The sequence below is a fragment of the Streptomyces ortus genome, assembly GCF_026341275.1.
In the GTDB taxonomy this organism is placed as follows: domain Bacteria; phylum Actinomycetota; class Actinomycetes; order Streptomycetales; family Streptomycetaceae; genus Streptomyces; species Streptomyces ortus.
This window is the reverse complement of the sequence record NZ_JAIFZO010000002.1, coordinates 5,618,514-5,674,670: the sequence shown is the minus strand read 5'-3', so window position 1 is coordinate 5,674,670 and position 56,157 is coordinate 5,618,514. Positions and strand designations below refer to the sequence as shown.

General features: G+C 72.2%; 52 protein-coding genes (2 of these 52 running past the window's edge). 23 read left to right on the top strand and 29 right to left on the bottom strand.

Annotated elements, in window-relative coordinates:
• Positions 1-1,569, top strand: the 3' portion of a protein-coding gene (locus K3769_RS28465; RefSeq protein WP_267029127.1) for a S8 family serine peptidase. 1,764 nt of this gene lie to the left of the window's left edge; 1,569 of the gene's 3,333 nt are visible here — the last part of the coding sequence; its start codon lies off the left edge, out of view; it ends in the stop codon at positions 1,567-1,569.
• An 80-nt stretch (positions 1,570-1,649) separates the two neighbouring features.
• Here the strand turns inward: K3769_RS28465 and K3769_RS28460 are convergent, their stop codons facing one another.
• A complete protein-coding gene (locus K3769_RS28460; RefSeq protein WP_267029126.1) occupies positions 1,650-2,660 on the bottom strand; it encodes a hypothetical protein in 1,011 nt (336 codons plus the stop codon).
• 1 nt (position 2,661) lies between these two features.
• The gene (locus K3769_RS28455) at positions 2,662-3,216 is read right to left on the bottom strand and encodes an RNA polymerase sigma factor (RefSeq protein ID WP_267029125.1); all 555 of its coding nucleotides are present in this window, start codon (positions 3,214-3,216) and stop codon (positions 2,662-2,664) included.
• Between the two features lie 193 nt (positions 3,217-3,409).
• Between K3769_RS28455 and K3769_RS28450 the strand changes: the two genes are divergently transcribed.
• On the top strand, positions 3,410-4,435 hold the full coding sequence (locus K3769_RS28450; protein ID WP_267029124.1) for an aspartate-semialdehyde dehydrogenase: 1,026 nt from the start codon (positions 3,410-3,412) through the stop codon (positions 4,433-4,435).
• Between the two features lie 84 nt (positions 4,436-4,519).
• On the opposite strand, the gene K3769_RS28445 is transcribed toward K3769_RS28450, so the two are convergent.
• Positions 4,520-5,386, bottom strand: coding sequence for an SCO4651 family lipoprotein (locus K3769_RS28445; RefSeq protein ID WP_267029123.1), 867 nt, complete (start codon positions 5,384-5,386; stop codon positions 4,520-4,522).
• A 216-nt stretch (positions 5,387-5,602) separates the two neighbouring features.
• Between K3769_RS28445 and pepN the strand changes: the two genes are divergently transcribed.
• Positions 5,603-8,383 (top strand): aminopeptidase N, encoded by a 2,781-nt coding sequence (pepN, locus tag K3769_RS28440; RefSeq protein WP_267029122.1) that lies wholly within the window; start codon positions 5,603-5,605, stop codon positions 8,381-8,383.
• 84 nt (positions 8,384-8,467) lie between these two features.
• Here pepN and K3769_RS28435 read toward each other — a convergent pair whose 3' ends face one another.
• From K3769_RS28435 to K3769_RS28420, 4 genes are all read right to left on the bottom strand, one after another.
• Positions 8,468-9,322 carry an ABC transporter permease gene (locus K3769_RS28435; protein ID WP_267029121.1) on the bottom strand — a complete coding sequence of 285 codons (855 nt, stop codon included), beginning with the start codon at positions 9,320-9,322 and terminating at the stop codon, positions 8,468-8,470.
• Complete coding sequence (locus K3769_RS28430) at positions 9,319-10,299, bottom strand: ATP-binding cassette domain-containing protein (protein ID WP_267029120.1); 981 nt, start codon at positions 10,297-10,299, stop codon at positions 9,319-9,321. Before K3769_RS28430 ends, K3769_RS28435 begins: the two co-directional genes overlap by 4 nt.
• 163 nt (positions 10,300-10,462) lie before the next feature.
• Positions 10,463-11,101 carry a PadR family transcriptional regulator gene (locus K3769_RS28425; RefSeq protein WP_267029119.1) on the bottom strand — a complete coding sequence of 213 codons (639 nt, stop codon included), beginning with the start codon at positions 11,099-11,101 and terminating at the stop codon, positions 10,463-10,465.
• Between the two features lie 201 nt (positions 11,102-11,302).
• A complete protein-coding gene (locus tag K3769_RS28420) occupies positions 11,303-11,740 on the bottom strand; it encodes an ester cyclase (RefSeq protein WP_267029118.1) in 438 nt (145 codons plus the stop codon).
• A 264-nt stretch (positions 11,741-12,004) separates the two neighbouring features.
• Here K3769_RS28420 and K3769_RS28415 point away from each other — a divergent pair, with 264 nt between their 5' ends.
• Both K3769_RS28415 and K3769_RS28410 read left to right on the top strand, forming a co-directional pair.
• Positions 12,005-12,898, top strand: coding sequence for an NAD(P)H-binding protein (locus K3769_RS28415; protein WP_267029117.1), 894 nt, complete (start codon positions 12,005-12,007; stop codon positions 12,896-12,898).
• A gap of 15 nt (positions 12,899-12,913) precedes the next feature.
• The gene (locus K3769_RS28410) at positions 12,914-13,627 is read left to right on the top strand and encodes a class I SAM-dependent DNA methyltransferase (RefSeq protein ID WP_267029116.1); all 714 of its coding nucleotides are present in this window, start codon (positions 12,914-12,916) and stop codon (positions 13,625-13,627) included.
• Between the two features lie 95 nt (positions 13,628-13,722).
• Here K3769_RS28410 and K3769_RS28405 read toward each other — a convergent pair whose 3' ends face one another.
• The 4 genes from K3769_RS28405 to K3769_RS28390 all read right to left on the bottom strand — a co-directional run bounded on the left by K3769_RS28405 (position 13,723) and on the right by K3769_RS28390 (position 17,311).
• Positions 13,723-15,351 carry an FAD-binding oxidoreductase gene (locus K3769_RS28405; protein ID WP_267029115.1) on the bottom strand — a complete coding sequence of 543 codons (1,629 nt, stop codon included), beginning with the start codon at positions 15,349-15,351 and terminating at the stop codon, positions 13,723-13,725.
• Between the two features lie 53 nt (positions 15,352-15,404).
• Positions 15,405-15,875 (bottom strand): nitroreductase family deazaflavin-dependent oxidoreductase, encoded by a 471-nt coding sequence (locus tag K3769_RS28400; protein ID WP_267029114.1) that lies wholly within the window; start codon positions 15,873-15,875, stop codon positions 15,405-15,407.
• A gap of 112 nt (positions 15,876-15,987) precedes the next feature.
• The gene (locus K3769_RS28395; RefSeq protein ID WP_267029113.1) at positions 15,988-16,830 is read right to left on the bottom strand and encodes an AfsR/SARP family transcriptional regulator; all 843 of its coding nucleotides are present in this window, start codon (positions 16,828-16,830) and stop codon (positions 15,988-15,990) included.
• A 46-nt stretch (positions 16,831-16,876) separates the two neighbouring features.
• Positions 16,877-17,311 carry an ester cyclase gene (locus tag K3769_RS28390; RefSeq protein ID WP_267029112.1) on the bottom strand — a complete coding sequence of 145 codons (435 nt, stop codon included), beginning with the start codon at positions 17,309-17,311 and terminating at the stop codon, positions 16,877-16,879.
• Between the two features lie 258 nt (positions 17,312-17,569).
• Between K3769_RS28390 and K3769_RS28385 the strand changes: the two genes are divergently transcribed.
• Positions 17,570-18,430, top strand: coding sequence for a class I SAM-dependent methyltransferase (locus K3769_RS28385; RefSeq protein WP_267029111.1), 861 nt, complete (start codon positions 17,570-17,572; stop codon positions 18,428-18,430).
• Between the two features lie 171 nt (positions 18,431-18,601).
• On the opposite strand, the gene K3769_RS28380 is transcribed toward K3769_RS28385, so the two are convergent.
• From K3769_RS28380 to K3769_RS28355, 6 genes are all read right to left on the bottom strand, one after another.
• Complete coding sequence (locus K3769_RS28380) at positions 18,602-19,639, bottom strand: acyltransferase domain-containing protein (RefSeq protein ID WP_267029110.1); 1,038 nt, start codon at positions 19,637-19,639, stop codon at positions 18,602-18,604.
• The gene (locus K3769_RS28375) at positions 19,636-20,853 is read right to left on the bottom strand and encodes a ketoacyl-ACP synthase III family protein (RefSeq protein WP_267029109.1); all 1,218 of its coding nucleotides are present in this window, start codon (positions 20,851-20,853) and stop codon (positions 19,636-19,638) included. The genes K3769_RS28380 and K3769_RS28375 overlap by 4 nt, the downstream gene beginning before the upstream one ends.
• The gene (locus K3769_RS28370; protein ID WP_267029108.1) at positions 20,853-21,128 is read right to left on the bottom strand and encodes an acyl carrier protein; all 276 of its coding nucleotides are present in this window, start codon (positions 21,126-21,128) and stop codon (positions 20,853-20,855) included. Before K3769_RS28370 ends, K3769_RS28375 begins: the two co-directional genes overlap by 1 nt.
• A gap of 75 nt (positions 21,129-21,203) precedes the next feature.
• Positions 21,204-22,469 carry a ketosynthase chain-length factor gene (locus K3769_RS28365; protein WP_267029107.1) on the bottom strand — a complete coding sequence of 422 codons (1,266 nt, stop codon included), beginning with the start codon at positions 22,467-22,469 and terminating at the stop codon, positions 21,204-21,206.
• Positions 22,466-23,737, bottom strand: a complete 1,272-nt coding sequence (locus K3769_RS28360; RefSeq protein WP_267029106.1) for a beta-ketoacyl-[acyl-carrier-protein] synthase family protein — start codon at positions 23,735-23,737, stop codon at positions 22,466-22,468. Before K3769_RS28360 ends, K3769_RS28365 begins: the two co-directional genes overlap by 4 nt.
• A complete protein-coding gene (locus tag K3769_RS28355; protein ID WP_267029105.1) occupies positions 23,734-24,084 on the bottom strand; it encodes an antibiotic biosynthesis monooxygenase family protein in 351 nt (116 codons plus the stop codon). Before K3769_RS28355 ends, K3769_RS28360 begins: the two co-directional genes overlap by 4 nt.
• A 317-nt stretch (positions 24,085-24,401) precedes the next feature.
• On the opposite strand from K3769_RS28355, the gene K3769_RS28350 reads away from it, so the two are divergent.
• From K3769_RS28350 to K3769_RS28320, 6 genes are all read left to right on the top strand, one after another.
• Positions 24,402-25,187: an SDR family NAD(P)-dependent oxidoreductase gene (locus K3769_RS28350; protein WP_267029104.1), complete on the top strand. Its 786-nt coding sequence runs from the start codon at positions 24,402-24,404 to the stop codon at positions 25,185-25,187.
• A 52-nt stretch (positions 25,188-25,239) separates the two neighbouring features.
• The gene (locus tag K3769_RS28345) at positions 25,240-26,616 is read left to right on the top strand and encodes an SRPBCC family protein (RefSeq protein WP_308216408.1); all 1,377 of its coding nucleotides are present in this window, start codon (positions 25,240-25,242) and stop codon (positions 26,614-26,616) included.
• Between the two features lie 43 nt (positions 26,617-26,659).
• Positions 26,660-27,982: an activator-dependent family glycosyltransferase gene (locus K3769_RS28335; RefSeq protein ID WP_267029103.1), complete on the top strand. Its 1,323-nt coding sequence runs from the start codon at positions 26,660-26,662 to the stop codon at positions 27,980-27,982.
• Positions 27,983-28,600 carry a dTDP-4-dehydrorhamnose 3,5-epimerase family protein gene (locus K3769_RS28330; RefSeq protein WP_282566263.1) on the top strand — a complete coding sequence of 206 codons (618 nt, stop codon included), beginning with the start codon at positions 27,983-27,985 and terminating at the stop codon, positions 28,598-28,600.
• On the top strand, positions 28,588-29,532 hold the full coding sequence (locus K3769_RS28325) for an NAD-dependent epimerase/dehydratase family protein (protein ID WP_267029102.1): 945 nt from the start codon (positions 28,588-28,590) through the stop codon (positions 29,530-29,532). The genes K3769_RS28330 and K3769_RS28325 overlap by 13 nt, the downstream gene beginning before the upstream one ends.
• 62 nt (positions 29,533-29,594) lie before the next feature.
• Positions 29,595-30,947 (top strand): NDP-hexose 2,3-dehydratase family protein, encoded by a 1,353-nt coding sequence (locus K3769_RS28320; protein WP_267029101.1) that lies wholly within the window; start codon positions 29,595-29,597, stop codon positions 30,945-30,947.
• A gap of 101 nt (positions 30,948-31,048) precedes the next feature.
• Here K3769_RS28320 and K3769_RS28315 read toward each other — a convergent pair whose 3' ends face one another.
• Positions 31,049-32,158: a DegT/DnrJ/EryC1/StrS family aminotransferase gene (locus K3769_RS28315; RefSeq protein ID WP_267029100.1), complete on the bottom strand. Its 1,110-nt coding sequence runs from the start codon at positions 32,156-32,158 to the stop codon at positions 31,049-31,051.
• Positions 32,159-32,366: 208 nt separating this feature from the next.
• Here K3769_RS28315 and rfbA point away from each other — a divergent pair, with 208 nt between their 5' ends.
• On the top strand, positions 32,367-33,242 hold the full coding sequence (gene rfbA / locus K3769_RS28310) for a glucose-1-phosphate thymidylyltransferase RfbA (RefSeq protein ID WP_267029099.1): 876 nt from the start codon (positions 32,367-32,369) through the stop codon (positions 33,240-33,242).
• 30 nt (positions 33,243-33,272) lie between these two features.
• On the opposite strand, the gene K3769_RS28305 is transcribed toward rfbA, so the two are convergent.
• Positions 33,273-33,989 (bottom strand): class I SAM-dependent methyltransferase, encoded by a 717-nt coding sequence (locus K3769_RS28305; RefSeq protein ID WP_267029098.1) that lies wholly within the window; start codon positions 33,987-33,989, stop codon positions 33,273-33,275.
• A 112-nt stretch (positions 33,990-34,101) separates the two neighbouring features.
• Positions 34,102-34,887, bottom strand: coding sequence for a cyclase family protein (locus K3769_RS28300; protein ID WP_267029097.1), 786 nt, complete (start codon positions 34,885-34,887; stop codon positions 34,102-34,104).
• Positions 34,888-35,104: 217 nt separating this feature from the next.
• Between K3769_RS28300 and K3769_RS28295 the strand changes: the two genes are divergently transcribed.
• The 5 genes from K3769_RS28295 (at position 35,105) to rfbB (ending at position 40,248) form a co-directional block, all read left to right on the top strand.
• Positions 35,105-35,539, top strand: a complete 435-nt coding sequence (locus K3769_RS28295; protein WP_267029096.1) for a nuclear transport factor 2 family protein — start codon at positions 35,105-35,107, stop codon at positions 35,537-35,539.
• 45 nt (positions 35,540-35,584) lie between these two features.
• Positions 35,585-36,418: an SDR family NAD(P)-dependent oxidoreductase gene (locus K3769_RS28290; protein WP_267029095.1), complete on the top strand. Its 834-nt coding sequence runs from the start codon at positions 35,585-35,587 to the stop codon at positions 36,416-36,418.
• Between the two features lie 96 nt (positions 36,419-36,514).
• The gene (locus tag K3769_RS28285) at positions 36,515-37,870 is read left to right on the top strand and encodes a cytochrome P450 family protein (RefSeq protein ID WP_267029094.1); all 1,356 of its coding nucleotides are present in this window, start codon (positions 36,515-36,517) and stop codon (positions 37,868-37,870) included.
• A gap of 84 nt (positions 37,871-37,954) precedes the next feature.
• Entirely contained in the window at positions 37,955-39,289 is a 1,335-nt protein-coding gene (locus K3769_RS28280) for an activator-dependent family glycosyltransferase (protein WP_267029093.1), read from the top strand.
• Positions 39,277-40,248: a dTDP-glucose 4,6-dehydratase gene (gene rfbB, locus K3769_RS28275; protein ID WP_267029092.1), complete on the top strand. Its 972-nt coding sequence runs from the start codon at positions 39,277-39,279 to the stop codon at positions 40,246-40,248. The genes K3769_RS28280 and rfbB overlap by 13 nt, the downstream gene beginning before the upstream one ends.
• Before the next feature lie 91 nt (positions 40,249-40,339).
• Here the strand turns inward: rfbB and K3769_RS28270 are convergent, their stop codons facing one another.
• A complete protein-coding gene (locus K3769_RS28270; RefSeq protein WP_267029091.1) occupies positions 40,340-41,332 on the bottom strand; it encodes a Gfo/Idh/MocA family protein in 993 nt (330 codons plus the stop codon).
• A 162-nt stretch (positions 41,333-41,494) separates the two neighbouring features.
• On the opposite strand from K3769_RS28270, the gene rfbH reads away from it, so the two are divergent.
• Positions 41,495-42,799, top strand: a complete 1,305-nt coding sequence (gene rfbH / locus K3769_RS28265) for a lipopolysaccharide biosynthesis protein RfbH (protein WP_267029090.1) — start codon at positions 41,495-41,497, stop codon at positions 42,797-42,799.
• An 18-nt stretch (positions 42,800-42,817) separates the two neighbouring features.
• Here rfbH and K3769_RS28260 read toward each other — a convergent pair whose 3' ends face one another.
• A complete protein-coding gene (locus K3769_RS28260; protein ID WP_267029089.1) occupies positions 42,818-43,636 on the bottom strand; it encodes an AfsR/SARP family transcriptional regulator in 819 nt (272 codons plus the stop codon).
• A 277-nt stretch (positions 43,637-43,913) separates the two neighbouring features.
• Here K3769_RS28260 and K3769_RS28255 point away from each other — a divergent pair, with 277 nt between their 5' ends.
• The 3 genes from K3769_RS28255 (at position 43,914) to K3769_RS28245 (ending at position 47,883) form a co-directional block, all read left to right on the top strand.
• Entirely contained in the window at positions 43,914-44,093 is a 180-nt protein-coding gene (locus tag K3769_RS28255; protein WP_267029088.1) for a hypothetical protein, read from the top strand.
• Positions 44,090-46,357 (top strand): TOMM precursor leader peptide-binding protein, encoded by a 2,268-nt coding sequence (locus K3769_RS28250; RefSeq protein ID WP_267029087.1) that lies wholly within the window; start codon positions 44,090-44,092, stop codon positions 46,355-46,357. Before K3769_RS28255 ends, K3769_RS28250 begins: the two co-directional genes overlap by 4 nt.
• Before the next feature lie 254 nt (positions 46,358-46,611).
• Entirely contained in the window at positions 46,612-47,883 is a 1,272-nt protein-coding gene (locus tag K3769_RS28245; RefSeq protein WP_267029085.1) for a sensor histidine kinase, read from the top strand.
• A gap of 19 nt (positions 47,884-47,902) precedes the next feature.
• Here K3769_RS28245 and K3769_RS28240 read toward each other — a convergent pair whose 3' ends face one another.
• From K3769_RS28240 to K3769_RS28210, 7 genes are all read right to left on the bottom strand, one after another.
• The gene (locus tag K3769_RS28240; RefSeq protein WP_267029084.1) at positions 47,903-48,508 is read right to left on the bottom strand and encodes a response regulator transcription factor; all 606 of its coding nucleotides are present in this window, start codon (positions 48,506-48,508) and stop codon (positions 47,903-47,905) included.
• A 233-nt stretch (positions 48,509-48,741) separates the two neighbouring features.
• Positions 48,742-50,241 (bottom strand): FAD-dependent monooxygenase, encoded by a 1,500-nt coding sequence (locus K3769_RS28235; RefSeq protein WP_267029083.1) that lies wholly within the window; start codon positions 50,239-50,241, stop codon positions 48,742-48,744.
• Positions 50,238-51,383 carry a UDP-3-O-(3-hydroxymyristoyl)glucosamine N-acyltransferase gene (locus K3769_RS28230; RefSeq protein ID WP_267029082.1) on the bottom strand — a complete coding sequence of 382 codons (1,146 nt, stop codon included), beginning with the start codon at positions 51,381-51,383 and terminating at the stop codon, positions 50,238-50,240. The genes K3769_RS28235 and K3769_RS28230 overlap by 4 nt, the downstream gene beginning before the upstream one ends.
• A 13-nt stretch (positions 51,384-51,396) precedes the next feature.
• Positions 51,397-52,233, bottom strand: coding sequence for an acyl-ACP--UDP-N-acetylglucosamine O-acyltransferase (lpxA, locus tag K3769_RS28225; protein ID WP_267029081.1), 837 nt, complete (start codon positions 52,231-52,233; stop codon positions 51,397-51,399).
• Between the two features lie 217 nt (positions 52,234-52,450).
• Positions 52,451-52,747, bottom strand: a complete 297-nt coding sequence (locus K3769_RS28220) for a hypothetical protein (protein ID WP_267029080.1) — start codon at positions 52,745-52,747, stop codon at positions 52,451-52,453.
• Positions 52,748-52,836: 89 nt separating this feature from the next.
• Positions 52,837-55,146: a 4-alpha-glucanotransferase gene (gene malQ, locus K3769_RS28215; RefSeq protein ID WP_267029079.1), complete on the bottom strand. Its 2,310-nt coding sequence runs from the start codon at positions 55,144-55,146 to the stop codon at positions 52,837-52,839.
• On the bottom strand, positions 55,146-55,415 hold the full coding sequence (locus tag K3769_RS28210) for a hypothetical protein (protein WP_267029078.1): 270 nt from the start codon (positions 55,413-55,415) through the stop codon (positions 55,146-55,148). The genes malQ and K3769_RS28210 overlap by 1 nt, the downstream gene beginning before the upstream one ends.
• A 219-nt stretch (positions 55,416-55,634) precedes the next feature.
• On the opposite strand from K3769_RS28210, the gene K3769_RS28205 reads away from it, so the two are divergent.
• Positions 55,635-56,157: the 5' portion of a PadR family transcriptional regulator gene (locus K3769_RS28205; protein ID WP_267029077.1), read on the top strand. It continues 47 nt past the right edge of the window; 523 of the gene's 570 nt are visible here — the first part of the coding sequence; the start codon lies at positions 55,635-55,637; the stop codon falls past the right edge of the window.

The window sequence follows — 56,157 nt, the reverse complement described above, 5'->3', positions numbered from 1 at the left end:
GCGTCCCCGCAGGCCGCTGGCGCGTCCGCGCTGCTGCTCAGCGCAGCGAAGCAGAAGGGCGTCAGCCTGACGCCCGCGAAGCTGCGCACCGCGCTGACCTCCACCGCCGACCACATCAGTGGCACGCAGGCGTACGCGGAGGGCGCGGGCCTCATGGACATCGAGGCCGCCTGGGACTCGATCCGGCGCACCGCCGGCGCGCACCGGACAGCGCCTTCCGACTACGCGGTGAAGGCCCCGGTCGACACCGCGATCGACTTCGCGCTCAAGACCCCGGGCTTCGGCACCGGCCTCTACGACCGCGAAGGCGGCCTGAAGGCCGGCCAGAAGAAGACGTACGACGTCACCGTGACCCGCACCACGGGTGTGGACCGTCCGGTCCGGCACACGCTTCGCCTGGCGAACAACTGGGACGACACGTTCCGGATCGTCGGCAGGAACACGGTCTCGCTGCCGCTGAACAAGCCGGTGACGGTGAAGGTCGAGGCGAGGCCGGGCAGCGCCGGGCTGAGCAGCGCGATCCTGGAGGTCGACGACCCGCGCACCGAGGGCGTCGACAAGCAGATCCTGACCACCGTGGTGGTCTCCGCCCCGCTGTCCGCCGCGCAGAAGTACGCCTACGCGGCGTCCGGCAAGGTCCAGCGCAACTCCTCCACGTCGTACTTCGTGACCGTCCCCGAGGGCGCCAAGAACCTCGAGGTCGCGATCGGCGGGCTGAAGACCGGCAGCCAGACCCGGTTCATCGCCATCCACCCGTACGGCGTCCCGATCGACAACACGTCGACGCCGTACTGCTACAACAACTACCTCGACGGCAACGGCTGCCGCCCCGACCTGCGGTCCTACAGCGACCCGCAGCCGGGCGTCTGGGAGATCGAGGTCGAGTCGCGCCGTACGTCACCGCTGCTCGACAACCCGTACAAGCTGAACGTCGAGGTGCTGGGCGCCGAGTTCGACCCGGCCGTCGTGACCGTCCCCGACGCCAAGGTCGGTACGCCGACCCCGGCCTCCTGGAAGGTGACGAACAAGCTCGCCGCGGTCGACGGTTCGCTCAAGGGCGGTCCGCTCGGCTCCTCCAAGAGCACCCGGCCGACCATCGCCGAGGGCGCCACGGACACCGTCACGGTGGACGTGCCCGCGGGCGCCGAGTCGCTCGACGTGAGCATCGGCAACGTCTCCGACGCCGCCGCCGACCTCGACCTGTCCGTCTACGACGCGCAGGGCAACGAGGTCGGTTCGTCCGCGGACGGCGACTCGGAGGAGGCCGTCTCCGTGCCGTCGCCCGCCGCCGGCACGTACACCGTGCTGATCGCCGGCTACTCGGTTCCGGCGGGCACCACCGCGTACGACTACCTGGACGTGTACTTCGCGCCCTCGCTCGGACAGGTGGAGGTCGCCGCGACTCCGGTGAAGCTCGCCTCCGGCGCGTCGACGTCGGTCTCCGCGCAGGTCGTCGCGAACGCGGCGCCGCCGGCCGGCCGTACGTTCTTCGGGCGCGTGCAGCTCGTGAACGCGCGGGGCACCGCGGCCGGAACGGGCAGCGTCCTGATCGAGAAGGTCACGCCGTAGCCTTCGGCAGGCACTGGCACAGAGGGCGGGCGTCCGGTTCGACCGGGCGCCCGCCCTCCGCGTTCCCCGCACCGGCCCGCTCAGCCCCGGTCGCCCTCCGGGCCCGCGCACTCCAGGCCGCGCGCTCCCGACAGGGCCCCGACGATCTCCTCGCGGGCGTCGCCGACCCCCCGGCCGGTCTCGTAGTCCGGCCGGCCGGTCTCGTCGTCCAGCGGGTCCCGCGGATACAGCGGCACGCGCACCAGGGCGTACGTGCCGGGCTTCAGGTCCTCCCGCGCCGCCCCGGGCAACGTGACGGTGACCGTCGGGTGGTCCGCCACCGGCTGCTCGGGCCGGTAGTAGCGCCGCACCTCCAGCACGACGCGTACGTTCCCCTCGCCCGTGGACGTGACACTCCGTACGGTCCCCTCGGCGAGGACCTTGGAGCACGCGAGGCGCATCTCGGGCGAGAGCGACGACGTGTCGCCCCCGCTGTCCTCGCTCCGGCCGGCCGAGGAGTCGCTCTTGGCACCGGCGTCACTGTCCGCGGCGCCGCCCCCGCCGCCCTGCACGCCGAGCCACACCAGTCCGCCGAGCAGCGTCGTGCCCGCGGCGATCACGAGGGCGCCCACGGCCGCTCCCGCGTAGCGCCGGGAGCGGTGGGGCCTGTGGGGCGCGGTCGGCTGTTTCGGCGCTCCCGGCGGCGCGGGCGCGCGGGGCGCCGGTCGGCCGGGCGACGGGGCCCGCGCGGCCCGCGGTCCGTCGTCGGCCAGGGTGTCGCCGATGACGCGCAGCTGTTCCCTCAGCAGGGCCACGTCCGCGACCGCCGACCGGTGCCGAGCCATGAACCGCGGGTCGTCCCGCGCGCCGGCGGGCAGGGGCTCGTCCGTGATCGCGACGAGCAGCGCGTCGATGCCGCCGGAGGCGGTCTGGTCGTACGGGGGCTCGTCGTGCGGAGTCCCGTCGTGCGCGGTCGCCTCGTACGCGGTCGCCTCGTACGCGGTCGCCTCGTGCGGGGCCCCGTCGTACGCGGTTTCGGCCTGCGCGGCCTTGTTCTGCGCGGCCCTGTCCTGCGGGGTTTCTTTGTCGTCGGCTCCTCCGTACTCGGGCATGTCACACCACCTCGTCCTCGTGCAGGCGGGTGCGCAGCGCGCGGACCGCCGAGTGCAGCCTGCTCTTGACCGTGCCCTCCGGGATGCCGAGCTCCTCGGCGATCCCCCGGACGGGCAGGTCGGCGTAGAAGCGCAGCACGAGGATCTGCCGGTGGGCGTCGGGCAGCTCGTCCAGGCCCTGGGCGACGGCGAGCGACAGCACCTTCGTCTCCTCGCCGGAGTCGCCCCCGGTGTGCTCGGCGGGCCGCAGCGAGGCCAGCCGTTCACCGATCCGCTCCTGGCGGCGCCGGGCCCGGTGCCAGTCCACGGCCAGGTTCGAGGCGACGACCGCCGCCCACGCCGACACGTCACGCGGCGCCTCGGCCCCGCTCGCCGCCCGCTCCAGGAGCCGCAGCCGGACCTGCTGCACCCCGTCCGGCAGGTCCGTCTGCGGTACGCCGCCGAGCGCGAGCACCGCACGCACCCGGCGCTCCTGTGCCGCGTCCAGGGGGTCGTCGAGTGCTCCCCGTACCGATTCCTCGGCCTCCTGGACACGGCGGGTTCTTCTGCGCAGCACAGCACCCCTCCCCTCACCGCGTTTCCTCATAGACGCAGGGGACGTGCGAAACGTTCGGCGGAGGCGTATGTCACACCGTCTCAGTGCGCGGGCAAAGGATTGGACACATGGGGCCGGGTGAGACACATGATGGAAACTCGGCCATGCCGCGCCCATGTCCCGGCCGACAGACGAGCAGGTAGAAGGAGTCGCTGTGAAGGTAGGAATCGTCGGAGCCACCGGTCAGGTCGGCACCGTCATGCTGAGGATCCTCGCCGAGCGCGAGTTCCCGGTGGAGACGCTGCGTCTGTTCGCCTCGGCCCGTTCGGCCGGTTCGACGATCGCCTACAAGGACAAGTCCGTGACGGTGGAGGACGCCTCCACCGCCGACTACTCCGGCCTCGACATCGTGCTGTTCTCCGCGGGCGGCGCCACGTCCAGGGCGCTGGCCGAGAAGGTCGCCTCGCAGGGTGCCGTCGTGATCGACAACTCCTCCGCGTGGCGCAGGGACCCCGAGGTTCCGCTGGTGGTCTCGGAGGTCAACCCGCACGCCGTGGCGGACCGGCCCAAGGGGATCATCGCCAACCCGAACTGCACGACCATGGCCGCGATGCCCGTGCTGAAGCCGCTGCACGCGGAGGCGGGCCTGGAGGCCCTCGTCGTCGCCACCTACCAGGCCGTCTCGGGCTCCGGGCTCGCCGGTGTCGCCGAGCTGCACGGCCAGGCGCAGAAGGTCGTCGCCGACGCGGACCGGCTGACCCACGACGGTTCGGCGGTCGACTTCCCCGAGCCGCAGGTCTACCAGCGGCCCATCGCCTTCAACGTCCTGCCGCTGGCCGGGTCCATCGTGGACGACGGGCTGAACGAGACCGACGAGGAGCAGAAGCTCCGGCACGAGTCCCGCAAGATTCTGGAGATCCCGGAGCTCAAGGTGTCCGGGACCTGCGTCCGGGTACCGGTCTTCTCGGGGCACTCGCTGCAGGTCAACGCGCGGTTCGCGCGGCCGTTGAGCGCGGAGCGCGCCACGGAGCTGCTGGCGGGGGCGCCGGGTGTCGCCCTGTCGGACATTCCGACCCCGCTGCAGGCCGCCGGGCAGGATCCGTCCTTCGTGGGGCGGATCCGCGCCGACGAGACCGTGGAGCACGGGATCGCGCTCTTCGTCTCGAACGACAACCTCCGCAAGGGGGCGGCCCTGAACGCCGTCCAGATCGCGGAACTGGTGGCGGCGGAACTCAGCTGACCGCTGCCGGGCCGTCCTTCAAGACAAAAAGATCGCGCCGTTCCCCGAGCCCCCATCCAGGGGCGCGGGGAACGGCGCGATCTTTTAGGCCGTGCCCCCGGCCTGGGAGGCGTCCGCGAGCTTCTTCGTCACGTCGACCGTGTCGGCCGCGGGCGGCGCCTCGACGTCCGCCTCCGTACCGAAGTCGCTGAACTTGAGCGTCGTCGTGCTGGTGACCGTCTGGTCCTTCTGCCCCCCGCCCGCCTGCGGCTTCAGCGTGAGCTTGATGGTCTCCTGGCGCAGCCGGCCCTCGTCGTCGATCCACATCTCCAGCGGCAGCGTCGACGTGCCCAGCTGCTTCTCCAGCTGGTCGGCCTTCGCCCGGTCCCCCTTGGCGAGGTCCTTCACGGCGACCTTGACGCGGTAGTGCGTGGTGCGGGTCCCGTCGACCGTCTCCGTGCCGACCTTGGTGACATCGCGGTCGCTCACACCCTTGGTGTATCCGAAGGACTCCGCCGGGTCGTTGACCTGCCCGCCCGCGCCGTTCAGCTTGGCCGGGTCGATCTTCATCCAGGTCTTGCCCTTGGGCAGGTCGAGCTGGGCGCGCTGCTCGGCCGGGGCCTTCTGGTAGACAACCCCGTCAAGGACGCGCTGCTCGATCTTCTGCCCCTGGGACGTCATCGTCATCGTGCTGGCGCCGTCCTCGAGGTCCATCACGCCGGTGCCGCGGACGGTGACCGTCTTGCCGGCCGCCGTCGCCTCGGTGGCGAGCGCCATCTTCGCCGAGTCCGCGGCGGTCGTCTTCTCGTGGGCGGCCCGCACCACCTGGGACTCGGACGCGCCCTTGGTCGAGGACGCCCCCTTCGCCCCGTCCTTCTTCCCGTCCCCGCCGTCGTCCCCGCCGGAACAGGCGGACACACCCGCGGTGAGCACCAGCACGGTCGCGATTCCCAGGACACGCTTCGCTGCCATCAGGACTTTCCCCCACAACTCGGTTCATAGCCGGTCTACTTGCTCGAACCCGAGTTCCCCGTCCTTTACCTGCCACTCCTCCCCGCCCACATCCGGCCGGTCATGGCTCCGGGGCCGCCCCGCGCCCGCCGCGCACACCGGCGGGAAACGGACATCGCACTCCCGCACCCGCCGTGGAAGGATGACGCAACTGACCCATCACGAGGAGATGACCGCGTGCCTGGCACAAACCTGACCCGCGAAGAGGCACAGCAGCGGGCGAAGCTGCTCACCGTTGACTCGTACGAGATCGATCTCGATCTCTCCGGCGCGGTGGAGGGCGGCACCTACCGGTCCGTGACCACGGTGCGCTTCGACTCGGCCGAGAGCGGCGTCGGATCCTTCATCGATCTGGTGGCCCCGGCCGTCCAGGAGGTCGTCCTCAACGGTGACTCCCTCGATCCCGCCGAGGTCTTCAAGGACTCGCGGATCGAGCTGGCGGGCATCCTGGAGGGCCGCAACGTCCTGCGGGTGGTGGCCGACTGCGCGTACACGAACACGGGTGAGGGGCTGCACCGGTTCGTCGACCCGGTCGACCAGCAGGCCTACCTCTACACCCAGTTCGAGGTGCCGGACGCCCGCCGGGTCTTCGCGAGCTTCGAGCAGCCCGACCTGAAGGCCACCTTCCAGTTCACCGTGAAGGCGCCGTCCGGCTGGACCGTGATCTCCAACTCGCCGACGCCGGAACCGAAGGACGACGTCTGGGAGTTCGAGCCGACGCCGCGCATCTCGACGTACGTCACGGCGCTGATCCTCGGCCCGTACCACTCGGTGCACAGCGTGTACGAGAAGGACGGGCAGAGTGTGCCGCTGGGCATCTACTGCCGGCCCTCGCTCGCGGAGTTCCTCGACTCGGACGCGATCTTCGAGGTCACGCGGCAGGGCTTCGAGTGGTTCCAGGAGAAGTTCGACTACGCGTACCCGTTCAAGAAGTACGACCAGCTCTTCGTGCCGGAGTTCAACGCCGGCGCGATGGAGAACGCGGGCGCGGTGACCATCCGCGACCAGTACGTCTTCCGGTCGAAGGTGACGGACGCCGCGTACGAGGTGCGGGCCGAGACCATCCTGCACGAGCTGGCCCACATGTGGTTCGGCGACCTCGTGACGATGGAGTGGTGGAACGACCTCTGGCTGAACGAGTCCTTCGCCACCTACACCTCGATCGCCTGCCAGTCGTACGCTCCGGGCTCGCGCTGGCCGCACTCGTGGACCACGTTCGCCAACTCCATGAAGACCTGGGCGTACCGGCAGGACCAGCTGCCCTCCACGCACCCGATCATGGCCCAGATCAACGACCTCGACGACGTGCTCGTCAACTTCGACGGCATCACGTACGCCAAGGGCGCCAGCGTCCTCAAGCAGCTCGTGGCGTACGTCGGCGAGGACGAGTTCTTCCGGGGCGTGCAGGCGTACTTCAAGGCGCACGCGTACGGGAACACCCAGCTGTCCGACCTGCTCGGCGCGCTGGAGGAGACCAGCGGGCGGGATCTGGGCACCTGGTCGCAGAAGTGGCTGCAGACGGCCGGCATCAACGTCCTGCGTCCGGAGATCGAGACGGACGCGAACGGTGTCATCACCTCCTTCGCGATCCGGCAGGAGGCTCCCGCGCTGCCCGCCGGCGCGAAGGGCGAGCCGACGCTGCGCCCGCACCGCATCGCGGTCGGCCTGTACGACCTGGACGACAGTGCGGGTGGCAGCGGCAAACTGGTGCGCGGTGAGCGTATCGAGCTGGACGTGGACGGCGAACTGACCGAGGTCGCCGAGCTGGTGGGCAAGCGGCGCCCGGCCGTGATCCTCCTCAACGACGACGACCTGTCGTACGCGAAGGTCCGTCTCGACGAGCAGTCCCTCGCGTTCGTCACCGAGCACCTCGGCGACTTCGAGGCCTCCCTGCCGCGCGCCCTGTGCTGGGCGTCGGCCTGGGACATGACCCGCGACGCCGAACTGGCGGCCCGCGACTACCTCTCGCTCGTCCTGTCCGGCATCGGCAAGGAGTCGGACATCGGTGTCGTGCAGTCGCTGCACCGCCAGGTGCTGACGGCCGTCGAGCTGTACGCCGACCCGAACGCCCGCGAGGCACTGCTGACCCGCTGGACGGACGCCACGCTGGCCCATCTGCGGTCCTCCGCGGGCGGCAGCGACCACCAGCTGGCGTGGGCGCGCGCGTTCGCGGCGACGGCCCGTACGCCGGAGCAGCTGGACCTCCTGGAGGGCCTGCTGGACGGCCGGGAGAGCATCGAGGGCCTGGCCGTCGACACCGAGCTGCGCTGGTCGTTCGTGCAGCGGCTCGCGGCGGTGGGGCGCTTCGACGAGGCGGAGATCACCAGCGAGTACGAGCGGGACAGGACCGCCGCGGGTGAGCGGCACGCGGCGACCGCCCGGGCCGCGCGCCCCACCGAGGAGGCGAAGGCGGAGGCCTGGGCGTCGGTCGTCGAGTCCGACAAGCTGCCGAACGCCGTGCAGGAGGCCGTGATCGGCGGCTTCGTGCAGTTCGGCCAGCGCGAACTGCTCGCCCCGTACACGGAGAAGTACTTCGCGGCGGTCAAGGGCGTCTGGGACTCGCGTTCGCACGAGATGGCCCAGCAGATCGCGGTCGGCCTCTACCCGTCGGTCCAGGTCTCCGCGGACACCCTGGCGAAGACGGACGAGTGGCTGGCCTCGGCCGAGCCGAGCGCGGCGCTGCGCCGGCTGATCTCGGAGTCCCGCTCCGGCGTCGAGCGCGCCCTGCGGGCCCAGGCGAGACACGGCGGCGTCGGCGGCGACGCCCTCCGCCGAGGCAAGATGGCGCTTCCTCGGGCTCGGGCCCGGAAGCGCCGCTTCCGTATGGAGGTGAGCCGCAGCACGGGCACCGCCGCGCCGACGGGGGAGACAACCAGCCCGGCTGCCGTGGCTCGTTCAGGACCGCGGCCCCACCAGGGGCGCGGGGAACGGCGCAGTCTTTTGGCTTTTCGCTTTTAGGGGCGCGGGGAACGGCGCCGTCTTTTGGCTTTTAGGGGGCGCAGCCCCCAAGGGCCGCGGGGCGCGACCCCCAACAGCCCCGCATCACGTCCGGCTCTTGGCCCGATACAGATGCATCGTCAGCGGCGCGAAGATCAGCGTGATCACCCCGCTGGCCAGCAACACCCACCCGATGTCCGCCCCACTCGCGTCCCCGTGCACCAGCCCGCGCACAGCGGTGGCCGCGTTGCTGACCGGATTCGCGTTGACGATCGCCTCCATCCACCCCGGCATCGTCTCCGGCTCCACGAAGATGTTGCTCGTGAAGACCAGCGGGAACATCACCAGCATGCTGGACCCCGACACCGTCTCGGGCGCCTTGGCGACCACACCCAGCGCGGCGAAGATCCAGCTGACGCTCACCGCGAAGAGCAGCAGGAGCAGCATCGCGGCCAGCACGCCACCCACTCCGCCGTCGGGCCGGAAGCCCAGCGCGAGCCCGACGCTCATGGTGGTGGTCAGCGCCAGCACGTAGCGGACCACGTCGCCGAGGAGGTTGCCCACGATCGTGGCCGGCTGCCAGAACGGCAGGGTCCGGAAGCGGTCGTAGATCCCGCGGGTGATGTCCATGTTGAGCGCGGTGCCGGTGTAGACGGTCGGCATGATGACGGTCTGCACGAGGACGCCCGGCAGGAAGTACTGGAGGTACTCCTCGGTCGAGCCGGCGAACGCGCCGCCGAAGAGGTAGGTGAAGGTCAGCAGGAAGACGATGGGCATGAGCGTGACGTCGAACAGCACGGCCACGCCGTAGTGCTTCATCTTCCGCATCGTGCGCCAGGCCGAGACCCGCACGGCGGTCAGCGGGTTGGGGCGGGAGGGGCGGATCTGACTGGTGAGGGCCTTGCGCAGAGCGTCGTTGGGCACGCCCGGGGCGGCCGTCGTCTCGGATGTGAGGGTCATGCCGCTTCCTCCTGCTTGTCGTTGCCGTCTTCCGCGGGGCGCCCGGTCAGGGCGAGGAAGACCTCGTCGAGGCTGGGCCTGCCGAACGCGAAGTCCGAGACGGCGATCTCGGAGCGGGCGAGTTCGGCGAGGGCTCCCGCGACCCGCTCGTTGTCGTCGGTCCGCACGGAGAGCGCGAACGGGTCGGACTCCTGGAAGACCGGCGAGGCGAGGGCCCGGGTCAGCAACTGGGCGGCCTCGGGGCGCTTCTCGGCGTTGACGAGCCGTACGTGCAGGGCTCCGGTGCCGACGGACGACTTGAGCTCGCCCGTGGTGCCCTCGGCGATGACCCGGCCGTGGTCGATGACGGCGATCCGGTCGGCGAGCTGGTCGGCCTCGTCCAGGTACTGCGTGGTCAGCAGGATCGTGGTGCCGAGCGCGACCATGGCCCGCACGCTGTCCCACACCTGGTTGCGGCTGCGCGGGTCGAGTCCGGTGGTCGGCTCGTCGAGGAAGAGCAGGTCGGGGGTGATGACGAGGCTGGCGGCGATGTCGAGGCGGCGCCGCATGCCCCCGGAGAAGGTCTTGGACTGCCGTCCGGCGGCTTCCGTGAGGTCGAAGGCCGCGAGCAGTTCCTCGGCGCGGGCGGCGGCCTGGGACCGGGAGAAGCCCAGCAGCCGGGCGAGCAGGGTGAGGTTCTCGGTGGCGGTGAGGTCCTCGTCGATCGAGGCGAACTGGCCGGTGAGGCTGACCCGGCTGCGTACCGCCCCGGCCTCCTTGACCACGTCGTGCCCGAGGACCCGGGCGGTGCCGCCGTCGGGGGTCAGCAGGGTGGACAGCATCCGGATCGTCGTCGTCTTGCCCGCGCCGTTGGGACCCAGCACGCCGTAGACGACACCCTGCGGGATGGCCAGGTCGACACCGTCGACGGCCCGGGTCTCACCGAAGGTCTTGACGAGTCCCGACGTCTCGATGGCAAGTGTGGATTGCGAACTCAATCTGTGACTCCTTGGTCCTGATGCGCCACGAGAGGCTGTGCGCCATGGCAGGGAACGAACGACACGCAGAGCAGTAATCAAATTTGATTACTGGTCCAAGCTAGAGCACGGGCGACCCACTATGCAAGTTTGATTAGTAAGTCGTGCGAAGAGGGGTCGTCCGTCAGCGGCCCGTCGTCCCGGGCCCGACCGCGGACCCCGCCCCGGGCTCGACGAGGGCGCGCCACGATCCCGGGGTCCCGAAGGAGGGCCCGTGCTCGCCGGCCATCTCGTACTCGCCGGACCTGACCCGTTTCAGCAGGTCGCGGGTCCACTCGACGCCGAGGTCGGCGTAGCGCGTACGCATCGTCCACAGCTCGCCCAGATGCGCCGGCAGGCCGTCGGCGTGCACCGGCGCGGATTCCGCGCGCAGCACGGCCCGCTGGGCTTCCAGAACGGCCAGGCGGGTGGAGAGGGCCGCCACGGCGCGCTCGCGGGAGAGCGCGGGCATCAGGGCGAGCCCGGCGCTGAGCATGTCGGCGCGGTGCTCCGGCCGCTCCAGCGCGTCGACCAGCAGCCGGAAGAACTCCTCGTCCCCCTCGGGGGTCACGCTGTAGTCCACCCGGCCCGGCCAGTGCGCGATCTCGCTGGCCTCCAGCAGGCCGATCTTCGCGAGCTGCCGCAGCGCGTGGTAGATCGAGCCGGGTTTGACGTTGGCCCAGTCGTCGATCCCCCAGGACAGCAACTCGGCCCGCACCCGGTAACCGTGCGTCCGGCCGAACCCGCGTACCACCCCGAGGACCAGCAACCGCGTCGCCGACATCGTCACCCCGTTCCGTCTGGTGCGGCGTTCTCGTGTCCACCGCGCGCCTGGGCGCCAGCTTAGTGAGCCGCCCCGGGCACGACGGAGGACGACCGGGCGCGGGACCTGGGGCCCGCGCGCCCCGGGGGGGGACGGAACCCGCCCGCACCCCCGGGCCACGCCCGCCGGACCCACGGGCCGGCGGCTGAACGTCCGGCCGGGTCAGGCGCTCGTTTCCAGTTCCACCTTCGGGACGTCCGGCAGCTTGCCCAGTTTGACCAGGAGGGGGCGCATGTTGATGACGTCCCAGTGCTCGACGACCTTGGCGTCCTCGAAGCGCAGTTCCTCCACGAGGTGCCAGCTGACGCGCTCGCCGGTCGGCGGCACGCCCATGAACTCGTGCGAGTGGGTCGCGGTCACGGTGATGCGCAGGATGACCCGGTCGTCCTCGGCCATGATGCTCTTCACTTCGAGCTGGAGATCGGGGAACGCCTGCAGCCCGCCCTCCATGAGCTTGATCATGTCGGCGGAACTCACCTCGGTGTCCTCGGAGTAGTGCACGATGTCCGGCGACCAGTGCTTGATGATCCCGCTCAGGTCCCACCGGTTCCAGGCGGCGACCATTTCCAGACACAGGGCCTTGCGCTCGGCCATTGACATGGCGATTCCTCACAGTCTCGCGGACGATGTCAGGCCAGACTGCCCCTGACCCGCCTGAGAACGGCTGCAGGACCGCTCAAGTCCCGCTGGAGCGGTGCCGGATGCCGCCCGGCACCCGCCGGGGTCCGCCCAAGTCCAGCGGGGCTCACGGAGTCCTCTAGCCCGCCGCGACAGCCTGGGCCCCTGGAACCGCCTCCCCGGCACCGCACGGCGCATCGGCGCGGCGCGGCCGGGGAGCACCGTTTCGTACGCCGAGGAGGGGCCTTGAACATCCTGTTGACCGGTGCCACGGGCAAGGTGGGACGCCATGTCGCCCGGAGCCTGGCGGCCTCCGGGCACCACGTGCGGGCGCTCACCCGGACCCCCGCGACCGCCGCGCTGCCGGCCGGCGTCGAGGTCGTCGAGGGCGACCTGGAGCAGCCGCACACCCTGCCCGCCGCCCTGGAGGGCATCGACCGGATGTACCTCTTCCCGGTGCCGGAGACCGCCCACGAGGTCGCGGCGCTCGCCCGCAAGGCGGGGGTCGGGCACATCGTCGTCCTGTCGTCCAGTTCGGTGCTCGACGACGAGAGCAACCCCAGCCACCAGCACCACCGCGCGGTGGAACGGGCCGTCGAGGACAGCGGGGCGGACTGGACCTTCGTACGCCCCGACGAGTTCGCCGGCAACACCCTCTGGAAGTGGGGCGACTCCATCCGTACGGAGGGCGTCGTGCGCGCCCCCTACGGCGGGGCCGCCCGCGCGATCGTCCATGAGGCGGACATCGCGGCGGTGGTGGCGACCGCCCTCCTTGAGGACGGCCACGCGGGCGCCCGGTACCTGGTGACGGGGCCCCGGGCGCTGACCCAGGTCGAGCAGGTGGCCGTGATCGCGGAGGCGATCGGCCGGGACATCCGCTTCGAGGAGCTGAGCCGGGAGGCCGGGCGGGAGGCCATGAGCGCCGTCATGCCGCCGCCGGTCGTCGAGATGCTGCTGGACTACCTCGCCGGGTCGGCCGTCACCCCGGGGCCGGTGACCGATGTGGTGCGCCAGGTCACCGGGCGGGAGGCCCGGACGTTCGCGAGCTGGGCGGCGGAACACGTCGACGGATTCAGCGGCGACGGCGAGGCCGGTGCCACCGGCGCCGACGGTTCCAGCAGTGCCGGCAGTGCCGGCTGAGGAGGGGAGTTCGCCATGTACGGAGCCGGGATGGCCGAGATCTACGAGTTGCTGCACGAGTCGCGCGGCAAGGACTACCGGGTGGAGGCCGCCACCGTCGCGGGGCTCGTACGGGCCCGCAACCCCGCGGCGGCCTCGCTCCTGGACGTCGCCTGCGGCACCGGCGCGCACCTGCGGCACTTCGCCCAGCTCTTCGACAAGGTCGAGGGCCTCGAACTGTCCGACGCGATGCTGACGATGGCCCGCGGCGCGGTGCCCGCCGCCGTCCTGCACGGCGGTGACATGCGCGACCTCGCCCTGGGCCGCTCCTACGACGCGATCACCTGCATGTTCGGCTCGATCGCCTATCTGAAGGACACCGCGGAACTCACCGCGACCCTGCGGTCGTTCGCCGGGCACCTGGCACCCGGCGGTGTCGTGGCGGTGGACCCGTGGTGGTTCCTGGAGACGGCCCTCGACCGCCATGTCAGCGGGGACACCGTGACCGTGGGACGGCGGACGCTGACCCGCGTCTCCCACACGGAGCGCCAGGGGCACACCTCGCACATGGTCGTGCACTACGTGGTGGGCGACCCCGACAGCGGTGTGCGGCACTTCGCGGAGAGCCACGCGCTGAGGCTGTTCACCCGGGCCGAGTACGAGGAGGCGTTCACCCGGGCCGGGCTGAAGGTCGCCTACGTGGAGGGCATCCAGTCGGGCCGCGGCCTGTTCCTCGCGGACCGCGGCTGACCGCAGGCGGGACGACGAAAGGGGGCGGTGGCCGCGATCCGCGGCCACCGCCCCCTTTCGTCGTCCGGGTTGTCCCGTCGTCAGTCGTCCCGTCGTCAGTCGGGCAGCCGTACGGACAGCGCGTGCCGGAAGACGTTCTTGGGGTCCCAGCGCGCCTTGACCTTCTGCAGGCGCGGGTAGTTCCCCTTGTAGTAGAGCGTGTGCCAGGGAACTCCGGAGGTGTTCCACCGCGGGTCGGCCAGATCGATGTCGGGGTAGTTGATGAAGGTGCCCTCGGTACGGTCGTCGGGCACCGGGACGCCGCCGGTGGTGGCGAAGACGTCGCGGTAGATCTCCCGGATCCAGGCGAGGTTGGTGTCGTCCTGCGTGGGATCCATCCACGTGGCCGACATCCACACCTTGATGATGGAGTCGCGCTGGGCGGTGGCGGTGGCCGTCTCCGCAACGGAGTTGACCTTCGCGCCGTACGAGTAGAGCGAGACCTCGCCCCACACCTGGGTGTCGGCGCTCAGATACTTGTAGAGGGTGGCGGCCTGGGCGTCGGTCCACGGCTTGCGCAGATACGCGCCCTTGGACTTGGTCCGGTCGAACCCGCCGGTGTCGAACTTGTTGGCCAGCGTGGCCCGCAGCCACGGTTCCGTGCTCCGCTGGACGGCGGGTTCCACGCCCGTGCCCTCGTTGATCGCGGCCACGAAGTCGTTCAGCAGCCCCTCGGCGCCGTCCAGTCCGCCGTCGATCTGGACGTCCAGCAGGATCTGCCCGGCCGCCTTGCTGTTGAGGTAGAAGACGCTGTGCAGACTGGCGTACGGGGTGTCGGCGGCGCTGTTGCGCTGGTGCCAGGCCCCGTGGTTGTCGATGATCCGGGTGAACGCCTTCTCGGTGAGGGCGGACCACTCCCAGGTCACGATGTGCCGCAGGGTCGACTTCGGCGCCTTGGGCAGCAGCCCGGACGGGTCGTTGCCGGTGGCCCCGGGCGTACGGAACCAGTACCGGGTGACGATGCCGAAGTTGCCGCCGCCGCCCCCGGTGTGGGCCCACCACAGCTCGCGGTTGGGGTCGCCGGCCGCGTTGGTGGCCACGACCTTGCGGGCCCGGCCGGAGGCGTCCACGACGACGACCTCGACGGCGTGGAGGTGGTCGGCCACCACTCCGTCGCGGCGGGAGAGCGGGCCGTAGCCGCCGCCCAGCACATGGCCGCCGACGCCCACCTGCGGGCAGACGCCCGCCGGGATGGTCACGCCCCAGTCGAGGTACAGGGTGCGGTACGCCTCCCCCAGGGTGGCCCCGGGTTCGACGGCGAACGCCCGCTTGGCGGAGTCGTAGAAGACCTGCCGCATCTCGGACATGTCGATGACGGCCCGTACGGCGGGGTCGTCCACGAAGCCCTCGAAGCAGTGGCCGCCGCTGCGCACCGCGATCCGCCGGCCCGCGTCCAGGGCGCGGTTCACCGCGTCGACGACCTGGTCCGCGGTGTGCACGACGTACACGGCGTCGGGCTTGCCGCGGAACCGTCCGTTGAATCCCCGGCTGACCAGGTCCTGGTAGCGCCGGTCCGTCCGGTCCACCTGGACGAGCCCGGTCCTGGCGCCGCACGCGCCGCCCTGTGCCGCTTCCGGTACGGCGGCCTCGGCTGCCTGGACACCGGGGACGGCCGTGGTGACCACCGTGGCCCCGCCGACCGCCGCCGCGCTGCCGAGAAAACCACGGCGCGTGAATTCGTTCAACACAGACACCTTCCCTTTCCGTGCATGCAATGTCTGGCGTGCACCGTCTGCGGTTACTTCTCGACGGGCTCCAGAATCACCACGGGAATTTCCCTGGTGGTCTTCTTCTGGTAACTCTTGTACTGCGGGAAAAGACCCGTCATGAGCTTCCAGAGTTCCGGCTTCTCCTCGGCGGTCGCCGTGCGGGCGCGCACGTCGAGATGTTCCTCACCGATCTGGACATGGGCTTCGGGCGAGGCGACGAGATTGAGATACCAGAGCGGATGCTCGGGCTTTCCGCCGTTCGAGCCGACCACGACGACGTTGTCGCCGTCCCGGCCGTAGATCACCGCGGTGCGGCGCAGCTTTCCCGATTTCCGGCCGCGGGTGGTGAGGAGCAGGGTGTCGAGCCCGTACCACTTCGCCCCCTCCTTGCCGCCGCTGCGGTCGTAGCGGCGTATGTGCGCGGCGACCCAGCCCGTCGGACTGTCGACGGGCGTCTCGTCGGGCTGTTCCTGCTGCTCCGACTCGTGCTCCTCGGGCATGACCCCTCCACCCTTCCCAGCTAATCAAATTTGTCTAGCTTCACCCTAGTCACGCTGGACCCGGCGACGCAATCAAATTTGAATACCCGCCCGCCGTACGGACACCGGTACGTCAGTAGGGGCGGGCCCCGCCGAACGCGCTGGCCGCGACCGCGACCGGGGCCCGGCCCACGGCGAACCGGGGCTCGAAGTCGGTGTCCGCGTTCAGCACCGCCCGGTGCAGCCGCTGCACCTGGGGCCCGGGTTCCAGGCCGAGACCCGCGACCAGCGCGCCCCGCAGCCGGTGGAAGACCTGCAGCGCCTGGGCCCTGCGGCCACTGAGGTGCAGGGCCCACATGTACTGGCCGTGCAGGCCCTCGTGCAGCGGGTTCTCCACCGTGAGGGCCGCCAGCTCGGCCAGCACCTCGCGGTACATGCCGAGCCGCAGCTCCACGTCGACCAGGTACTCGAAGGCGGCGAGCCGGGACTCCTCCAGCTGCCGGCGCCGGCTCTCCAGCACCCGCCCGGCCGGTACGTCGACCAGCGCGGGGCCCCGCCACATCAGGAGCGCCTCGTTCAGGTCCCGTACCCCGGCCGCGTCGTCGCCGCGTACCAGCGCCTCCCGGCCGGAGGTCACCAGACGGCGGTAGCGGTGCAGGTCGAGCGCGCCCGCCTCGGCGGCCAGCACGTATCCGCCCGCGCGGGTCACCAGGATGTCGCGGGCCACCTCGTCGGTGGTCAGCCCGGTGACCGCGGAGAACATCTTGCGCAGGTTCAGGATGTACGTCTGCAGCGTGGTCAGACCGCTGACGGGCGGGTCGTCGTCCCACAGATCCCGTACCAGTGAGGGCACGGGCACCACCTGTCCCGTGTGGACGAGCAGCATCGCCAGTACGTTGCGCAGCTTCGGGGCGCTCGGGGCGGTCGTCTCCCCGTCCACCCGGACGTACAGCGGTCCCAGCACACCGAATTCCATCGTGCTTCCCCCTACTCCTGCTCTGCGGCCTTCGCGGAATCCGCCGTCACGGACGGCGGTGCTCCTTCTCCGGCCACGGCTCCCCGAGCTGGCGGTAGGTGCCCTGGTAGTCGGGCCAGTCGCGGTGGTGGTGGATCTTTCCGTCGACGAAGTGGAGGAGGTGGATCTGCTCGCCGGAGAACAACCGCCCGGTGGGCGCCATGCCGACCATCTCGCCGACGTGCCGCCCGTAGAGCACCAGCCGGGCACGCACCCAGTCGCCGTTCTCCTCGATGGCCACCTCCTCCAGGCGCGCCTCCTCGGAGAACGTCCTCTTCACCCATGCGACATTGATCGCGAAAAGCTCGGGGCCGCGCAGCGAAGTGAATTCCAGAGTTCCCGGATTCATGTATTCCGGATGGATGTAGTCGGCCACGTCGTCCGTTTTCCCGGTGTTGTACGCCTCCACCAGGCGCCGGACACTCGCTATCTGGTCACTCACGCTTTCTCCTCCTGAATCGGCAAGAAATCGGTCCCCGCTCGGCCCTGAATCGGTCACTGCCGATCGGAACCGGTGCGGCGGTACGTTCCGGAATCAATTCTTAGGACCCGGCCTCCGCCATAACAAGAGCGAATCGGCCTCCCGGGGACTTCTTTGCCCTGTGTCCAGCGGCGGTCCAGTGGCGCTCCAAGGCCTCTCCATCCGTGCCCGAGACCGGCGGGGAAAAGTGGTGTATCCACCGAGAGAGCGGGAGATTCAGTGGACACGTCCACGTACAAATCCGAAGTGGCGGCGGCCTTCAACAGCGCCGCGGCGTCCTACGACCGGCTCGGCGTGGAGTTCTTCACTCCGATGGGCCGGCGCCTGGTGGAACGCGCGGCCCCCGGGGAGGGCGAACGGGTCCTCGACGTGGGCTGCGGCCGGGGGGCCTGTGTCTTCCCCGCGGCCGAGCGGGTGGGGCCGACGGGCCGGGTCGTGGGCATCGACGTCGCCGAGGCGATGATCGAGGAGGCCGCGAAGGAGGCCGCGCTGCGCGGCGCCGGCACGGTGGAGCTGCGGGTGATGGACGGGGAGCATCCCGACTTCGAACCGGGCTCCTTCGACGTCGTCCTCGGCAGCTACAGCGTCATCTTCCTGCCCGACGCGCCCTCGGCGCTGGCCCGTTACGCGCCGCTGCTCTCCCCCGGGGGGCGGCTCGCCTTCACCAGCCCGGTGTTCAGCGAGGACACCTTCCCCTTCCTGCCGCCGGTGTTCACCGAACTCATCCCGCGCGAGCTGCTGCTCGACCTGCCTCCGCAGTGGCAGCCGGAGCGGCTCTCGCAGCGCTTCAACAGCTGGCTCGCGGACCCGGCCGACCTCGCCCGCACGCTGGAGGGGGCCGGCTTCCAGGACGTGTCGGTCGTCGACGAGTCCGTCCAACTGGTGGCCGAGTCGGGCCTGGCGTGGGTGGACTGGTCCCACACACAGGGCATGCGCCTGCTGTGGAACCACCTCGCGAACGACAAACGACAACAGCTGCGGGACCGCCTGATCACCTCACTGGACGCGATGCGGGAGGGCGACGGACCGCTCACGATCGACACCCCCGTGCGGTACGTGACGGCGACTGCCGACGCCTGATCGCGCCGCCGCGCCGCGCCGCGCGGGGGCGCGGGGCGCGAGGGCGCGAGGGCGCGAGGGTCCCGCGCACCCGGCCGCACCGGCCCGCAGGTGACAAGGCCGACGCCCCGCCCCCGTGCAACGACCGGGGGCGGGGCGTCCGTTGTACGCGGCTCCGCGCGGGGCGGCCCGTCAGACGGCCGGGGCCGCGGACGGGGCGCCCCGGGACGCGGTGGCGCGACCGATCGGATGGCCCGCCCCCGCGATGCGCGCCACGGCGGCCCCGATCGCGGACCGGTCCCCCTCCGGTGGACCCGGCCGGGCCGGCAGCAGCGACACCACCGCGCTGCTGCCCCGCCGGACGGCAGGGTGGCGGCGGGCCACCTGGGAGAGGCCCTGCCCGGGCCCCACCTCCACCAGCAGATGGTCACCCGCCGCCAGCAGCCCCTCCAGCGCGGGCCAGAAGAGCACCGGTGCCACGGGCTGCCGCGCCCAGAAGGACGGGTCGTCGATGTCGGCCCGGGTCAACGGGGCGGCGGTGTAGGCCGAGTGGACCGGCACGGCCGGGCTGCTCCTGCGCACCGCGGCGAAGCGTTCGGCCGCGCCCCGGCAGGCGGGTTCGAGCAGAGGGCTGTGGAAGGCGCTGAGCGACGGAACCCGGCGGCAGACGAACCCGGCCTCCCCCAGCGCACGGCCGGCCTTGTCCAGCGGTCCGTCGGGACCGGCCAGGATGGTCTGGCGCGGGGCGTTGACCGCGCCCACGACCACGTCCCCGCTCAGATACGGAGCCACCTCCGCCGTGGACGCGGCGACCGCGAGCATGCCGCCCGGCGGCGCCTTCGCCAGCCGCCCGACCCGGTCGAGCACCAGCCCGACCGCGTCCCGGGTGCTGAACACCCCGGCCAGCACCGCCGAGGCCAGCTCCCCGATGCTGTGCCCCAGCAGGGCGGCGGGACGCACCCCCCAGCTGAGCACCAGTCGGCCCAGCGCCAGGTCCACGGCGAACAGCAGCGGCTGCGAGCGGGTGACGTGGTCCAGTTCCGTGGCGGGCCGTTCGGCCAGCCAGTCCTCGCGCAGCGGACCGCCCTCGGCGCCCGCCGCGTCGAAGAACTCGTCCATCGCCTCGGTGAACACCGGCTCGTACCCGTAGAGGCCCGCGGCCATCCGCGGCTGCTGGGAGCCCTGGCCGGGCAGCAACAGGGCGACGGGCAAGGGGCGTTCGGCGGTCATACGGCCTCTCCAGCCAGTGTCGTAGGTGCCCAGGCGGGCCGTTCCAGCATCTCGACGACCGCGCAGGAGTACGTGAAGCCGGCGCCCACGCTCATCCACACGACGAGGTCGCCGGCGCGGAGGCTCCCGGAGGCGACCAGGTGGTCGAACCCGGCGATCTGGTCGCCTGCGCCGAGGTGTCCGATGCCGCGGCTCCACTCCCAGGTGGTGCGCTCCTCCGCGATCCCGAAGCGGGCGAGATGGCCCGCCCGCAGCCGCTTGCGGCCCAGGTGGGGCAGGACGAAGCGGTCGACGTCGGCGAGCGTGACCCCGGCGGCGGCGAGGGCCCGCTCGACGGCGGCGTCCTGCGCGGCCCCGCTCGCCGCGATCACCTGGGGCACGCGGTGGGTGGCCAGGAAGTCCTTCTTGCAGGCGTCCAGGTCGACCACCGGCCGGTGGCTGAACGGGGCGCTGCCGAACGGGTCGTCGCCGCGGTGCATCCCCTCCAGCTCCGGCACGGAGACGGTGGCCAGGCCACGGATCCGGGCGAAGCCCTCCCGCGAGGACAGCACGAGGGCGGTGCCCCCGTCCCCGTAGAAGGTGCCGGAGTCGCTGCGCCAGCGGTCGAAGCCGGGTGGGCGGAAGGCGTCGCCGGTCGTCAGCAGGACCCGTCGGTCCGGCTCGCCTGCCGCCGGGCCCGCCCGCAGATGGTCGACCGCGAGTCCGAGTCCGGCCATGCCTCCGTTGGAGACCTGGCCGACCTCGATGGCGGGGCACTGATTGCCGACGGCGGCACGCTGGACGTACGAGGCGGGCGCCCACAGGTCGTGCCCCTGATAGAAGAAACTGGCGTGCAGGATCAGCGACACGTCACCAGAAGCAGACCCGGACCCGGACCCGGGCATGGGCCCGGCCCCGGACCCGGGCTCAGCCCCCGCCCCGGCCCCCGACCCGGCCCCCGCCCCCGAGTCGACGCCCCCTCGGTCGAAGCCCGACCGCTCCAGGGCGATGCGGGCCGCTCGGGCCGCCATCTCCGGGGCCGGCTCGTCCTCGGCCACGGACACCGACAGCATGCCGGTGGTCCTGGCCAGGGCCTCGTCGCACAGCCCGGCCGCGACGGCGTCCGCGACCGGGGTGCGGGGCGGCAGCCAGACCCCGCACCCCGCGATCCGGATGTCCGGCGCCGGGGCCTCCGCGACGAAGGCCCCCTCGGCGCCCGGCCCCGCCTCGGTCATCAGGCGGCCCCCGCCGCGGGCATGCGGTCGGCGAGCGCGGCGTTCACGACGGCGACGAACGCCGCGGGGGTCAGCGCCTCGCCGAGTGTCTCCTCGGGCAGGGCGATGCCGTAGCCGCGCTCCACCCTGCTGATCGCCTCCATGAGGGCCAGCGAGTCGTAGCCGAGCAGTCCGAACTCCTGTTCCGCGGCGGCGCTCGACAGGTCGACCGCCTCCTCCTCGCCCGCGCACTCACGCATGATCTGGAAGAGGTCCTCGGTGGTGAAAGCGGACATGACGTCTCCTAAGTGGGGTGATGGTGAGCAGTGCGTGGTGCGTGGTGGCTGGTCGGTGGTGCCGGACAGGGGGGTTCAGGGCGCCGACGGGCCGCGGACGACCATCGCGCTGTTGAAGCCCCCGCGGCCCCGGGCCAGTACCAGCGCCGCGTCCCCCGTGACGGGCCGCGGGGCGCCGGTCACCAGGTCGAGGTCGTGGCCCGTCGTCTCCTCTACGTGGACCGTCGGCGGGACGACGCCGTCCCGCAGCGCGAACAGCGCGGTGACCAGGTCGAGCGGCGCGGCGCCCGAGTAGAGGCGTCCCGTCATGGTCTTGGGGACCGAGACCGGCACGCCGCCGGGGCCGAAGACCGCGGTCAGGGCCTGCGCCTCGACACGGTCGGGCTCCGGTTCACCGGCGCCGTCCGCGAGGACGAACGCGATGTCCCCGGGACGCAGCCCGGCGTCGGCCAGCGCCCCGCGGACGGCCCGCTCCAGGTTGGCCGGGCGCCCCGAGCCCGGGCGGGGGTCGAAGGTGGCGGCGTACCCGCCGATCGCCCCGTGGATCCGGGCCCCGCGCTCCCGGGCCCGGTCCGCGTCCTCCAGGGCGAGGATCGCCCCGCCCTCGCCGGGCACATGGCCGTTCGCGGCGGCGTCGAAGGGCAGATAGGCGCGGGCCGGGTCCTCGCTCTCGCTGAGGATGCCCGCGGAGATCTGCGCGGCGAGCCCGTACGGGCACAGCGAGGCGTCCATGCCGCCCGTCAGCATCAGCGGGGTGCCCTTGCGGATCCGGCGCCTGGCCTGCGCGACCGCGTCGAGGCCGCCCGCCTGGTCGGTGACGAGGACCCCGGTGGGCCCGCGCAGATCGTGGCGGATGGAGACCTGGCCCGAGTTGACGGCGTAGAACCAGGCGAAGGACATGTACGCGCTGACATGCTTGGGGTCCTTGCCCCACAGGTGGCCCAGTTCGCGCTGGCCGAACTCGAAGCCGCCGGAGGCGCTGGCGGTCACCACCCCGCGCTCGTCGGCGGGCAGGCTCTCCGCGTTCAGCCCGGCGTCGGCGAGCGCCCAGTCGGCGCCGGCGAGGGCGAACTGCGTGGTGCGGTCGGTCTGCGGGACGAGCCGGCTGGGGATGTGGTCGCGCACCGAGAACCCGGTGACCTCGCCGGCCAGCCGGGAGGGGTACGAGGACGGGTCGAAGCGGGTGATGCGGGCGATGCCGCTCTCCCCGCGCAGGGTCGCTGCCCAGTACTCCTCGGCCCCGATCCCGTTGGGCGCGAGCACGCCGACCCCGGTGACCACGGCCCTGGCGGTCCCGGCCGCGGTGGTCGTCGGCGCGGCGGTGGCGGGCGCGGTGGTCATGGGCGCCTCCCTTCGGATGCGGTGAGCACCATCGCGCTCTGGAAGCCGCCGAAGCCGCTGCCCACCGTCAGCACGGTGTCGACGGGCTGGTCGCGGGCGGTCAACGGCACGTAGTCGAGGTCGAGTTGGGGGTCCGGCTCGTGCAGTCCCGCGGTCGGGGGAATCACGCCGTGCCGGATCACCAGGGCGGAGGCGGCGGCCTCGATGGAGCCGACGGCGCCGAGCGAGTGGCCGATGACCGCCTTGATGGAGCTGACCGGGACGCGGTGGGCGTGCTCGCCCAGGCTGTGCTTGATGGCGGCCGTCTCGTGGATGTCGTTCTGCCGGGTGGCCGTGCCGTGCGCGTTGACGTAGCCGACGGCCTGGCGGTCGGTCCGGGCGTCGTCGAGCGCGCCGGTGATGGCGGCGGCCATCTCCAGGCCGTCGGGGCGCAGTCCGGTCATGTGGTGGGCGTTGGCGCGCGCGGCGAAGCCGGCGATCTCGGCGTAGACCTGCGCCCCGCGCCGCAGGGCCGACTCCCGCTCCTCCAGGACGAGGACGGCGGCGCCCTCGCCCAGGACGAAGCCGCTGCGGGTCCGGTCGAAGGGCCGCGAGGCGTGGTCCGGGGTGTCGTTGCGCGGCGAGGTGGCCTTGATGGCGTCGAAGCAGGCCACCGTGATCGGCGCGATGGGGGCGTCGCTGCCCCCGGCGATCATGATGTCGGCGCTGCCCTCACGGATGAGTTCGACGGCGTGGCCCAGCGAGTCGAGTCCTGAGGTGCAGCCCGCCGAGACGAGCGCGACCGGACCCTCGGCGCCCGCCTCCCAGGCGACCTCCGCCGCCATCGAGCTGGGCACGAAGTAGTCGTACAGGTACGGGGTGCCCGCCGCGTGGTCGACCAGCCACCGCTTGCCGCCGTCGCTGCGCGCGACGTACTCCTCCTCCAGTTTCAGCGTGCAGCCCACGGCGGAGCCGAGGCTGACGCCGGTGCGGTGCGCGTTGCTCCCGTCGATCTCCACGCCGCTGTCGGCGAGCGCCTCGCGGGCTGCGACCAGGGCGAACTGGGAGGCGCGGTCCAGCCGGGCGGTGTCACGGGCCGACAGTCCGTGGCGGGCTCCGTCGAAGTCGCACTCGGCGGCCATCCGGGAGCGGAACGGCGTCGCGTCGAAGGCCGTGATGGTCCTCGTCGCGGAGACTCCGGAGACGATGCGTTCCCAGAACGCCTTCGTGCCGACTCCGCCCGGCGCGATCACCCCGAGGCCGGTGACCACCACACGGCGGGCGGTCATATCCCCTCCTCCGCGCCGCCGTCGCGGCGCAGCCGTGCCAGATAGAGTTCCGGCCGACTTTCGGCGAGGGCGCGCAGCGCGCCCGCGTGCGGCTGGAAGTCGGCGTGCGAGACGGCCGCGCGGAACGAGGCGACGTCCCGCCACTCGGCGACGTTGACGTACTGGCCGGGCCGCTCCGCGTGCCGGGCCAGGGTGTGCCGGATCAGGCCCGGCTGCCGCGCCATGAACTCGGACGTCCGCGCGAACTCCTTCTCGAACACCTCGGGTTCGGCGTGCACGGTGAAGGTGTTCACGAAGGTCACGGCGCCGGCCTCCTCGGCCTGGGCGTCTGGCTCGTGATCCGTCATCAATGGCCTCCTCGTTCGACGGTGTTGCCCGGTATCGCCCGGTGTCGTCAGGTCTGTTTTTGACCCGTTCGTGTGACCCGGCATCGCTTGACATCGTGCGGTCGTTCGTGTCGTTCCACGCTGCGTGCCTGGTCTCGCAGGCGGGTGGAAGGCCGCTGGAGCCCGGGCCGGGCCATGGGTCGAGCGCGATTCGAGCGGCCGCTGAAACCCTCGCTGTCGTCCGCCGTCCCGTGCGGACACCCACCGCAGACACCCACCACGGACATCCGTCACGGACATCCGTCACAGACACCCGCAGGGACCGCTGAGGAGCCGTCATGCCGCCAGCAGCAGGAAGCGTCGCCATCGTCACCGGTGCCACCAGCGGGATCGGTCTCGCCGTGGCCCGGAGCCTGGCCGAGGGCGGGTCGCGGGTCTTCATCTGCGCCCGCGACGGCGACCGGGTCGCCCACACCGTCAAGGAGCTGCGCGAGGCGGGACACGACGTCGACGGCGCCTCCTGCGACGTGCGCGACACCGCTCGGGTACGCGCCTTCGTCCAGGAGGCCAGGGACCGGTTCGGCCCCGTCGGCGCCCTGGTGAACAACGCCGGCCGCAGCGGTGGCGGCCACACCGCGCAGATCCCCGACGAGCTGTGGCTCGACGTGATCGACACCAACCTCAACAGCGTCTTCCGGATGACCCGCGAGGTGCTGACCACCGGCGGGATGCTGGAGCGCGGCGCCGGACGGATCGTCAACATCGCCTCGACGGGCGGCAAGCAGGGCGTGGCACTGGGAGCGCCGTACTCGGCGTCCAAGCACGGCGTGGTCGGCTTCACCAAGGCCCTCGGCCTGGAGCTGGCGAAGACGGGCGTCACCGTCAACGCCGTCTGCCCCGGCTACGTCGAGACGCCGATGGCCGAGCGGGTGCGCCAGGGCTACGCCGGTGCCTGGGACATCACCGAGGGCGAGGTGCTGGAGAGGTTCGAGGCGAAGATCCCCCTCGGCCGCTACTCCACGCCCGACGAGGTCGCCGGGCTCGTCGGCTATCTGCTCTCCCCGACCGCCGCGTCGATCACCGCGCAGGCGATGAACGTCTGCGGCGGGCTCGGCAACTACTGACAGCGGGCCCGGCCGTGCGCGGCCCGGGCGGACAGAGGGGATCAGGATCAGCATGGCGCACGAGGTGCACACGACCGAGCACACCATCACGGTGGCCGCCGCCCCGGAGGCCGTCTTCGGCCTGGTGGAGCGGGCCGAGGACTGGCCGTTCGTCTTCCCGCCGAGCCTGCACGTGGAGTATCTGGAACGGTCGGGCGACGAGGAGCGGCTGCGGATCTGGGCCACCGCCAACGGCGAGGTCAAGTCCTGGACCTCGCGGCGGACCCTGGACCGCGACGGGCTGCGGATCCGCTTCCGCCAGGAGGTCTCGCAGGATCCCGTCGCCGCGATGGGCGGGGAGTGGATCGTCGAGGCGCTGCCCGGCGGCGGCAGCCGGGTGCGGCTGCTGCACGACTTCCGGGCGGTCGACGACCTGGAGCGCAACGTCGCCTGGATCCTGGAGGCGATCGACCGCAACAGCGGCGCCGAACTGGCCGCCCTGGAGTCCGCCGCGCTGCGCACCGGCACCGACGAGGCCCCGTACACCTTCGAGGACTCGGTGCGGATCGACGCCCCGGCCCAGGAGGTACGGGACTTCCTGCACGACGCGGGCCGGTGGCAGGAGCGGCTGCCGCACGTGGCGCGGGTGCTGCTGAAGGAGGACACCCCCGACGTCCAGCACCTGGAGATGGACACCCGTACGCCCGACGGCTCGACGCACACCACGGCCTCGGTGCGGATCTGCCTGCCCGACGGGCGGATCTCGTACAAGCAGCTGCAGACCCCGGCCCTGATGTCCGTGCACACCGGGGAGTGGACGGTACGGGAGATCCCGTCCGGCTGTGTGGCCGTCTCGCGGCACACCGTGGTCGTCAACGCCGCGGCCGTCACCAGGGTCCTCGGTTCCGACGCCACCACCGCCGACGCCCGCACCTTCGTCCGGGACGCGCTCGGCGGCAACAGCACGATCACCATGCGGCACGCCAAGGAGTACGCGGAGGGGCGGGCGAGGGCCACCCCGGTGCCGCCCGCCGAGTACGCCTCGATCCAGCGTTTCTACGCCCGGCAGATGCGGCTCCTGGACGAGGGCGAGGGGGACGCCTGGGCGGCCACCTTCACCGAGGACGGGGCCTTCGACCAGAGCTCGTTCGCCGAACCGGTGCGCGGCCGGGCGGCCATCGCGGCGGCGGTGCGCAACCGGCCCGCGGCACCCGTCGGCACGGTCCGCCGGCACTGGCTGGGCCTGCCGGCCGCCTGGCGGTTCCCGGACGGCTCGGTGCGCACGGGCTACGACGCCCTGGTCGTGGCCACCGCGACGGACGCCGCTCCGCAGATCCGGCTGAGCACGTCGTGCCAGGACGTCCTCGTCGCCGACGGGGGCGAGGACGGAGAAGGGAACGGCGACGGCTGGCTGGTGAAGCACCGGTACGTCGGCCACGACGGGCAGTGAGACACGCCGCACGCCACCATCCGCCCCGCGAAGAGGGAGATCGATGAAGGTCCTGTTCACCACGTTCGCCGCGAAGTCCCATATGCATGCCCAGGTCCCGCTGGCCTGGGCCCTCCAGACCGCCGGCCACGAGGTCCGTATCGCCAGCCAGCCGGACCTCGCGGAGGACATCACCCGTACCGGGCTGACCGCCGTGTGCGTCGGTGAGCCACTGCTCCTGGAGGAGCAGATGCAGCGGGTCAACGAGGGCCTGGGTGACGACGCCGAGATCATGGAGAGCCAGGCGGAAGCCGGGATGGACATGACGGAGACCCGTCCCGAGATGCTGACCTGGGACCACGTCCTCGGGGTGTTCACCTCGATGACGGCGATGGCCTTCCAGAACTCCTGCCCGGAACGCATGATCGACGACCTGGTCGCGTTCAGCCGCGAGTGGCAGCCCGACCTCGTCGTCTGGGACACGCTGTCCTTCGCCGGACCGGTGGCCGCGCGGGTCACCGGCGCCGCCCACGCCCGGCTGCTGTTCGGGCTCGACCTGCTGGGGCGGATGCGCGAGACCTTCCTCGACCTCCAGGCGGAACGGCTGCCCGAGCAGCGGGACGATCCGCTGCGCGAGTGGCTGACCTGGACGCTCGGCCGCTACGGCGCCGGGTTCGAGGAGGAGGTGGCGGTCGGCCAGTGGACCATCGACCCGGTGCCCCCGTCGATGCGGTTCCCGGTGAGGCAGCCGTTCGTCCCGCTGCGGTACATCCCCTACAACGGCCAGGCCGTCATACCGGAGTGGCTGCACGAGCCGCCGAAGAAGCGCCGGGTCTGTCTGACGCTGGGCGTGGCCCACCGCGAGGTGCTGGACGGCGACCGCGCCTCGATCGGCGAACTCGTCTCGGCACTCGCGGAGCTGGACGTCGAGGTGGTCGCCACCCTCAACGAGAAGCAGCTCGCCGGACTCGAACTCCCCGACAACGTACGGGCCGTGGACTTCGTCCCGCTCAACGCCCTGCTGCCGACCTGTGCCGCGGTCATCCACCACGGCGGCAGCGGCACCTTCCAGACGGCGCTCGCGCACGGTGTCCCGCAGCTGATCGTGCCCGACATGGTCTGGGACACCATCCACAAGGCGAAGCAGCTGGAGAAGACGGGCGCGGGCCTCTATCTGCACGACGTCGACCACTACACCGCGCAGGACCTGCGCGACCACGTGCTGCGGCTGCTGGACGACCCGTCGTTCGCGGAGAACTGCGCGCGGATCCGCCGGGAGATGGTGGGGACGCCGAGCCCCAACGACATCGTCCCGCTGCTGGAGAAACTGGTGGCGGAACACCGCGCGGCCCCGGCCGCCGCCGGCACCGTCCGGGGGGAGCTGTAGATGACCACCGCCGTGAAGTTCCGCGAACTCGCCGTGTCCGGCGCGTACGCCTTCAACCCGCCCGTCTTCGAGGACGACCGCGGCCTGTTCACCTCGCCGTACCAGGAACCGGCGTTCGTGGAGGCCCTCGGCCACCCCCTCTTCCCCGTCGCGCAGTCCAACCACAGCATGTCCAAACGCGGCACCGTCCGGGGTATCCACTACACGGTCACCCCGCCGGGCGTGGCCAAGTACGTGTACTGCGCCCGGGGCCGCGCCATCGACATCGTGGTGGACATCCGCGTCGGCTCGCCCACCTTCGGCCGCTGGGACTCCTCCGTGCTCGACCAGGAGACCTTCGGCGCCATGTACTTCCCGGTCGGTGTCGGCCACGCCTTCATCGCCCTGGAGGACGACACGGTGATGTCGTACATGCTCTCCGGGAGTTACGAGGCCCGGCACGAGCTGTCCCTGTCCCCGCTCGACCCGGCGCTCGGGCTGCCGATCCCGACGGACGTGGCGCCGCTGCTGTCCGCACGGGACACGGCCGCGCCCCCGCTCGCCCAGGTGCGGGCGGAGGGCGGCCTGCCGGAGTACGACAAGTGCCGTCGGATCGAGGCCGCGCTGTGGCGGCCCTGAGCGGCCGGCCGCCGGCCGGGGGCTCCCGGGTCGCGGTGCTCGGGGCCACCGGCTGCGTCGGCCGCTGTGTGAGCGCGGCGCTGGCCCGCGAGGGGCACGAGGTGCTGGCCGTCGCCCGGCGCGGCGGCCCCGCGGTGGCCGGGCACGTCTTCGCCGGCCTGGACGTGGCGGCGGTCCCGCCCGCCGAACTCGCCCGGCTGTTCACCCGGCACCGGGTGCGGACCGTGGTCAATGTGACGGGCGGCTGGGGCACGACCGAGGAGGAGATGCGGTACGCCCACATCACCCTGGTCGAGCGCCTGTTGAAGGCCGTGACGCTGATGGAGGACCGGCCGCGGCTGATCCACGTCGGCTCCATCCACGAGTACGGTCCGGTGGCCGAGCCGCTCGCCATCGGCGAGGACCTGGAGCCCCGGCCGGCCACCATGTACGCGCGTACCAAGCTGGCCGGCTCCGAGCTGGTGCTCGACGCCACCCGGGCCGGCCGGGTGGACGGGCTGGTGCTGCGCGCGGTGAACGTGTGCGGCCCCCGCACCACCCGGGCCAGCTTCCTCGGGGCGGTCGTCGACCGGCTGCGGGCCGCGGACGCGAGCGACCCGGTGACCCTGCGGGTCGCGGACGCCCGGCGGGACTTCATCGATGTCCGCGACCTGGCCGAGGCCGTGGTCCTCACCGTGACGTCGGCGGCCACCGGACGGGTCGTCAACATCGGCCGCGGCGAGGCCACCGCCATGCGCGAGCTGGTGGACCTGCTGGTCACCGCCTCGGGGCTGCCGCCGGAGGCGATCCGGGTCGAGGACGGGCCCATCGCGAGCAAGGGCGGCGGCTGGACCCTGGCCGACATCGGCCTGGCCGGCGAACTGCTCGGCTGGAAACCGCGGATCCCGCTGGCCGAGGCGATGCGGGCGACCTGGGAGACCCCCGCCGACTGACCCGCCGCGCCGGACGAGCCGCGTACGCCCCGCCACGCCTGCACCCACGACGAGGAGTCCAGATGGCCGATGTGACGGCCCGTATCGCCCGGTCGGCGGCGGCTGTGGAGAGCCCGCTGACCGATCTCGCCGGATTCGACGACTGGTTCGCCGAGTACGGCGAGCAGATCTACACGACGGCCGAGCGCATCCCGCTGGCGGCCCTCGACCAGTGGTACCAGACCCCGGTCACCGGTGATCTGCGGCACCGCAGCGGCAAGTTCTTCACCGTGCACGGCCTGCGGGTGCACGATCCCGGCAACGCGGTGCCCTGGTGGGACCAGCCCATCATCGACCAGCCCGAGGTCGGCATCCTCGGCATCCTGATCAAGGAGTTCGACGGGGTCCCGCACTTCCTGATGCAGGCCAAGGCGGAACCGGGCAACCCCGGCGGGCTGCAACTCTCGCCCACCGTGCAGGCGACCCGCAGCAACTACACGGGCGTCCACAAGGGCAAGCCCGTGCCGTACGTGGACTACTTCCGGGACACCTCGCGGCACCGGGTGCTGGCGGACGTCCGGCAGTCGGAGCAGGGCGCCTGGTTCTACCGCAAGCGCAACCGCAACATGGTGGTGGAGACGACCACCGAGGTGGAGGTCCTGGAGGGCTTCCGCTGGTTCACGCTCGGCCAGTTGTACCGGCTGCTGTCGCGCGACGACATCATCAACATGGACGCGCGCACCGTCCTGGCGTGTCTGCCGCACGCCTCGCGGCCGGACGGCGCCCTGCACGGGATGACCGACGTGCTGAGCTGGATCGCCGGCGCCCGGTCGCTGGCCTCGGTGCACACCGAGCGGATCGCCCTCAACGCGCTCGACGAGTGGCGGCACCACGAGATGGGCCACTCGCACGAGAGCGGCGGCTTCTTCGACGTCATCGGGGTCGCCGTGACGGCCGCGGGACGCGAGGTCGGCACCTGGCGCCAGCCGATGATCGAGCCGCGCGGCACGGGTGTCATCGCGTTCCTGACCCGCGAGATCGGCGGGGTGCCGCACGTCCTGCTGCACGCCCGCACCGAGCCGGGCTACGCGGACGTGGTGGAACTGGCGCCGACCGTGCAGTGCGTGCCGGACAGCTACGGCTGGCTGCCGGCCGCCGCCCGGCCCCGCCACCTCGACGAGGTACTGGCCGCCGGTCCCGGCCGCGTCCGCTACGACGCCGTGCAGTCCGAGGAGGGCGGTCGCTTCTTCCACGCCCGCAACCGCTATCTGATCGTGGACAGCGACGTCCCCGAGGATCCGGGCCACCCCGACTACCGCTGGCTGACCATGGACCAACTGACCCAGTTGCTGCGGCACAGCCACTACCTCAACGTGCAGGCCAGGAGCCTGGTTGCGTGCTGGCGCGCCCTGACGGCGGCCGACACCGCCGGCTGACCACTCGGGCGGCCTCCCGCGCACACCGAAGGCCCGGCGGGATCCCTCCGCCGGGCCTTCGGTGTGCGCGGGGCGGGCCGGGGCGGGCCCGCCGCACGGGTTCAGAGGCCGTCCAGCACGTCACGCACCGCGCTGATCACCTTGTCCTGGATGTCCGGCGCGAGGGCCGGATACATGGGCAGCGAGAAGATCTGGCCCGCCAGTTCCTCGGTGACGGGCAGCGAGCCCGCCCCGTAGCCGAGGTGGGCGAACCCGGACATCGTGTGCACCGGCCAGGGATAGCTGATGTTGAGCTCGATGTCGTACGTCTTCAGGGCCTTGATGATGTCGTCGCGCCGGGGGTGGCGCACCGTGTAGACGTAGTACACGTGCTCGTTGCCGGGGACCGTGTGCGGCAGCACCAGGCCGGTGTCGCCGAGCCCTTCCTCGTAGCGGCGGGCGACGGCCCGGCGCCCCTGGACGTAGCTGTCGAGGCGGCGCAGTTTGCGCCGCAGGATCTCGGCCTGCACCTCGTCGAGGCGGGAGTTGTGGCCCGGGGTGCCGACGACGTAGTACCGCTCCTCCATGCCGTAGTAGCGCAGCCGGCGCAGGGCACGGTGGGCGTCGTCCCGGGAGGTCAGTACGGCGCCGCCGTCGCCGTAGGCGCCGAGCACCTTGGTCGGGTAGAAGGAGAAGGCGGCGGCGTCCCCGGTGGTGCCGGCCAGTCGTCCGTCGCGGCGGGCGCCGTGCGCCTGGGCGCAGTCCTCGACGAGGAGCAGGCCGTGCTCGGCGGCGAGTGCCTCCAGCGGCGCCAGGTCGACGCACTGTCCGTAGAGGTGCACGGGGAGCAGGCACCGGGTCCGTGGGGTGAGGGCGGCGGCCACCTGGCCGGTGTCCATGAGGTAGCTGTCCGGGTCGACGTCGACGAAGACCGGGGTGGCGCCCACCGAGTCGATCGCGATCACGGTGGGGGCGGCGGTGTTGGACACCGTGACGACCTCGTCCCCGGGGCCGACGCCGAGCGACTGGAGCGCCAGCTTGATCGCGTTGGTGCCGTTGTCGACGCCGACGCAGTGGCTCGCGCCGTGGTAGGCGGCGAACTCCTCCTCGAAGCCGCGGACACTGTCACCGAGGACGAGCTGACCCGAGTTGAAGACCGTTTCCACGGCGTCCAGAATATCGGCGCGCTCGTTCTCGTATTCCTGCCGGTAGTCCCATACGAGAGTCGTCATCGAATTCGCTTCCCTCCCATTGCTGACATCATTTCCTTGCCGCAGGGCGTCACCATCCCCTCGCAGCACATCACATTGCGGGTCCGGCCGACAACCCTTGATCCCCCTCTATTACCACTCGAATTTCCCTGGACCAGGGACTTTCCTGCTTGCTGCCGAACGAATTCGGTCGTTAGCATGGGCAGAAATCGAGGACAGGGGCATACCCATGAAGGGGATTATTCTCGCCGGCGGTACGGGAACAAGGCTCCATCCGATAACCGTTTCCGTGTCCAAGCAGCTTCTCCCGGTCGGCGACAAGCCGATGATCTACTATCCGCTCTCGGTGCTGATGCTCGCGGACGTCAGGGAGATCCTGCTCATCTGCACCGAGCGCGACCTGGACCAGTTCCGCCGGCTTTTGGGCGACGGCTCGCAGCTCGGCGTCCGCATCGACTACGCGGTGCAGAACCGGCCGGCCGGGCTGGCCGAGGCGTTCGTCATCGGCGCCGACCACGTGGGCGACGACGACGTGGCCCTGGTCCTGGGCGACAACATCTTCCACGGCCACCACTTCTACGACCTGCTCCAGAGCAACGTCAGGGACGTACAGGGCTGTGTGCTGTTCGGTTATCCCGTGGAGGACCCGGAGCGCTACGGGGTGGGTGAGACCGACGCGTCGGGGCGCCTGGTCTCCCTGGAGGAGAAGCCGGCCAGGCCGCGTTCCGACCTCGCCATCACCGGGCTCTATCTCTACGACAACGAAGTGGTCGACATCGCCAAGAATCTCCGCCCCTCAGCGCGCGGAGAACTGGAGATCACCGATGTCAACAAGAATTACCTGGCCCGCGGCCGAGCCCGCCTTGTCGACCTCGGCCGCGGTTTCGCCTGGCTCGACGCCGGAACTCCGGAATCGCTCCTCCAGGCCGCCCAATATGTGCGGACCCTCGAAGAACGGCAGGGCGTGCGGATCGCCTGCGTCGAGGAGGTCGCGCTCCGGATGGGATTCATCGACGCGGACAGCTGCCACCGGCTCGGCGAGCAGATGTCGCAGTCGGGTTACGGCCAGTACGTGATGTCGGTGGCCCGCGAAATGGCATCCTGAGCATTCCGGCCCCTGCCCGCCCGGCCGCCGTCAGTTCTTCTCGCGCACCCCGACGAAAAGACCGCGGCCGGTGGGGCCGTCCGCCAGGAATTCCACCGAGCAGCCCGCGTCGGTGAACGCGGAGACGTACTCCTCCTTGGTGAAAAGGTGCAGTACGTCGATCTCGGTGAACTGCTGGATACCGGCGGCGTCCCCCACGGTGAAGCGGACCTCCATGCGGGTGGCCCGGCCCTTGCGGGTGGTGTGCGAGATCCGCGCGATGGTGCGGTGCTCCTCACGGGCCAGGTCGCCCGCGACATAGCCCTCGATGAAGTTCTCGGGGAACCACCAGGGTTCGACGACCAGGACGCCGCCGGGCTCCAGGTGCTCGGCCATCGACCGGACGGCGGACCGCATGTCGTCCAGCGTCTCCAGATAGCCGATGGCGCAGAACATGCAGCTCACCGCGGTGTAGGTGCGGCCCAGCGAGAAGTCGCGCATGTCACCCGCGTGCACGGTGGTGCCGGGCAGCCGCTGTTCGGCGAGCCGGCGCATCGGCTCCGCGATCTCCAGCCCCTCGGCGACCTCGAACCGCTCGCCGAACACGCTGAGATGGGCGCCCGTGCCGCAGGCGACGTCGAGCAGCGAGTCGGCTCCCGGGCGGCGTTCGGCGATGAGCCGCGAGACGTCCGCGGCCTCCTCCCCCCAGTCCTTGCCCCGGCTGCGGTAGACCGCCTCGTACACGTCCGCGAGTTCCCGGCCGTACATGTGTCTCTCCTCCCGTTGGCGCCCTGCTGGGCGCTTGGTCCGTGCGCTGCGGTGGGCACGTGGTCCGCCCGGCCGTCGTGCTTCCCGGCTGCGGTGCTCCCCTGCCGTCCGCTCACTCGTCCTCGTCGAGCAGGGCCACCGCCCTCGCCCAGCCCGCTCCCGCGCCCGCGATCCGTACGGGGAAGCACGCGAGACGGAAGCCGCGGGAGACGGGCAACTGCCCAAGACCGGCGAGCCGTTCGATCTGGCAGTACTCCCGGTCCCGGCCGATCATGTGGGCGGGCCAGAGCACCGAGCGGTCCCCGGTCTCCCGGTAACGGCGGATGATGTCGCCGAACGGCGCGTCCAGGCTGAACGCGTCCGTGCCGATCACCCGCACGCCCCGGTCGAGCAGCAGGTGCACGGCCGAGCCGTCGAGCCCGGTGAAGTCGGTGAAGTACTTCTGCGTCCCCGACCACGCGTCGGCGCCGGTCCGCAGCAGCACGATGTCCATCGGCGACAGGGTGTGGCCGATCCGGTCCAGCTCCCGCTCCAGGACGTCGGCGCCGACCGCGCCGGTGCCCTGGTCGCTCAGGTCGAGGACCACCGCGGGCCGGAAGAACCAGTCGAGCGGCATCTCGTCGATGTGCCGCGGCGGGCCGTCCCGGTAGGAGGCGCGCGTGCCGTAGTGCGAGGGCGCGTCGATGTGCGTCCCGGTGTGGGTCGTCAGCTGGAGCCGGTCGAGCGAGAGGAACTCGCCCTCCGGCAGTACCGCCGGATCGAAGTCGATGCCGAAGTGGTCGCGCATCTCCTCACTCATGTGCGTGGCGGCCTCCTTCGGGCCGAGCACGTCGTGCACCACGGGATCGGGTTCAAAACCCGCCGCGTCCACGGGCGAGGACAGGTCGATGATGCGCACACGAGCCTCCCGGCGATGGGTTCCTGCAAGCGTTCCGCCGGTCTTCCGCTACCGGCCCGCCCATGCTCACCAGCGCGGCTAGAGAAGCGTTGGAGCCCGGCTGTACGGCCACCGGCCCCCGGGCACACCCGGCGCTCGACCGATCCTGGAGGGCCCCCTGCCACCGTCGTGACCTCACCCGGAACCCGGGAAGCGGGAGCGGCGGAAGGAAGACGGCATGGCAGCACAGGCCCCGACGGCCCCGGCGGACGTCTACGCCGAGGTACAGCACTTCTACGCACGGCAGATGCGGGACCTGGACTCGGGCGAGGCCGAGACCTGGGCCGGCACCTTCACCGAGGACGGCGCCTTCAAGCCGCCCTCGCTCCCGGAGCCGGTACGCGGTCGCCCGGCGCTGACCGAGGGCGCCCGGCAGGCCGCCGCGGGCCTCGCCGCCGCCGGCGAGACCCACCGCCACTACGTCGGCATGCTCACCGTCACTCCGGCGGACGACGGCTCGCTGACCGCCGAGAGCCTGGTCTCGATCGTCGCCGTCCCGCGCGGCGGCCCCGCCCGGCTGCACCTGATGTGCGTCTGCCGGGACGTCCTCGTGCGCGAGGCGGGCGAACTGCTGGTCAAGGACAGGGTGGTGACCCGTGACGACCGGCCGTAGCGGGAGTCGACCGCGAATCGAGCACCCCGGCCTACGGTCCCGGACATGAGCGCGACACAGGAGAGCACCACGGCACAGGACACACAGGCCACACCGGCCACCCAGGCCACCGGTACGGCACAGGACCCCACCGCGCCCCGGGGCGTGATCGTCACCGGCGGCGGGACCGGGATCGGGCGGGCCGTGGCCCGCGCCTTCGCCGACCGCGGCGACCGGGTGCTCGTCGTGGGCCGCACGCCCGCGACCCTCGCCCGGACCGCCGAGGGACATCCCGGCATCGGCGTCCTCACCGCCGACCTCACCGACCCGGACACTCCGCGGGCCGTCACCGACGCGGCGCTGGACGCGTTCGGCCGTATCGACGTGCTGGTCAACAACGCGGCCTCCGGCGGTTTCGCCACCCTCGCGGAGACCAAGCGCGAGGCGGCCCGCGACCAGCTCGACACCAACCTCCTGGCCCCGCTGCTGCTCACCCGGCAGACCCTGGACGCCCTCGCGGCGGACGGCGGCGGAACCGTGCTGAACATCGGCTCCGCCGGCGCGCTGTACCGCCGCGCCTGGCCGGAGAACGGGCTCTACGGCGCCGCGAAGGCCGGGCTCGACTTCCTCACCCGGACCTGGGCCGTGGAACTGGCGCCCCGCGGCATCCGGGTCCTGGGCCTGGCCCCGGGCGTGATCGACACCGGTATCGGTGAACGGTCGGGCATGACGCCGGAGGCCTACGCGGGCTTCCTCCGGCACATCGCCGGCGTCGTCCCGGCCGGCCGTGTCGGCCGCCCGGAGGACATCGCCTGGTGGGCGGTGCAGCTCGCCGACCCGCGGGCCGCCTACGCGACCGGCGCGGTGCTCGCCGTCGACGGCGGCCTGTCCCTCACCTGAACCCCGCGACACGCCCCGCCGTGCCGCACCACCGCCCCGCCCCGACCGGCCCCGATCCGCCCTGACTCGCCCTGACTCGCCCCGAAGGAGACTGCCGTGACCGACACGGAAACCGATGAGACGACCCCCGCCGCAGCCCAGCGGACCCAGCCGGTCCAGCAGACCGACAGCGAGCTCGGCCGCCATCTGCTGACGGCCCGCGGCTTCCACTGGATCTACGGGACCAGCGGCGACCCGTACGCCCTGACCCTGCGCGCGGAGAGCGACGACCCGGTGGTGCTGGCCCGTCGTACCCGGGAGGCGGAGACCCCGCTGTGGCAGAGCGCCGCCGGGGCCTGGGTCACCGGCCGGCACTCCGTGGCCGCCGAGGTGCTGGCCGATCCGCGGCTGAGCCTGCGCCACGCCGATCTGCCCGGCCTCCAGCGGCACGTCTTCTCGGACGCCTGGAGCAATCCGCTGCTGTGCCACATCGTTCCGCTCGACCGGGCCTTCCTGCACGCCTCGGGCGCCGACCACGCGCGCTGGGAGCGGTCGGCCGCGCCGGTGCTCGGCGGGGCGGCGGCGGACGGCCACCGCAAGCACGCCGACCGCGTCCACCAGGAGACCGCCGACCGGCTCGGCGCCTCCTTCGACCTCATGGCGGACTACTCCCGCCCGGCGGCCACCGAGGCCGCCGCCGCGCTGCTGGGCGTTCCGGACGACCGGCGCGAACGGTTCGCCCACGCGTGTCTCGCGCTGGGCGTCGCGCTCGACGCGGCGCTCTGCCCGCAGCCGCTCGCCGTCACCCGCCGGCTCGACGAGGCGGTGGAGGACGTCCGCGCCCTCGTCGCCGACCTCGTCGCGGCGCGGCGGACCGAGCCGGGCGACGACCTGCTCAGCACGGTGCTGGGCGCCGACGGCTCCGGCGGTTCCAGCGCCTCGGCCGCCGAGGACGCGCTCGCGGTCGGGGTGCTGACCGCCGCGGTGGGCGTCGAGTTCGCCGCCGGGCTGATCAACAACGCCGTGGAGGCGCTGCTCGCGCACCCCCGGCAGTGGGCGCTGCTCGGCGAGAACCCGGAACTCGCCGCCGGGGCGGTGGAGGAGACGCTGCGGTACGCGCCGCCGGTACGGCTGGAGAGCCGGATCGCCGCCGAGGACCTCACCCTGGCCGGCCAGGACATCCCCGCCGGCGCCCAGGTCGTCGTCCATGTCGGGGCGGCCAACCGGGACCCCGAGGTGTTCCTGGCCCCGGACCACTTCGACCTCACCCGGCCGCCCGGTCAGGGCCAGTTGGCGCTGTCCGGCCCGCACACCTCGCTCTTCGGGGCGTTCGCCCGGCTCCAGGCGGAGACCGCGGTACGCACCCTGCGGGAGCGCCACCCGCACCTGGCCCCGGCCGACGGTGTCCAGCGCCGGATGCGCTCGCCCGTCCTCGGCGGAGTGCTCCGGTACACCCTGACCACCTCCGCGTGACGTGGCAGCCATGACAGCCGTGACAGCCGCGACAGCGGTCGCGGAGAAGGCAGAGAACAGAGCAGCGAACGGAGAGGACCGCCCATGCGGGTTCTGCTGACGTCCTTCGCGCTGGACGCGCACTTCAACGGGTCCGTGCCGCTCGCCTGGGCGCTGCGGGCCGCCGGTCACGAGGTACGGGTGGCGAGCCAGCCCGCGCTGACGGGGAGCATCACCGCGGCCGGTCTTACCGCCGTCCCGGTGGGGGCCGACCCCGGTCTCGACGCGATGGTGAAGGGCGTGGGCGACTCCGTGCTCTCCCACCACGCCGACCAGTCACTGGACCCCGACGCCCCCGGTCAGCTCACCCCCGCCTTCCTCAAGGGCTGGGACACGATGATGACCGCCACGTTCTTCGCCCTGATCAACGACGATCCGATGGTCGACGACCTCGTCGCGTTCGCCCGCGACTGGCGGCCCGACCTCGTCCTGTGGGAGCCGTTCACGTTCGCGGGGGCGGTGGCCGCGAAGGTGACGGGCGCCGCCCACGCGCGCGTGCTGTCGTTCCCGGACATGTTCATGTCCATGCGGCAGGCGTTCCTCGCCCAGCTCGGCCCCGGCCCCACCGGCCCGGGGGCGGAGGGCGGCTCGGCGCACCCCGAGGACTCCCTGGGCCAGTGGCTCCAGTGGACGCTCGGCCGCTACGGGCTGCCCTTCGACGAGGAGACCGTGACGGGGCAGTGGTCGGTGGACCAGGTGCCGCGCGGCTTCCGCCCACCGTCGAACGCCCCGGTCGTCCCGATGCGCTACGTCCCGTACAACGGCCCGCTGCCCGCCGTCGTACCCGACTGGCTCCGCGTCCCGCCGGCGCGTCCGCGGGTCTGCGTCACCCTGGGCCTGACGGCCCGGACCTCGGAGTTCCCGAACGCGGTCCCCGTCGACCTGGTCCTCAAGGCGATCGAGGGGCTCGACATCGAGGTGGTGGCCACGCTCGGCGCCGAGGAGCGGGCGCTGCTCACCCATGTCCCGGACAACGTGCGCCTGGTGGACCACGTGCCGCTGCACGCGCTGCTGCCGACCTGTGCGGCGATCGTGCACCACGGCGGTGCCGGTACCTGGTCGACGGCGCTCGTCGAGGGCGTCCCGCAGATAGCCATGGGCTGGATCTGGGACGCGATCGAGCGGGCCCGCCGCCAGCAGGAACTGGGCGCGGGTCTTCATCTCCCCTCGCACGAGGTGACGGTGGAGGGGCTGCGGACCAGGCTCGTACGCCTGCTGGAGGAGCCCTCGTTCACCGAGGCCGCCGCCCGCCTGCGCGCCGAGGCGGAGTCCGAACCGACCCCGGCGGAGGTCGTCCCCGTACTGGAGCGGCTGACCGCCCAGCACCGCGCCCACGGGCGTCGACGCCTTGGAGGTACACCCGCGTCATGCGTGTCCTGATCACCGGCGGCGCCGGTTTCATCGGATCCCACTATGTGCGCTCCCTGCTCTCCGGCGGCCTCCCCGGGCCCCGGCCGAGCCGGGTGACCGTCGTCGACCTGCTCACGTACGCCGGGAGCACGGACAACCTGCCGATGGAGGATCCGCGGCTGGACTTCCACCGGGTGGACATCCGGGACCTCGACGCGCTCCTGGAGGTGTTCCCCGGGCACGACGCGGTGGTGCACTTCGCGGCCGAGACCCATGTCGACCGCTCCCTGACCGGGCCCGCGGAGTTCGTGACCACCAATGTGCTGGGCACGCAGACCCTGCTGGAGGCGAGCCTGCGCTGCGGGGTGACCACCTTCGTGCACGTGTCGACGGACGAGGTCTACGGGTCCATCGCCGAGGGCACCTGGACGGAGGAGGAGCCGCTGCTGCCCAACTCGCCCTACGCGGCGTCGAAGGCGGGCAGCGACCTCGTCGCCCGGTCCTACTGGCGCACCCACGGGCTCGACGTACGCACCACGCGGTGCGCCAACAACTACGGTCCGCGCCAGCATCCGGAGAAGCTCATCCCGCTGTTCGTCACCGAGCTGCTGGCCGGCCGGACCGTGCCGCTGTACGGGGACGGCGGCAACGTCCGCGAGTGGCTGCACGTCGACGACCACTGCCGGGCCGTCCACGCCGTGCTGACCGGCGGCCGGGCCGGCGAGATCTACAACATCGGCGGCGGTACGCATCTGACGAACCGTGAGATGACGTCAAGGCTGCTGGAGTTGTGCGGTGCGGACTGGTCCCGGGTCCGGCAGGTGCCCGACCGCAAGGGCCACGACCTGCGGTACGCGGTGGACGACTCGAAGATCCGCGACGAACTCGGCTACCGGCCGCTGCGGTCGCTGGACGACGGTCTGCGCGAGGTCGTCGACTGGTACCGCGACCGGCTGACGCGGATGCCCGCGACGGCCGAGCGGGTCTGACCCGCTCCGGCCACGGGCACGACATGAGAAGGGCCGGCCCCGACGGGCCGGCCCTTCTCGTCGTGTGCGCGCGTGCGCCTCAGAGGCTGCCTCAGAGGCTCACGACCCGCGCCGCCTTGCGCACCCGCTCGACCAGCAGCGCCTGGCGCAGCAGCGCCTCTCCCAGTGCCTCGCGGCCGGTGCCCGACCGGGCCGCCGCCGCGAACGCGTCGAGCGCGTTGCCCACCTGGTGGTCGGCCGTCAGCGTCAACTCCGTCGTCCTGTCCTGCTGTTCGAGGCGGACCACCGGGCGGTGCTCCCGGGGCGGGGTGAAGGCCCGCGGCACGTCGATCCGGCCCCGGCTGCCCCACAGGGCGTACACCGACCGGTAGGAGTGCTGGAAGCCGAAGTCGAGCTGGGCGGTCACCCCGGTCGCGGTGGAGAGCAGCGCGCTGCCCGCGACGTCGACGCCGGTGGCCTCGTCGACGCGCAGACAGGCGCCGAGGACGTCCAGCTCCCCGGCGAGGTGGAGCTGGGCGGCGCGCAGCGGATAGACGCCGACGTCGAGCAGCGCGCCGCCGCCGAGCCGCGCGTCGTGCCGGAAGGACGACGGGGCGGGCGGTGGTACGCCGAAGGAGCTGGAGAAGACCCGCAGTTCGCCGATCTCGTCGCGGGCCAGGTCCCGTACCGCCGCGTGCTGCGAGTGGTGCAGGAACATGAAGTTCTCGGTGAGCGCCAGACCGAGCCGGGCGGCCGTCGCCACCAGCTCGGCGCTCTGCTCGTACGTGGTGCTGAGCGGCTTCTCCACCAGGACGTGCTTGCCCGCGGTGAGCGCCTCGGCGACCCATTCATGGTGCATGCCCGGGGGCAGCGGCACATAGACGGCGTCGATGTCGTCCCGGTCGAGGAGGGGCCGGTAGCCGGTCACCGCCGCGCAGCCGAACCGGGCCGCGAGCCGGGCGCTCCTGGCCCCGTCCCGGCTCGCCACGGCCACCAGCCGCACCGCCGGGTGCTCCACGATCGCAGGCAGGATCCGGCGCACCGCGATGTCGGCACAGCCCAGCACCCCCATGCGGAGCGCGGGTCGCGGAGTGTCCTCGGGCATCTGCCACCTCACCTGTCGGATACGTCGCCGAACAAGCTAGCCAGAGCGGGTCGAATGCCCCTGGAAGCCCGCTGGAGCAGGCCCTTTCCGCGGGGACTCCATGGCTCCTCTACCGGAAGGCTGAAGCATGGCCCCGAGGCAATCCTTACAGGAGGGACGGCTATGACGTCGGACACCAAGGCCCTGGTCCTGGAGCAGGTTCGCGAGTACCACCGGCAGCAGCAGCCCGGGGACTTCGTACCGGGAGTGACACCGATCCTCTCCTCGGGGGCGGTCCTGGACGAGGAGGACCGGGTCTCTCTGGTGGAGGCGGCCCTGGATCTGCGGATCGCGGCCGGGGCGCACTCCCGGCGTTTCGAGAGCAGGTTCGCCCGCCACATCGGCGTACGCAAGGCGCATCTGGTGAACTCGGGTTCCTCGGCGAACCTGCTGGCCCTGTCGGCGCTGACGTCCCCGCGGCTCGGTGAGAAGCGGCTGCTGCCGGGCGACGAGGTGATCACGGTGGCCGGCGGCTTCCCCACGACGGTGAACCCGATCTTCCAGAACGGCCTCACGCCCGTGTTCGTCGACCTCGAACTCGGCACGTACAACACGACGGCGGAGCGCGTGCGGGCGGCGATCTCGGACCGCACGCGGGCCATCATGATCGCTCACACCCTGGGGAACCCCTACGAGGTCGCGGAGATCCAGCAACTGGCCGTCGATCACGAGCTGTTCCTCATCGAGGACAACTGCGACGCGGTGGGCTCGACCTACCAGGGACGGATGACGGGCACGTTCGGGGATCTGGCCACCGTCAGCTTCTACCCCGCCCACCACATCACGACGGGCGAGGGCGGCTGCGTCCTGACCAGGAACCTCGAACTGGCCCGGATCGTCGAGTCGTTCCGCGACTGGGGCCGGGACTGCTGGTGCGAGCCGGGCGAGGACAACACCTGCCTCAAGCGGTTCGACTACCAGCTCGGCGACCTCCCCAAGGGGTACGACCACAAGTACATCTTCTCGCACATCGGCTACAACCTGAAGGCGACCGACCTGCAAGGCGCGCTGGCGCTCACCCAGTTGAAGAAGCTCCCGGAGTTCGGCGCGGCCCGTCGGCGCAACTGGCAGCGGTTGCGCGACGGGCTCGCGGACGTCCCCGGTCTGCTGCTGCCCACCGCCACCCCCGGCAGCGACCCGAGCTGGTTCGGCTTCGTCCTCACCGTGCTGCCCGACGCCACCTACACCCGCCGCGACCTGATCGCCTTCCTGGAGGAGCGGCGGATCGGCACGCGACGGCTGTTCGGCGGCAACCTCACCCGGCATCCGGCGTATCTCGGCACCCCGCACCGGGTGTCGGGGGACCTGCGCAACTCCGACATCATCACCGAGCAGAGCTTCTGGATCGGGGTGTACCCGGGTATCACCGAGGAGATGACCGACTACATGCTGGAGTCGATCGTCGAGTTCGTCGCCAAGAACGGCTGAGCGGCCCGGGGGCGGCGGTCAGCCGATCATGCGGTCGAGCAGCGCGTCCTCCCCGCACCCGGGCACGTCCAGCCACGGTTCCGCCGAGAGCACCGCCTGCTGCAGCCGCTGCAGGCGCGGGGAGGGCGAGAGCCCCAGTTCCTCCGCGAGCCGCCGGCGCAGCCGCTGGTAGACGTCCAGCGCCTGCCAGGAGCGGCCCGCCCGGTACAGGGCCGTCATGCACTGGGCGTGCAGGCCCTCGTGCAGCGGATGGCGTCCGGTGAGCTCGATCAGCTCGGTCAGCAGCTCCGCGTGGCGGCCCAGCCTCAGGTCCGCCTCCAGACACCGCTCCAGCACTCCGAGCCTGCTCTCCTCCAGCCGGGCCACCTCGATGCTCAGCACGGGCCCGATGCGCACGTCGACGAGCGCGGACCCGCGCCACAGGGCGAGCGCCTCCCGGAAGTACGCCGACGCCCTCTCCTGCCGGTCCTCACCCGTGGCGACCCGGCCGGCGGCGACCAGCCGCTCGTAGCGCGGTACGTCGACCGCGTCGGTGGGCGCCTGCCAGCAGTAGCCGCCGTACTGGGTGACGAGGACGTCCTTGGCGGACACGTCCGCGTCGGCGCCGTAGGCCGCGGTGAGCTGCCGGCGCAGCTGCAGGATGTACGTGTGCAGGGTGGCCAGCGCGCTCTGCGGCGGCTCGCTGCCCCAGATCTCCTCCATCAGCGTCCCGACGGGCAGGACGCGGTTGGCGTGAATCGCCAGCAGGGCCAGGATCTGGCGTGGTTTCGCCGCCGTCGGCACGATCGACCTGCCCCGTACCTCGGCCGTCAGCGGTCCAAGCAGCCATATGTCCATGCTTTTCTCCCCCATGTGGTCCGCGGAGCGCCGCGAGGAGCTCCTCGTTCAGGGAGTCTCGCTGGCTACTTCCGGTATCAACCAGTGCCAGGGGCCCGACCAGGCATATGAGGAACCTATGCGCAAGATGTGTATTTCTCATATGGGCCCTGTGCGTGACGCACTGGTATCGGCCAGTGACGACCGTAAGGATGGCGGCAACGCGCAGGGCCCCGGCCGGGGTCGGGCGCGCCGACCGAATCCGACCGCGAACTTCAACAGCGAACAAGGAGCACACATGTCACGGATCACGCCTCTGCTCGACGGCGACGCGGGGATCGCGAGGGGCGCCGACGATCTCGTGATCACTGAATTCGGCCCCGAATCCGGTGAGTCCACCGACGGCCGCATCTGTATCTGCTGGATGCCCGGAGCCGGTTCCGGTGCCGCCGCGGACGGCGGCCGTCAGACCCGATGAACCGTCCCGCCCCGGACGACGGGCTCCCCCGGCTGGGGTTCGCACCGCATCTGCGGGTCGAATCGGCGCCCGGGGAGCCCGTGTTCCTGATGACCGAGGACCGGGTGACCACGCTCGGCGGGGAACAGGTCGCGCTGCTCGCCCCGTTGCTCGACGGCAGCCGCGACCTGTCCCGGATCGTCGCCGACGCGGCGCCCGGCCTGTCGGCCGAGCGCACCGAACGGCTCGTGGCCAGACTGCTGGACGCCGGGCTGCTGTCCGCCTATCCGCCGGACGGCCGCGCCGGGCCCGAGCGCGCCTACTGGGCCCTCACGGGTCTCGCGGCGCGGCCCGACGGCGGCCGGGGCGGGCTGCTGGCCCCGGTCGACCTCACCGAGGAGACCGGGGGCGCGTTGTACGAGGCCGTGGCGGCGGCGGGACTGCGGACCGCCGCCGCGGGCGGCCCGGCCGATCTGACGCTGGCGCTGTGCCACGACTATCTCGATCCGCGGCTGAGCGCCCTGGACGCGGAACACCGTGCGGCGGGCCGCAGTTGGCTGCCCGTGCGGGCGAGCGGCACCCATCTGTGGGTGGGCCCGTTCTTCTCCCCCGGCGAGGGTCCCTGCTGGAGCTGTCTCGCGGACCGGCTGCGGCTGCGGCGGCGCAGCGAGGCGTACGTCCAGCACCGGCTCGGACGCGGCGGGCCCGCCGAGCACCGGCCGTCGTATCTGCCTGCGGGCCGGGGGGCGGCTCTGCACCTGGCGCTGCTCGAGGCGGCGAAGTGGCTGGCCGGACACCGCGATCCCGAGCAGGGCACCCTGTGGCGGCTGGACACCCGCACGCTGCGAAGCAGCCGCCATCCCGTACGGCGCCGCCCGCAGTGCGCCCGCTGCGGCGACCCCCTGCTCGTCCGCGACCGGGTGTCGGACCCCGTCGTGCTGTCCCCGCGGCCGGTGCGCGACACCGGCGGAGGGGGCCACCGGACGGCCGGCCCGGAGGAGGTCCTCGACCGGTACGGGCATCTCGTGGACCCCGTCACCGGTCTGGTCGGCGAGATCCGCCGGGATCCGCGGGGACCCGAGTTCCTCAACTGCTTCCACGCGGGCGCCCAGCCGCCCTGGGACCCCGCGAAGCCGCCGCCCGCGCTGCACACGCCGCTGCGCAGCCCGGGCTCGGGCAAGGGCGTCACCGAGGCCCATGCCAGGGTCAGCGCCCTGGCCGAGGCGCTTGAGCGGTACAGCGGTTACTTCCAGGGCGACGAGCCGCGTCTGCGGGGCAGTTACCGCGAGCTGGCGGACCGGGCCGTCCACCCGGACACCGTCCAGCTCTTCGACCGGCGGCAGTTCGCGGACCGGGCGGCCTGGAACCGCGCGCACGGGCCCTTCCACCAGGTGACCGAGCCCTTCGACGAGGACGCTCCGCTCGACTGGACGCCCGTCTGGTCACTGACCGAGGAGCGGCAGCGCCTCGCGCCGACCAGCCTGCTGTACTACAACGCCCCGGACGCGGACACCCGTTACTGCCGGGCCACCTCGAACGGGGCCGCTGCGGGCACCAGTCTGGAGGACGCCGTCGTGCACGGCTGCCTGGAGCTGGTGGAGCGGGACGCGGTCGCCCTGTGGTGGTACAACCGCACGCGGCAGCCCGGTGTGGTCCTCGATCAGCGGGACGAGTGGACCGCCGGGACCCGGGCCGCCCTCAGGGAGATGGGCAGGTCGGTGTGGGCATTGGACCTCACGTCCGATCTCGGGATCCCCGTGGTGGCCGCCGTGTCGGCCCGGATCGACGGGCCGGCCGAGGACGTCGTCCTGGGCTTCGGCGCCCACTTCGACGCGCGGATCGCGCTGCGCCGGGCCCTGACCGAACTCAACCAGATGCTGCCGCCGCTGACGGGCGGGCCGCCCGGCGGAGGGAGCGCCTACACCGGTGACGACCCGGAGGCCCTCGCCTGGTTCCGGCACGCCACGACGGCGGGCCAGCCCTATCTGCTGCCCGCCGCCCGCCGGTCCGCCCGGCCGCCCGCCGCGCTGCGCCCGCCCGCCGACGCCGCGGCCCAGGCCGGTGCCCTGGTCGAGCTGTTGCGCCGGCACGGCCTCGACGTGCTCGTCCTCGACCAGACCCGGCCCGATGTGGGACTGCCCGTCGCCAAGGTGCTGATCCCCGGTCTGCGCCCGCACTGGGCGGGATTCGGTCCGGGCCGGCTGTTCGACGTACCGGTCGCGCTGGGCCGGCTGGCGCGGCCGACGGACTTCACCGAACTGAATCCCTTTCCCCTGCATCTCTGACGGAAGGACGCATTCCTCTTTACGGAATGAAATCCTCCAGTTGTTTTCGCGCACCCGGGCAAACCTTTTCACTTCACCGGCAGTCTTCTTCTATCAGGGAGTCCGAAGCGCACTCCGCGCCACCGAGTTTCACTTCTGAGCGGTTTCGATCGATTACTATCGATGGCGACTTCTCATCCTCCCGGTATGCCGTGAGAGGGTGGGCACGGCACAACCTGACTCACTAATTCGTTCGGCTCGTCCGGGGAGAAGAGATGCAAGGTTCTGCCCTGCAGGATGGCGCGCGCGTCGACCAGGAGGACGCGCGGAGCAGGCACCTCGCTCGCGGCACCTCCATCGCCATCACCTTCGCAGTGCTAGTGGCCTTCTTCGGCATCGGCGTGACCTATCTGGTGGAGGGCCACCCCACACCACTCGGACTGGGCACGGGCATCACCACCCTGCTCCTGGTCTACGGGCTCCAACTGGCGCATTCCTTTCCCCATCTGTCGCCCCGGCTGGCCCACCGGCAGTACTGGACCCTCGGGTGCCAGGCGCTCCTGACGTATCTTCCGTTTCTCTTCTACGCCGAGGCCTGGCTGGCCACACCCGGCTTCCTCGCGGGCTCCGCGCTGCTCGTGCTCCCGTCCCGCTGGAAGTGGCCCGCGTACGCGGCGGCCGTGGGGTCGGCCGCCCTCCTGGTGCTGGAGACCGGCATGGGCCGCGGGTCGGTCTGGTACGGGACGGTGGCGACCGCCCTGACCGGCCTGGTGGTGTACGGACTCTCCGAGCTGACCCGGCTCGTCCAGGAGGCCCACCGCTCCCGCAGCGAGCTGACCCGGCTGGCGCTGGAGGCGGAGCGGCTGCGGTTCTCCCGCGATCTGCACGACCTGCTGGGCATCAGCCTGACCACCATCGCCTTCAAGTGCGAGCTGGCGCGACGGCTGCCGCCCTCCAAACACGCCCGGCTCCACCAGGAGCTGACGGAGATCCTGGACACCACCCAGCGGGCCTTCGCCGATGTGCGGGCCGTCTCGCAGACCTACCGCGCCATGTCACTGACCGCGGAGGTCGACACCGTCTTCGCGACCCTCAAGGACATGGGCATCCACGCCGTCTTCCGCGGCGGCGCCGGGCCCCTGCCGCCCCACATCGAGACCACGCTGGCGACGGTGCTGCGCGAGGGGATCACCAACATGCTCCGGCACAGCAGGGTCGGCACCTGCGTCGTCCAGCTCAGCCGCGAGCCGGGCGCCGTCGGACTGATCGTGACCAACGACGGAATTCCGGCGCGTCCGTCCGGCCCCGCCAGGGGCGCGCGGCCGGGAAGCGGACTCACCAACCTTCGCGAACGCATCGAAGCGGTGGACGGCCGGCTCAGCATCCAGGTGCTGGACGACAAGTGGTTCTCGCTGACGGCGGTCGTGCCGCTGCCGGCCGGGGCACACGAAACCAAACGCCCCTTCCTGCGCACCGCCGCCGCGCCCGCCCGCCCGTCGGCCCACCCCCCGGAGAGCGAACTGCGCGACTCGGCGACGGTGGCGTGAGAGCCTGAGCCGCGGGCGGTCAGATCCAGCCGCCCTCGCGGGCGATCCGGACCGCGTCCATACGGTTGCGGGCGCTCAGTTTGACCACGGCGCTGCTCAGGTAGTTGCGTACGGTGCCCGGCGAGAGGAACAGCCGGCGGGCGATGGCCGTGGTGCCCTCGCCCGCGGCGGCCAGCCGCAGGACCTCCAGCTCACGGGGGGCCAGCGGCTGGGTCACGTCTTCGAGCGCCGCGACCGCCAGCTGCGGGTCGACGGCCCGCTTGCCGGCCGCCACCGCGCGGATGGCGCCCGCGAGTTGCGTGGGATCGGCGTCCTTGCGCAGGAATCCCGTGGCGCGGGTGGCCAGCGCCCGCCGCAGCGTGCTGGGGTTGCCGAGCCCCGTGAGCATGAGGATCCGGCAGTCGGGCACGGCGGTGCCCAGCGCGGCGGCGGCGGAGATGCCGTCCATCCCGGGCAGGCCGATGTCGAGCACGGCCACGTCCGGCTGCAGGGCCCGCGCCCTGGGGACGATCTCGTCCCCACGGCTGACTTCGGCCACCACCTCGAAGTCCGCTTCCAGCGACAGAAGTTCGGCCAGCGCCCGGCGCAGCATCGCCATGTCCTCGGCGATCAGAATCTTTATCATGGCCCCCCACATCGACCGCATACAGGTCGCCCGGGCCTCATACTCTCATCCGAAAAGCCGGAACAAGCCTTCGAAGCGCCAAGTTCCCCGCCTTTGGGTCGACTTCGTCCCCGGGTTCCGTTTCCAAAGGAAGTCGCAAATTCAATCACCTCGGTAACGCCCCCTGTAAACACCGACGATTTCGTCGATCGGGCCCGCCCGGGAGGAGCGTGACACGGCGGTGGGACGGGCGTTCAGTCCCGCCCGAGGGCCCCGGTCAGCGCCGCCTCCGTCTCCTCGGCGGTCGCCGACTCCGCCGCCCAGGCCGCGTACCCGTCGGGCCGGACCAGCAGACTCGTACGCCGGTCGCTCGCCCAGGCCACGACGGTGAGGCGGTCCTTGCGGGCGGGGGTGCCGGTTGTGGTGGCGGGGGCGACGAGGACGAACCTGCCGTCCCGCAGGGCCTCGTACAGGCGGCCGTCCCGCAGCGCCACGTCCGGGACGCGCCGGCCGACCAGCGGGTGGGCACCGCGCGGGGCCGGGTACGCGTAGCCGATGCCGGTGATCTGGCCGATCATGCGGGTGCGGGCCGGGCGGGTGTGGTCGAGGAACGTGGTGAGCAGGGCGCGGGCCGCCAGTGTCCCGGGCCGCTTGGCCATCGCGAGCCGTACGATCCCGCCGCTGCTGCGCAGCACGGACCTGCCGACGGGGTGGCGCTCGGACTGGTAGGTGTCCAGCAGGTCCGCGCCTGCGTACCCGTCGAGCGTCGCCGCCAGCTTCCAGCTCAGGTTGGCGGCGTCCTGGAGGCCGGTGTTCATGCCCTGGCCGCCGGCCGGGGTGTGCACGTGTGCGGCGTCCCCGGCGAGGAACACGCGGCCCACCCGGTACGCCGGGGCCTGCCGTTCGTCGCTGTGGAAGCGGGACATCCAACGGGCGTCGTGCATACCGTAGTCACGGCCGAGCGCGAGCCGGGTGATCTCCTTGACCTCGTCGAGGCCGAGGGGTTCGCCGTCGGCGACATCGCGGTCCCGGTGCCAGCCGATCACCCGGTGGTAGCCGTCCCCGAACGGCGCGAGGAACGCGAAGGCGTCCCCGACCGCGTTCACCGTCAGCAGCGTCTCGGGCCGCTCGGCGAGCCTGACGTCGGCGAGGACCACGGACCGGATCGCCGACCGGCCGGGGAAGGGCAGCCCCACCGCCTCCCGCACGGCACTGCGCATCCCGTCCGTCCCGACGACGTACGCGGCCCGCAGTTCCTCTGCCGCACCGCCGGACCCGCGCGCCCGCAGGGTCACGCCGTCCGCGTCCTGCACGAGACCCGTCACCTCGGTGTCGTACGCGAACCGCACCCCGGCCTCCACGGCCCGCCGCTCCAGCGCCCGCTCCACCTCGTACTGCGGCAGGACGAGCAGGTGGTTGAAGCGCGAGTGGAGGGTGGTGAGGTCGACGGTCAGCCGGGCGAAGAGCCGCAGCCGGTCGAGCGTCTGCCCCTTGGCCTCAAGCCCGTCGGCGAGGCCCCGCGCGTCGAGCTGTTCCAGTGTGCGGGCGTGCAGGACGAAGGCGCGGGAGAGGTTGCTGATCCCGTGCGCCCGCCGCTCGACGAGGGTGACGGGGACACCGGCGGTGGCGAGATCACCGGCGAGCAGCAGCCCGGTGGGTCCCGCGCCCACGACGACGACGTCGCGGGAGCCGGAAGTGGCGGTGGCGGTGGTGGCGGTGACGGGGGCGGTGGCTTTGCGGATCCTGCCGTTCATGGCGGCCTCCTGATGCCGGACCGGTCGACGCCGAAGGCTCTCGGCACGCTGCCACTCTGCCCGACCGACCTCCCCCGCAGGCACCCTGTGGCCGCGTCCGTGACGAGTGCGGCGAGAGCGATGTTCGCGTGGTGGCCGGGGCGCACCGCGGTGACGTCGAGGTGGTGGAGGGGGACGCCGTCGGGCAGTCGGGGCAGCAGTGCGTCGAGGCGCCGTTGCCGGGCGAGGGGGCGGGCGGGGGTGCCCGTGTGGTCGCCGGGGGTGTCGATGTCACGCGTGACGGTGCCGTGGGCACCGACACGGACGTCGTCGGCGAGCGTCGTGTGGTCGAACACGCCGCTGCCGCCGCCCAGGACGCAGCGCCGGCCGAGCGTCACGCTGCCGCCGACGCCGGACAGGGGCACGAGCAGGGTGTGGTCGCCCAGGGTGGCGTTGTGCCCGACGCAGGTGAGGTCGCCGAGCTTGACCCCGTCGCCCAGGACGGTGTCGGCGCAGGTGGCCCGCTCGACGCCGGCCAGCGCGCGGATCTCCACGTCGTCGCCCGCGCGGACGCCTCCGACCTGCGGCACCCGCCGCCACCCGGCCGGGGTGTGCGTGAATCCGAACCCCTCGCCCCCCACGACGGCCCCCGGGTGCACGGTGCAGCGCTCGCCGAGACGGACGTCCTGGCAGAGCACCGCGTGCGGGTGGAGCACGCTGTCGGCGCCGACATGGCAGTTCGGCCCCACGTGGACGAAGGGGTGGATGCGCGTGCACGGTCCGACGACCGCGCCGCGCTCCACGACCGTGTAGGGACCCACGTACGCGGTGGGGTCGATGACGCAGTCCGGATCGGTCACCGCGGTGGGGTGGATGCCCAGGGGCGGGACCGGAGCCGCCCGGCGGTCGAGCTCGGCCAGCAACCGGTGGAAGACGCCCCGCGGATCGTCCACGTGGACGTGCGGCCTGTCCACACCCGTGAGAGCGCGCGGCAGCAGGAACGCTCCGACGCCCGCCATGTGCCGCAGCGCGCTCGCCCGTTCCGCGTAGGCCAGTCCCGACGGGTCGGTGGCCCGGGCGTCCGTCGGACGCACGCGCATCCCGGCGTCGCCGCAGACGGAACCGCCGTACTCCTCGGCGATCTCGCCCAGGGACCAGTGCATGAGCCCACCACCTCTACGCGTCGCGAGCCGGACGGGACCGGGGTGCGACCGGCGTGGTCCCCCGGCGGGACGGGCCGGCGAGGAACTCCCGTAACTCCGGCATGAGTTCTCCGGCGTCAGGCATACCCGGCCCCGCGGCGGTGAAGTCGGCGAAGCCGGTGAATCCGTCGAAGTGGCGTCGCAGCGCGTTCTGTTCGGCGGCGGGGACGCCGTGGCGCCGCATGCCGACGTGGTTGAGGCCGCGCTGCCGGGCCGGGACGCCGTCCACGACGGTGAAGGGCAGGACGTCCCGTTCCACCTTCGTCATCGCGCCCACCATCGCCAGGCGCCCGATGCGCACCCACTGCACGACGCCGCTCCCCCCGCCGATCACGGCGTGGTCGCCGACCCGCACATGCCCGCCGAGAGCGCTGAGTTGGCTGACCACCACACCGTCGCCGAGCACGCAGTCGTGTCCGACGTGCGTGTTGCCCATGAGGAGGCAGTCGCTCCCGGTCCGGGTGGGTTCTCGGCCCGTGGAGCGGTGCACGGTCGCGCCCTCCCCGAGTACGGTGCCGGGGCCCAGCACGGCTCGGGTGGCCACGCGCGCGTCGAACCGCAGATCCTGCGGATCCCCGCCGACGACCGCGTGCACGCCGACGACCGCACCGGCGCCCAGGGTCGCCGAGCCGTGGACGACCGCGTGCGCCCGGACACGTACCCCGTCGCCCAGCTCGGCGCCCTCCTCGACCACGGCGAAGGGGCCGACCCGCACCCCGGCACCGAGTACCGCCCCGGGGGCCACACAGGCCGACGGATGGATGTGTACGGCGGGATCGTCGTCACCGCGCTGCTCAGCGTCCTGCCACATCCCCCCATCGTGACCACACCGAGGGCCGCGCGTGCGCTCCATTGCCTGATGCGGGACTGCCTGATGCGGGATTGCCTGGTGCGGGGCGATGGCACGGCCGTCGTGCGGACCCTCGAACGCGCCGAGGGCACCGTTCTCGCCCCGTGCGGCGGGTGGCCCACGGGTGCGAGGACGGTGCCCTCGGCGGAAGGAGCGAGATCTCGGTGGGAACCGGGATTCAGGAGGCGCGGACCTGGTCCGGGCCCTGCATCTTGCCCTGGCCCCGGCCTCCCGGCTTGCGCCTCGGCTCGCGGTCCGTCGAACCGTCGAGCACCCAGACCAGACCGGCGATCAGCGCGAACAGCCCGATCGGTGCCGCGACATAGAGCCCCAGCGTCTCGATGACGCTCAGCTTCTGCGCGGGGTCGTCGCCGTCGTCGCGCGTCAGCGCGAGCGCGGGGGACGACATCATCAGCATCATCAGCGTCGTACCGGCAGCCAGGGCGCCGGCTCGCAGGGCGTTCTTCTTGTCCACGGTGCAAACGTAGCGAACTCCTCCCGGGGCCGCGCGCCCGGGGGTGCCGTACGGGGTGCCGGGCGGGGTGCGGTACGGGTTCCCGGGCCTCACGCGGAGGGCCCGGGGGCGTCGCCGGACCCGCCGCGCAGCACGTCCATGAGGGCGTGCAGCCGGGGTGAGGCGGCCAGTTCCTCCAGGGTGACGGGGCGGCCCTCGGCGTCGGCGACGGGCAGGCGCCAGTTCGGGTACTGGTCCCAGGTGCCCGGCAGGTTCTGCGGGCGGCGGTCACCGACGGCGTCCGGGAGCCAGACCCCGACGAGACGGGCGGGGGTACGCAGCAGGAAGCGGTGCACGGCCTGGATCTCGGCCTCCTCCGACTGCTCCGAGACACCCCCGGCGGCCCCCTGCAACAGCCCGAGCCGGGCGAGCAGCGCCAGCCACTCCCCCACGTCCGCCGCCGCCTCGGCCCGCTCCTCGTCCACCGGGCGGGTCAACAGGCCCAGCCGGTCGCGGAGTTCGACGTGGTCGCCGGTGAGGCGGGAGGCGGTGGACGGCAGGTCGTGGGTGGTGGCGGTGGCGAGACAGTCGGCGCGCCAGCTCTCCGGGGGCAGCGGCAGGCCCGTACCGTCCCAGTCGCGTTCGAACCACAGGACGGAGGTGCCGAGCACGCCGTGCTCCTGGAGGGTCTCGCGCACACCCGGTTCCACCGTGCCGAGGTCCTCGCCGATCACCAGGGCGCCGGCCCGGGAGGCCTCCAGGGCGAGGATCGCGAGCATGGCCTCGGCGTCGTACCTGACGTACGTGCCCTCGGTGGCCGGGCGGCCCTGCGGGACCCACCAGAGGCGGAAGAGGCCCATGACGTGGTCGATGCGCAGGGCGCCCGCGTACCGGAAGAGGGCGCGCAGGAGGCGGCGGTACGGGGCGTAGCCGGACTCGGCGAGCCGGTCCGGGCGCCAGGGCGGCAGCCCCCAGTCCTGGCCCTGGACGCTGAACGCGTCCGGGGGCGCGCCGACCGACATGCCGGCCGCGAAGACTTCCTGCTGCGCCCAGGCGTCGGCGCCCCCGGGGTGCACCCCGACGGCGAGGTCGTGGACGAGCCCGACCGGCATCCCGGCGTCGCGGGCGCCGCGCTGGGCGGTGGCGAGCTGGGCGTCGGTCAGCCAGGCGAGCCTGCTGTGGAAGTCGACGCGGTCCATCAGCTCGGAGCGGGCGCGGGCGGTCTCGGCCGAGCGGGGGTCGCGCAGGCCCTGCGGCCAGCGCGTCCAGTCGGAGCCGTACACCTCCGCGAGGGCGTACCAGGTGGCGTGGTCCTCCAGCGCCTCGCCCTCCTCGGCGAGGAAGTCGCAGTAGGCGGCCCGGCGGCCGGGGCCGAGCGGCACCTTCCGCACCAGTTCGAGGGCTTCGCGCTTCAGCTCCCACACGGCGTCGCGGTCGATCAACGCGCCCTCGTCGAGCACGGATCCGCGCAGCTCGCGGGCGCGCGCCAGCAGCGCGAGCAGCCGTTCGCGGTCGTTCTCGTCGACGTACGCGAACTCGGGGATGTCCTCGACGCGCAGGTACACGGGGTCGGGGTAGCGGCGCGAGGAGGGCCGGTACGGGGAGGGGTCGGTGGGAGCGCCGGGCACGGCCGCGTGCATGGGGTTGACCTGGACGAAGCCGGCCCCGAGCGCGCGTCCCGCCCAGGCGGTCAGCTCGGTGAGGTCCCCGAGGTCGCCCATCCCCCAGGAGCGCCGGGAGAGCAGGGAGTAGACCTGCACGAGCAGCCCGTACGTACGTCCCTCGGGCGCGGGCAGCCTCGCCGGGGCGACGACGAGATGGGCCCGCGCGATACGCCCGTCGGGGGCGGTGGCGGTCAACTCGTGCACCCCCACCGGCAACCGCTCGACGGATTCCCGGACCTCCCCCTGCTCGGTCCGGACCCGCAACCGGGTCCCGACGGGCAGGGCGGCGAGGGCGGCTTCGAGCAAGGAGCCACCGGGCGGGCCGCCGCTCGGGGCGTCGCTCGGGGCGTCGGCCGACGCGGCAGTTCCCGGGTCGTCCTCGGCTGCGGCACCGCCCCCGCCCACGGCGGCTCCGGGGCCATGGTCGGCGGACGCGGACTCCGGACCGCTGTCGCTGTCGCTGTCGGCACCGGCGTCGCTGTCTGCCTCGGCATCACCGTCGGCGTCGGCTTCGTCTGCGTCTGCGTCCGCGTCCGCGTCGGTCCAGCACACCACCGTCGGCGGCAGCAGCCGTTCCCGGAGTTCCGTCTCGCGCGCCGCGAGGGAGCCGCGGACCGCGGCCGGCGTACCCGCGGCGACGCCCAGCGCGGTGAGCGCGGCGACGACCGCGGCGTCCGAGGCCGGGACCGTGCGGTCCGGGGACGGACTGTAGGACGTGGCGACGCCGTACAGCGCGGCGAGCCGGGAGAGCGGCATCAGACCCCCGACGGGTCCAGGCCGGCGGCGGCACCCAGGGGAGTCGGCTCACTCGTCAGGGGCGCGGCGTCGGCGAGCGGAGGTTCACTGGTGAGGGGCGCGGCGGCGGCCAGCGGCGGCTCGCTCGTGAGCGGTGCCTCGGCGCAGGAGCCCTCGGCGCCGGCGTTGAAGATGCAGTAGAGCGGGTGGGGGTCGGATCCGGGGTCGGCGGGCACGTCCGCCGGGCGTTTGGAGAGGGCCGAGAGCAGAAGCTGAGCCGATGCGGCCACGGGGGCCTCCTTGTTCGTCGTGCGGGCAGGGTCACGCGAGCCCCTACCCAACGCGCGGGCCCGCAGACGTACCGGCCGGGACATCGTGCTCCTGCTCACATTCTGTCCCGGACGACCCACATCACCAAAAGCACCCGTCCAACCACCCCAAGTAACCCTCACCCATAACCTCTCCCCAACTATTCACTCGCTACATATATTGAGTGCATACTGAGGCCCATGAGCACCCGCCACATCCTGCTGGGCCTGCTCGCAGGAGGGCCCAGCCACGGCTACGACCTCAAGCGACGCCACGACGAACGCTTCCCGCAGGCCCGCCCGCTGGCGTACGGGCAGGTCTACACGACGCTGCAGCGCCTGGTCCGCGACGGTCTCGCCGAGATCGACGGGACCGACTCGGACGGCGGTCCGGAGCGGACGCTGTACCGGTCCACCACCGAGGGCGCGAAGGAACTGGCCGGCTGGACGGCCGAGATCACCCCGCCCGCCCCCTTCGTGACGAACGAGATCTTCGCCAAGGTCGTCTGCGCGATCCTGGCGACGACCGCCCCCGCGTCCGCCCCGGATCCGGCGCCCACGGCCGACCCGGCCCGCTACCTCATCGCCCAGCGCGCCGCGCACATGACCCGGATGAGGGAGCTCACGGCCGTCAAGACCGCGCCGGGCGCCGACCTCGCGACGGTCCTCTCGGCCGACTACGCCCTCAACCACCTCGACGCCGATCTGCGCTGGATGACCACCA

Excerpts from the sequence above, each read along its gene's own strand:
- K3769_RS28350 (WP_267029104.1), top strand. The coding sequence starts at position 24,402 with ATGCCGCCAGCAGCAGGAAGCGTCGCCATCGTCACCGGTGCCACCAGC.
- K3769_RS28255 (WP_267029088.1), top strand. The coding sequence starts at position 43,914 with ATGTCACGGATCACGCCTCTGCTCGACGGCGACGCGGGGATCGCGAGG.
- K3769_RS28400 (WP_267029114.1), bottom strand. The coding sequence starts at position 15,875 with ATGCCCGAGGAGCACGAGTCGGAGCAGCAGGAACAGCCCGACGAGACG.
- K3769_RS28345 (WP_308216408.1), top strand. The coding sequence starts at position 25,240 with ATGGCGCACGAGGTGCACACGACCGAGCACACCATCACGGTGGCCGCC.
- K3769_RS28315 (WP_267029100.1), bottom strand. The coding sequence starts at position 32,158 with ATGACGACTCTCGTATGGGACTACCGGCAGGAATACGAGAACGAGCGC.
- K3769_RS28375 (WP_267029109.1), bottom strand. The coding sequence starts at position 20,853 with ATGACCGAGGCGGGGCCGGGCGCCGAGGGGGCCTTCGTCGCGGAGGCC.
- K3769_RS28240 (WP_267029084.1), bottom strand. The coding sequence starts at position 48,508 with ATGATAAAGATTCTGATCGCCGAGGACATGGCGATGCTGCGCCGGGCG.
- K3769_RS28410 (WP_267029116.1), top strand. The coding sequence starts at position 12,914 with ATGTACGGAGCCGGGATGGCCGAGATCTACGAGTTGCTGCACGAGTCG.
- K3769_RS28395 (WP_267029113.1), bottom strand. The coding sequence starts at position 16,830 with ATGGAATTCGGTGTGCTGGGACCGCTGTACGTCCGGGTGGACGGGGAG.
- rfbA (WP_267029099.1), top strand. The coding sequence starts at position 32,367 with ATGAAGGGGATTATTCTCGCCGGCGGTACGGGAACAAGGCTCCATCCG.
- K3769_RS28370 (WP_267029108.1), bottom strand. The coding sequence starts at position 21,128 with ATGTCCGCTTTCACCACCGAGGACCTCTTCCAGATCATGCGTGAGTGC.
- K3769_RS28460 (WP_267029126.1), bottom strand. The coding sequence starts at position 2,660 with ATGCCCGAGTACGGAGGAGCCGACGACAAAGAAACCCCGCAGGACAGG.
- rfbH (WP_267029090.1), top strand. The coding sequence starts at position 41,495 with ATGACGTCGGACACCAAGGCCCTGGTCCTGGAGCAGGTTCGCGAGTAC.
- K3769_RS28420 (WP_267029118.1), bottom strand. The coding sequence starts at position 11,740 with ATGTCAATGGCCGAGCGCAAGGCCCTGTGTCTGGAAATGGTCGCCGCC.
- malQ (WP_267029079.1), bottom strand. The coding sequence starts at position 55,146 with ATGCCGCTCTCCCGGCTCGCCGCGCTGTACGGCGTCGCCACGTCCTAC.
- K3769_RS28360 (WP_267029106.1), bottom strand. The coding sequence starts at position 23,737 with ATGACCGCCCGCCGTGTGGTGGTCACCGGCCTCGGGGTGATCGCGCCG.
- K3769_RS28230 (WP_267029082.1), bottom strand. The coding sequence starts at position 51,383 with ATGCACTGGTCCCTGGGCGAGATCGCCGAGGAGTACGGCGGTTCCGTC.
- rfbB (WP_267029092.1), top strand. The coding sequence starts at position 39,277 with ATGCGTGTCCTGATCACCGGCGGCGCCGGTTTCATCGGATCCCACTAT.
- K3769_RS28365 (WP_267029107.1), bottom strand. The coding sequence starts at position 22,469 with ATGACCACCGCGCCCGCCACCGCCGCGCCGACGACCACCGCGGCCGGG.
- K3769_RS28260 (WP_267029089.1), bottom strand. The coding sequence starts at position 43,636 with ATGGACATATGGCTGCTTGGACCGCTGACGGCCGAGGTACGGGGCAGG.
- K3769_RS28250 (WP_267029087.1), top strand. The coding sequence starts at position 44,090 with ATGAACCGTCCCGCCCCGGACGACGGGCTCCCCCGGCTGGGGTTCGCA.
- K3769_RS28280 (WP_267029093.1), top strand. The coding sequence starts at position 37,955 with ATGCGGGTTCTGCTGACGTCCTTCGCGCTGGACGCGCACTTCAACGGG.
- K3769_RS28245 (WP_267029085.1), top strand. The coding sequence starts at position 46,612 with ATGCAAGGTTCTGCCCTGCAGGATGGCGCGCGCGTCGACCAGGAGGAC.
- K3769_RS28445 (WP_267029123.1), bottom strand. The coding sequence starts at position 5,386 with ATGGCAGCGAAGCGTGTCCTGGGAATCGCGACCGTGCTGGTGCTCACC.
- K3769_RS28295 (WP_267029096.1), top strand. The coding sequence starts at position 35,105 with ATGGCAGCACAGGCCCCGACGGCCCCGGCGGACGTCTACGCCGAGGTA.
- K3769_RS28330 (WP_282566263.1), top strand. The coding sequence starts at position 27,983 with ATGACCACCGCCGTGAAGTTCCGCGAACTCGCCGTGTCCGGCGCGTAC.
- K3769_RS28270 (WP_267029091.1), bottom strand. The coding sequence starts at position 41,332 with ATGCCCGAGGACACTCCGCGACCCGCGCTCCGCATGGGGGTGCTGGGC.
- K3769_RS28435 (WP_267029121.1), bottom strand. The coding sequence starts at position 9,322 with ATGACCCTCACATCCGAGACGACGGCCGCCCCGGGCGTGCCCAACGAC.
- K3769_RS28380 (WP_267029110.1), bottom strand. The coding sequence starts at position 19,639 with ATGACCGCCGAACGCCCCTTGCCCGTCGCCCTGTTGCTGCCCGGCCAG.
- K3769_RS28235 (WP_267029083.1), bottom strand. The coding sequence starts at position 50,241 with ATGAACGGCAGGATCCGCAAAGCCACCGCCCCCGTCACCGCCACCACC.
- lpxA (WP_267029081.1), bottom strand. The coding sequence starts at position 52,233 with ATGTGGCAGGACGCTGAGCAGCGCGGTGACGACGATCCCGCCGTACAC.
- K3769_RS28335 (WP_267029103.1), top strand. The coding sequence starts at position 26,660 with ATGAAGGTCCTGTTCACCACGTTCGCCGCGAAGTCCCATATGCATGCC.
- K3769_RS28320 (WP_267029101.1), top strand. The coding sequence starts at position 29,595 with ATGGCCGATGTGACGGCCCGTATCGCCCGGTCGGCGGCGGCTGTGGAG.
- K3769_RS28305 (WP_267029098.1), bottom strand. The coding sequence starts at position 33,989 with ATGTACGGCCGGGAACTCGCGGACGTGTACGAGGCGGTCTACCGCAGC.
- K3769_RS28355 (WP_267029105.1), bottom strand. The coding sequence starts at position 24,084 with ATGACGGATCACGAGCCAGACGCCCAGGCCGAGGAGGCCGGCGCCGTG.
- K3769_RS28290 (WP_267029095.1), top strand. The coding sequence starts at position 35,585 with ATGAGCGCGACACAGGAGAGCACCACGGCACAGGACACACAGGCCACA.
- K3769_RS28425 (WP_267029119.1), bottom strand. The coding sequence starts at position 11,101 with ATGTCGGCGACGCGGTTGCTGGTCCTCGGGGTGGTACGCGGGTTCGGC.